Annotated in this window: 49 protein-coding genes (2 of these 49 running past the window's edge); 24 read left to right on the top strand and 25 right to left on the bottom strand. The window is 69.7% G+C overall.

From position 1 onward, the window contains the following. The 4 genes from AC07NG_RS15565 to AC07NG_RS15580 form a co-directional block, all read right to left on the bottom strand. Window positions 1-231, bottom strand: the 5' portion of a protein-coding gene (locus AC07NG_RS15565) for a hypothetical protein (protein WP_494594971.1). It extends 261 nt beyond the left edge of the window; only the first 231 of its 492 coding nucleotides appear in the window; the start codon lies at window positions 229-231; its stop codon lies off the left edge, out of view. A 66-nt stretch (window positions 232-297) separates the two neighbouring features. Beyond that, window positions 298-1,788, bottom strand: coding sequence for a DnaB-like helicase C-terminal domain-containing protein (locus tag AC07NG_RS15570; RefSeq protein WP_494594973.1), 1,491 nt, complete (start codon window positions 1,786-1,788; stop codon window positions 298-300). Window positions 1,789-1,924: 136 nt separating this feature from the next. Then, window positions 1,925-3,523 (bottom strand): FAD-binding oxidoreductase, encoded by a 1,599-nt coding sequence (locus AC07NG_RS15575; protein ID WP_494594974.1) that lies wholly within the window; start codon window positions 3,521-3,523, stop codon window positions 1,925-1,927. A gap of 40 nt (window positions 3,524-3,563) precedes the next feature. Continuing rightward, window positions 3,564-3,920: a hypothetical protein gene (locus AC07NG_RS15580; RefSeq protein WP_492856971.1), complete on the bottom strand. Its 357-nt coding sequence runs from the start codon at window positions 3,918-3,920 to the stop codon at window positions 3,564-3,566. A gap of 202 nt (window positions 3,921-4,122) precedes the next feature. Here AC07NG_RS15580 and AC07NG_RS15585 point away from each other — a divergent pair, with 202 nt between their 5' ends. Further along, the gene (locus AC07NG_RS15585; protein ID WP_494594976.1) at window positions 4,123-5,568 is read left to right on the top strand and encodes a mannitol dehydrogenase family protein; all 1,446 of its coding nucleotides are present in this window, start codon (window positions 4,123-4,125) and stop codon (window positions 5,566-5,568) included. A gap of 144 nt (window positions 5,569-5,712) precedes the next feature. Here the strand turns inward: AC07NG_RS15585 and AC07NG_RS15590 are convergent, their stop codons facing one another. The 4 genes from AC07NG_RS15590 to AC07NG_RS15605 form a co-directional block, all read right to left on the bottom strand. After that, on the bottom strand, window positions 5,713-6,270 hold the full coding sequence (locus AC07NG_RS15590; protein ID WP_494594978.1) for a hypothetical protein: 558 nt from the start codon (window positions 6,268-6,270) through the stop codon (window positions 5,713-5,715). A 66-nt stretch (window positions 6,271-6,336) separates the two neighbouring features. After that, window positions 6,337-6,897: a sugar transferase gene (locus AC07NG_RS15595; RefSeq protein WP_494595082.1), complete on the bottom strand. Its 561-nt coding sequence runs from the start codon at window positions 6,895-6,897 to the stop codon at window positions 6,337-6,339. 7 nt (window positions 6,898-6,904) lie between these two features. Next, window positions 6,905-10,024: a polar localization protein TipN gene (locus AC07NG_RS15600; protein WP_494594979.1), complete on the bottom strand. Its 3,120-nt coding sequence runs from the start codon at window positions 10,022-10,024 to the stop codon at window positions 6,905-6,907. 197 nt (window positions 10,025-10,221) lie between these two features. Then, entirely contained in the window at window positions 10,222-10,428 is a 207-nt protein-coding gene (locus tag AC07NG_RS15605) for a hypothetical protein (RefSeq protein ID WP_487290993.1), read from the bottom strand. A gap of 227 nt (window positions 10,429-10,655) precedes the next feature. On the opposite strand from AC07NG_RS15605, the gene cysD reads away from it, so the two are divergent. Together cysD and cysN are read left to right on the top strand one after the other, a co-directional pair. Further along, window positions 10,656-11,627 (top strand): sulfate adenylyltransferase subunit CysD, encoded by a 972-nt coding sequence (gene cysD, locus AC07NG_RS15610; RefSeq protein ID WP_492856967.1) that lies wholly within the window; start codon window positions 10,656-10,658, stop codon window positions 11,625-11,627. Then, window positions 11,627-13,534, top strand: a complete 1,908-nt coding sequence (gene cysN / locus AC07NG_RS15615) for a sulfate adenylyltransferase subunit CysN (protein WP_494594982.1) — start codon at window positions 11,627-11,629, stop codon at window positions 13,532-13,534. The genes cysD and cysN overlap by 1 nt, the downstream gene beginning before the upstream one ends. A gap of 44 nt (window positions 13,535-13,578) precedes the next feature. Here cysN and AC07NG_RS15620 read toward each other — a convergent pair whose 3' ends face one another. From AC07NG_RS15620 to metG, 3 genes are all read right to left on the bottom strand, one after another. Continuing rightward, window positions 13,579-14,097, bottom strand: coding sequence for a YcxB family protein (locus AC07NG_RS15620; protein ID WP_494594984.1), 519 nt, complete (start codon window positions 14,095-14,097; stop codon window positions 13,579-13,581). A 101-nt stretch (window positions 14,098-14,198) separates the two neighbouring features. Continuing rightward, window positions 14,199-15,365, bottom strand: coding sequence for an MFS transporter (locus AC07NG_RS15625; RefSeq protein ID WP_494594985.1), 1,167 nt, complete (start codon window positions 15,363-15,365; stop codon window positions 14,199-14,201). Window positions 15,366-15,523: 158 nt separating this feature from the next. Then, window positions 15,524-17,233, bottom strand: coding sequence for a methionine--tRNA ligase (gene metG / locus AC07NG_RS15630; RefSeq protein WP_494594987.1), 1,710 nt, complete (start codon window positions 17,231-17,233; stop codon window positions 15,524-15,526). 183 nt (window positions 17,234-17,416) lie between these two features. On the opposite strand from metG, the gene AC07NG_RS15635 reads away from it, so the two are divergent. Both AC07NG_RS15635 and AC07NG_RS15640 read left to right on the top strand, forming a co-directional pair. Then, window positions 17,417-19,213 carry a polysaccharide deacetylase family protein gene (locus AC07NG_RS15635; protein WP_494594989.1) on the top strand — a complete coding sequence of 599 codons (1,797 nt, stop codon included), beginning with the start codon at window positions 17,417-17,419 and terminating at the stop codon, window positions 19,211-19,213. After that, complete coding sequence (locus AC07NG_RS15640) at window positions 19,210-20,046, top strand: glycoside hydrolase family 16 protein (RefSeq protein WP_494594991.1); 837 nt, start codon at window positions 19,210-19,212, stop codon at window positions 20,044-20,046. The genes AC07NG_RS15635 and AC07NG_RS15640 overlap by 4 nt, the downstream gene beginning before the upstream one ends. Here the strand turns inward: AC07NG_RS15640 and AC07NG_RS15645 are convergent. Next, a complete protein-coding gene (locus tag AC07NG_RS15645; RefSeq protein WP_494594992.1) occupies window positions 20,001-20,525 on the bottom strand; it encodes a hypothetical protein in 525 nt (174 codons plus the stop codon). The two genes, AC07NG_RS15640 and AC07NG_RS15645, sit on opposite strands and share 46 nt — an antisense overlap. 147 nt (window positions 20,526-20,672) lie before the next feature. Here AC07NG_RS15645 and AC07NG_RS15650 point away from each other — a divergent pair, with 147 nt between their 5' ends. Genes AC07NG_RS15650 through AC07NG_RS15665 form a run of 4 tightly spaced genes read left to right on the top strand, consistent with a single transcriptional unit; the run spans window position 20,673 to window position 22,576 of the window. After that, a complete protein-coding gene (locus tag AC07NG_RS15650) occupies window positions 20,673-21,266 on the top strand; it encodes a DUF2975 domain-containing protein (RefSeq protein ID WP_494594994.1) in 594 nt (197 codons plus the stop codon). Continuing rightward, entirely contained in the window at window positions 21,266-21,502 is a 237-nt protein-coding gene (locus tag AC07NG_RS15655) for a helix-turn-helix domain-containing protein (RefSeq protein ID WP_492856957.1), read from the top strand. Before AC07NG_RS15650 ends, AC07NG_RS15655 begins: the two co-directional genes overlap by 1 nt. A 32-nt stretch (window positions 21,503-21,534) precedes the next feature. Then, window positions 21,535-22,422, top strand: a complete 888-nt coding sequence (locus AC07NG_RS15660; protein ID WP_494594996.1) for an alpha/beta fold hydrolase — start codon at window positions 21,535-21,537, stop codon at window positions 22,420-22,422. 22 nt (window positions 22,423-22,444) lie between these two features. Then, the gene (locus tag AC07NG_RS15665; protein WP_255580316.1) at window positions 22,445-22,576 is read left to right on the top strand and encodes a hypothetical protein; all 132 of its coding nucleotides are present in this window, start codon (window positions 22,445-22,447) and stop codon (window positions 22,574-22,576) included. Window positions 22,577-22,732: 156 nt separating this feature from the next. Here AC07NG_RS15665 and AC07NG_RS15670 read toward each other — a convergent pair whose 3' ends face one another. Together AC07NG_RS15670 and AC07NG_RS15675 are read right to left on the bottom strand one after the other, a co-directional pair. Then, on the bottom strand, window positions 22,733-23,194 hold the full coding sequence (locus AC07NG_RS15670; protein WP_492856955.1) for an EF-hand domain-containing protein: 462 nt from the start codon (window positions 23,192-23,194) through the stop codon (window positions 22,733-22,735). Window positions 23,195-23,202: 8 nt separating this feature from the next. After that, on the bottom strand, window positions 23,203-23,985 hold the full coding sequence (locus AC07NG_RS15675) for a DUF4198 domain-containing protein (RefSeq protein ID WP_494594999.1): 783 nt from the start codon (window positions 23,983-23,985) through the stop codon (window positions 23,203-23,205). A 162-nt stretch (window positions 23,986-24,147) separates the two neighbouring features. On the opposite strand from AC07NG_RS15675, the gene AC07NG_RS15680 reads away from it, so the two are divergent. The 6 genes from AC07NG_RS15680 (at window position 24,148) to AC07NG_RS15705 (ending at window position 30,991) form a co-directional block, all read left to right on the top strand. Then, a complete protein-coding gene (locus AC07NG_RS15680) occupies window positions 24,148-26,373 on the top strand; it encodes a TonB-dependent hemoglobin/transferrin/lactoferrin family receptor (protein ID WP_494595001.1) in 2,226 nt (741 codons plus the stop codon). Between the two features lie 242 nt (window positions 26,374-26,615). Further along, window positions 26,616-27,221 (top strand): YqaA family protein, encoded by a 606-nt coding sequence (locus AC07NG_RS15685; RefSeq protein ID WP_110119330.1) that lies wholly within the window; start codon window positions 26,616-26,618, stop codon window positions 27,219-27,221. Beyond that, window positions 27,218-27,772, top strand: coding sequence for a disulfide bond formation protein B (locus tag AC07NG_RS15690; protein WP_494595003.1), 555 nt, complete (start codon window positions 27,218-27,220; stop codon window positions 27,770-27,772). The genes AC07NG_RS15685 and AC07NG_RS15690 overlap by 4 nt, the downstream gene beginning before the upstream one ends. 2 nt (window positions 27,773-27,774) lie before the next feature. Then, the gene (locus AC07NG_RS15695) at window positions 27,775-28,347 is read left to right on the top strand and encodes a demethoxyubiquinone hydroxylase family protein (RefSeq protein WP_494595005.1); all 573 of its coding nucleotides are present in this window, start codon (window positions 27,775-27,777) and stop codon (window positions 28,345-28,347) included. Window positions 28,348-28,615: 268 nt separating this feature from the next. Beyond that, complete coding sequence (locus AC07NG_RS15700; RefSeq protein WP_494595007.1) at window positions 28,616-30,391, top strand: M1 family metallopeptidase; 1,776 nt, start codon at window positions 28,616-28,618, stop codon at window positions 30,389-30,391. A gap of 81 nt (window positions 30,392-30,472) precedes the next feature. Further along, window positions 30,473-30,991: a VanZ family protein gene (locus AC07NG_RS15705; protein WP_492856949.1), complete on the top strand. Its 519-nt coding sequence runs from the start codon at window positions 30,473-30,475 to the stop codon at window positions 30,989-30,991. A gap of 12 nt (window positions 30,992-31,003) precedes the next feature. On the opposite strand, the gene AC07NG_RS15710 is transcribed toward AC07NG_RS15705, so the two are convergent. Beyond that, window positions 31,004-31,288, bottom strand: coding sequence for a hypothetical protein (locus AC07NG_RS15710; RefSeq protein WP_110119337.1), 285 nt, complete (start codon window positions 31,286-31,288; stop codon window positions 31,004-31,006). A 139-nt stretch (window positions 31,289-31,427) separates the two neighbouring features. On the opposite strand from AC07NG_RS15710, the gene AC07NG_RS15715 reads away from it, so the two are divergent. After that, window positions 31,428-32,267, top strand: coding sequence for a carboxylesterase family protein (locus AC07NG_RS15715; protein WP_494595009.1), 840 nt, complete (start codon window positions 31,428-31,430; stop codon window positions 32,265-32,267). A gap of 197 nt (window positions 32,268-32,464) precedes the next feature. On the opposite strand, the gene AC07NG_RS15720 is transcribed toward AC07NG_RS15715, so the two are convergent. From AC07NG_RS15720 to AC07NG_RS15730, 3 genes are all read right to left on the bottom strand, one after another. Further along, on the bottom strand, window positions 32,465-32,731 hold the full coding sequence (locus AC07NG_RS15720; protein WP_487290974.1) for a helix-turn-helix domain-containing protein: 267 nt from the start codon (window positions 32,729-32,731) through the stop codon (window positions 32,465-32,467). A gap of 117 nt (window positions 32,732-32,848) precedes the next feature. After that, on the bottom strand, window positions 32,849-33,316 hold the full coding sequence (locus AC07NG_RS15725) for a hypothetical protein (protein ID WP_110119340.1): 468 nt from the start codon (window positions 33,314-33,316) through the stop codon (window positions 32,849-32,851). Between the two features lie 41 nt (window positions 33,317-33,357). Then, the gene (locus AC07NG_RS15730) at window positions 33,358-36,102 is read right to left on the bottom strand and encodes an ATP-dependent DNA helicase (protein WP_494595084.1); all 2,745 of its coding nucleotides are present in this window, start codon (window positions 36,100-36,102) and stop codon (window positions 33,358-33,360) included. A 223-nt stretch (window positions 36,103-36,325) separates the two neighbouring features. Between AC07NG_RS15730 and AC07NG_RS15735 the strand changes: the two genes are divergently transcribed. Together AC07NG_RS15735 and AC07NG_RS15740 are read left to right on the top strand one after the other, a co-directional pair. Continuing rightward, window positions 36,326-36,667, top strand: a complete 342-nt coding sequence (locus AC07NG_RS15735) for a hypothetical protein (protein ID WP_494595012.1) — start codon at window positions 36,326-36,328, stop codon at window positions 36,665-36,667. A gap of 103 nt (window positions 36,668-36,770) precedes the next feature. Continuing rightward, window positions 36,771-37,961, top strand: coding sequence for an alpha/beta hydrolase (locus AC07NG_RS15740; RefSeq protein WP_494595014.1), 1,191 nt, complete (start codon window positions 36,771-36,773; stop codon window positions 37,959-37,961). Between the two features lie 6 nt (window positions 37,962-37,967). Here the strand turns inward: AC07NG_RS15740 and AC07NG_RS15745 are convergent, their stop codons facing one another. Both AC07NG_RS15745 and AC07NG_RS15750 read right to left on the bottom strand, forming a co-directional pair. Then, a complete protein-coding gene (locus tag AC07NG_RS15745; RefSeq protein WP_487290972.1) occupies window positions 37,968-38,432 on the bottom strand; it encodes a DUF3429 domain-containing protein in 465 nt (154 codons plus the stop codon). A 287-nt stretch (window positions 38,433-38,719) separates the two neighbouring features. Further along, the gene (locus tag AC07NG_RS15750) at window positions 38,720-41,704 is read right to left on the bottom strand and encodes an SEL1-like repeat protein (protein ID WP_494595016.1); all 2,985 of its coding nucleotides are present in this window, start codon (window positions 41,702-41,704) and stop codon (window positions 38,720-38,722) included. A gap of 201 nt (window positions 41,705-41,905) precedes the next feature. Between AC07NG_RS15750 and AC07NG_RS15755 the strand changes: the two genes are divergently transcribed. Further along, window positions 41,906-42,118 carry a hypothetical protein gene (locus AC07NG_RS15755; RefSeq protein WP_110119342.1) on the top strand — a complete coding sequence of 71 codons (213 nt, stop codon included), beginning with the start codon at window positions 41,906-41,908 and terminating at the stop codon, window positions 42,116-42,118. Here AC07NG_RS15755 and AC07NG_RS15760 read toward each other — a convergent pair. Further along, a complete protein-coding gene (locus AC07NG_RS15760) occupies window positions 42,093-43,751 on the bottom strand; it encodes a phosphatidylglycerol lysyltransferase domain-containing protein (RefSeq protein ID WP_492856944.1) in 1,659 nt (552 codons plus the stop codon). The genes AC07NG_RS15755 and AC07NG_RS15760 overlap by 26 nt on opposite strands. Window positions 43,752-43,941: 190 nt before the next feature. On the opposite strand from AC07NG_RS15760, the gene AC07NG_RS15765 reads away from it, so the two are divergent. The 5 genes from AC07NG_RS15765 to AC07NG_RS15785 all read left to right on the top strand — a co-directional run bounded on the left by AC07NG_RS15765 (window position 43,942) and on the right by AC07NG_RS15785 (window position 48,535). Continuing rightward, the gene (locus tag AC07NG_RS15765; RefSeq protein WP_494595019.1) at window positions 43,942-45,150 is read left to right on the top strand and encodes an acyl-CoA dehydrogenase family protein; all 1,209 of its coding nucleotides are present in this window, start codon (window positions 43,942-43,944) and stop codon (window positions 45,148-45,150) included. Window positions 45,151-45,181: 31 nt separating this feature from the next. Next, window positions 45,182-45,793: a 2-hydroxychromene-2-carboxylate isomerase gene (locus tag AC07NG_RS15770; RefSeq protein ID WP_494595021.1), complete on the top strand. Its 612-nt coding sequence runs from the start codon at window positions 45,182-45,184 to the stop codon at window positions 45,791-45,793. Between the two features lies 1 nt (window position 45,794). After that, a complete protein-coding gene (locus tag AC07NG_RS15775) occupies window positions 45,795-46,928 on the top strand; it encodes an acyl-CoA dehydrogenase family protein (protein WP_494595023.1) in 1,134 nt (377 codons plus the stop codon). 84 nt (window positions 46,929-47,012) lie between these two features. After that, window positions 47,013-47,516: a pyridoxamine 5'-phosphate oxidase family protein gene (locus AC07NG_RS15780; RefSeq protein ID WP_494595024.1), complete on the top strand. Its 504-nt coding sequence runs from the start codon at window positions 47,013-47,015 to the stop codon at window positions 47,514-47,516. A gap of 344 nt (window positions 47,517-47,860) precedes the next feature. Then, a complete protein-coding gene (locus tag AC07NG_RS15785; RefSeq protein WP_494595026.1) occupies window positions 47,861-48,535 on the top strand; it encodes a Crp/Fnr family transcriptional regulator in 675 nt (224 codons plus the stop codon). Window positions 48,536-48,746: 211 nt separating this feature from the next. On the opposite strand, the gene pyk is transcribed toward AC07NG_RS15785, so the two are convergent. From pyk to AC07NG_RS15805, 4 genes are all read right to left on the bottom strand, one after another. Next, entirely contained in the window at window positions 48,747-50,177 is a 1,431-nt protein-coding gene (gene pyk / locus AC07NG_RS15790; protein ID WP_487290964.1) for a pyruvate kinase, read from the bottom strand. 28 nt (window positions 50,178-50,205) lie between these two features. Beyond that, complete coding sequence (locus AC07NG_RS15795; protein ID WP_494595028.1) at window positions 50,206-52,683, bottom strand: glycoside hydrolase family 3 protein; 2,478 nt, start codon at window positions 52,681-52,683, stop codon at window positions 50,206-50,208. Window positions 52,684-53,080: 397 nt separating this feature from the next. After that, the gene (locus AC07NG_RS15800) at window positions 53,081-54,589 is read right to left on the bottom strand and encodes a tryptophan halogenase family protein (protein ID WP_494595030.1); all 1,509 of its coding nucleotides are present in this window, start codon (window positions 54,587-54,589) and stop codon (window positions 53,081-53,083) included. Between the two features lie 80 nt (window positions 54,590-54,669). Beyond that, window positions 54,670-56,197, bottom strand: the 3' portion of a protein-coding gene (locus tag AC07NG_RS15805; RefSeq protein WP_487290961.1) for a TonB-dependent receptor. It continues 1,439 nt past the right edge of the window; the window shows 1,528 of its 2,967 coding nt (coding positions 1,440-2,967); its start codon lies beyond the right edge, outside the window — the gene reads right to left on this strand; its stop codon occupies window positions 54,670-54,672.

Genomic DNA, 56,197 nt, shown 5'->3' on the forward strand with positions numbered 1-56,197 from the left:
GCAGTCGATCCAGGCGACCACGACCAGCGGATAGGCCACGTCGGAGGCGTCGACGCCCGGCGCGAGCCTCCTCTCCGTCCAGTCGCTGCGCTGACTGACCTTGACCTCGCAAGCGCCGTCGCTGCGCGCGGCGATCTCCTCCAACCGGTAGGGCCAGAGAAAGTACACGGCGGCGACCACGGCCAGGGCGGGCCCGCACCAGCGCAGAAACGTCCTGATGCGCTCGAACATCCCCGAATTGCTCACCCGGCCTCGCGACAGCAACCTGACGGGCTAAACACGCAGATGCGCCAACATTCAATCGCCCTGCCACATTTGTTGGTGGCCGTGAGCCCGATTACCGAACCCAGTAGTTTCATGGCTGAAGGAAAGGCGCACGGCGCTGATTGGCCCCTGCCGTTGCTTGGCGATGATGACCTCGCCGATACCCTCCAGTCTGTCCATGTCTTTCAGCCAATTTAGATGCTCGGGCGTACCCTCCCGCGGCTCATTCCTGCCCAAGTAGTAGGCTTCACGGTAAACGAACCAGACGCCATCGGCGACATCCTCGATCACGCCCGATTCCCTCAAGTCGCGAAGGATTGGTCGGCGGTTCTCCCGATCCTCAAGATAGCGCGAGAGCTGCGATACGACGACGACCGCGACCTTCAGGCTCTTGGCGAGGTTCTTCAGACCGATGGCGATTTCGCTGATCTGCTGGGCGCGATTGGGCTCGTCAGCCCAGACGTCGCTTTTCACGAGCTGGAGACAATCGACCACAATCAGGTCGAGTCCGACGTGGCGCTTTATGCGGCGAGCGCGCGCGGCGATCTGGCGGATGGACAGCGTGTTTCGGTCGTCGAAGTAGAGCGGACACTCCTGCAACTCCATGGCGGCGTCGCGCAAACGGCCAAAGTCGCCCGCATCGATCTCGCCCTTGCGCAGTTTATCAACGGAGATGCCAGTTGCGCCTGAAAGTATCCTGAAATTCAAATCCTCGCTGGTCATCTCCGGTGAGAAGAAAGCGACAATTCCGCCCCGGATAATATTTTTCGCACCGTCCGGCTGGTGCTCCAATTCGTAATTTCTGGCGACATTGAAGGCGATATTCAACGCCAGAGCGCTCTTTCCCATCGACGGCCGGCCGCCGATGACTATCAGGTCGCCGGGGTAGATCCCACCTGTCTTGGCATCGAGATCGATCAGGCCGGTCAGAAGGGCTACCCCATCGCCACCGGAGACACAGGCTTCAGCGGTTCGCTCTATTGTGTTGCGTAGGACGTCGCCGAAGGATGTGAATCCAGCAGGGTCCTGGCGACCGTCAAGCAGGTCGTAAAGCATCTGCTCGGCTCGCTCGACCTGATCAAGACCAGATAACGAGCCATCGCGCTTGCCGCCGGCCTGGGCAGCGAATGCGATCTCGCCACTGATACGGATCAGTTCACGGCGCACCGCCAGGTCGAAGACGGCTTGGGCGAGATCGCCGACACCGGGGGCCGGTGGGGCGCGGTCGATGAGGTCGGCCAGGTATCTTAAGCCTCCCAACTCTTGGAAAGCCGCGTCGCGCTTGAATTCGTCAGCCAGAAGAATCGGCTCGGCCAGTTGGCCCAAGCGGATATGCGTCTCGATCAAGTCGAACAGCTTTTGGTGAAAGGGCTCGTAGAAATGTCGCCCCTGCAAGCTGTCAGGCAGGCGTTCATAAGCCGAGTTGTCGTACATGAGTACACCTAGCAGCGCTTGTTCTGCCTCCAGGCTGCAGGGCGGTCCGGCGCCGAGTTCGTCAGATGATGCCACATTTTCCTCGGTCATATGGGGACTGTAGAGACTGACAGCATTCGCGAATGCAGGCGCTCTTCGGCGGCAAGTTCGTCTACTGTTGTATTGGTCGATAGCGGCGGACGCTCTCGGCGCCGGGGCGGGAATGACGAGTAGAGGCGGAAGGCCCCTACGCCCCCGGGATCGCCTGGGCGAACCTGAACACCCGGTCGGGATCTACCGCCGCCTTGATCGCCTTCAGCCTCGGCAGGTTGTCGCCGTAATAGGAGGTGGCGAAATAGTCGGGCTTGGACGGGTCCCTCGACAGGCTGGGGTCGGCGAAGTTCTGGTAGGCGCCGCCGCCGGCGCGCGGGCGCATGGTCCTGTAGAAGGCGTCCAGCCAGGCGTGGTTGGCCTTCATCCGGGCCTCGTTGTGCGAGTCGGCCTCGCCCCAGTAGAGACCGTTGACCATCAGCCAGCGGCTGTCGCGGTGGACGAAGGCGGTGTCGGCCTTGCCCACGGCGTTGATCTGGCCGCCGGTCTGGAAGAAGCGCAGGTCGCAATAGCCGTAGGTCCCGGGCCATTTGCGCAGGTGCTCCAGGCCCGCGGCCAGGTCGTCGGCGCCGAACCTGCGGTTGGTCACGAAGGCCGAACGCTCCTGGTAGAAGGTGGCGAAGCCGTCCTCGTGCAGGAAGTCCTGGGCCGGCCAGTAGAGCAGCTCCTCCACCCCCGCCCCGCCGGTCGGCTTGGCCAGGTCGAACACCGGCTGCAGCAGCTTCATCAGCGCATCACGCGGCCCGACGAACTGGCCCAGCAGGCTGATCGGCACGTCGTAGCCGGCCTTGACCTGCACCGGCGTCACCGCCCCGAACGACACCCGCGAGCCCAGGGCGTTGGGCGCTTCGTCCAGCACCGCCATCAGTTTGGCGCCCAGCTCGGCCACCGAGACCTTGGGATGCGGCGCGTCGGGCGTGCGGCTCCAGCTGAGGTCGAACACGGTGACGACCTTGCCCTTCACGTCGAAGGTCTGCAGCGAGAACGAGGTGCTGACGCCGAAATTGCCGCCGCCGCCGCCCTGGCTGGCCCAGAAGAGGTCGCGGTCCTTCGGGTCGGCCGCCTTGGGTGAAAGGCGGCGCAGCGAGCCGTCGGCCAGCACGATCTCGCTCTCGACCAGCTGGTCGCAGCCCAGGCCGTGGGCGCGCATGTTGAAGCCGATGCCGCCGCCCAGCAGGAAGCCCGCCGCCCCCACCGACGGGCAGCGGCCGTGGGTCACGGCGCGGTCCTGGCTGCGCAACAGGCGATAGAGGTCGCGGTTGCGCGCGCCGGCTCCGGCCCGGGCCACGCCCGTGGCGGCGTCGTAGCTGGCCTGGCTGAGGCCGCCGGTGTCGAGCATCAGGCCCGTCGTCGTCGAATAGCCGGCGTAGGAGTGGCCGCCGCCGCGCACGACCAGCGGCACGTCGTTCTGGCGCGCCCAGCCGATGGCGAAGGCGACGTCGGCGGCCGAGCCGCAGCGGGCCACGCCCTGCGGCAGGGTCGCGGCGAACTCCAGATTGTTGGGCAGGGCGATGGCCTGGTAGTCGGCGTCCCAGGCCCGCAGCACCCCGCCGCTCAGGTTCCGCGCCAGGCGGTCCCACTCGCCCTCGGCCGGACCGGCGGGCGGCGTCGGATTGGGCGCGTGCAGCGGCGAGCGGGCCAGGGCGCTCCTCGGCGCCAGCGCCGCCCCCATGGCCAGCAGGCCGCCCGCGGCCAGGAAATCGCGCCGGCTGGCGAAATAGCGTTTCGTCTGCATCGTCTCCCCCAGATTTTTCTTCGAAACTCGTCGGCCGCGATCAGCGGCAGTCGGCGGCCACCTTGGCCAGGGCCGTACCGCCGTCGCCCTTGGCGAACAGCGCCTGCTCCTCGGCCGGCAGGGTCGGCAGGGCCTGGGCGAAGCCGTTCTCGCGGCCGCGCGCATAGTCCTCCAGCACCGTCATCGCCGCCGGCGACAGCTGGGCCTGCAAGACATTGGCCGCGCAGGCGCAGCCGATCCGGTCGTACTTGAGGCCCAGGCCCGTCAGCTTGCCGTCGACGCAGGCCCGCGTCACCACGGCCCGCTGGGCGGCCGGGGCGTCGGCCTCGACCCGGTCGCAACTCGACGCCGCAACGCCCGACGCCAACACCGCCGCGATGATCAGAAACTTGCGCATGCTCTTCCCTTGCGGCGGCAAGCTTGGCGCTACAGCCTTCGGTTTTATGTGAAAAATATAACGCCGAGGCGCTTTCCGCCGGATCGCCGTTCCCAGCGTGCGATGCTGGCGAAGACAGGATTGCCACCGGTGTCTCGGCGCCGCATCTAGGCGTCCGGGCGGACGCCAGATCCGCCGAACCACCATTATCGAGGCGCCCCCTGTGACCACCGACACCGCCAGCTCGTCCCTGCGCCTGAGCGCCGTCAGCTATCCGGCCGCCCTGCCCGGCACGGCCCTGCCCGGCTACGACCGCGACAAGGTGGAGATCGGCGTCGTCCACTTCGGTCCCGGCGCCTTCCATCGCGCCCACCAGGCCTTCTATTTCGACCGTCTGCTGGAGAGCGACCCGCGCTGGGGGATCTGCGCCGTCTCGCTGAAGAGCCCCGGCGTGCGAGACGCGCTCTCGCCCCAGGACGGCCTCTACACCCTGGCCCAGCTGGACCGCGAAACCAGCTTCCGCGTCATCGGCTCGATCCTGGAAGTGCTGGTCGCGCCGGAAGACCCCGAGGCGGTGTTCGCCCGCCTGGCCGCGCCCCAGACGCGCCTCGTCACCCTGACCGTCACCGAGAAGGGCTACTGCCTGACCGGCGAGGGCAAGCTCGACACGGCCCATCCCGACATCGTCCATGACCTGGCTTCGCCGCGCGGCCCGGTCAGCGCCGTGGGCTACATCGTCGAGGGCCTGCGCCGTCGCTTCGCCGCCGGCCTGCCGCCGTATGCGGTCGTCGCCTGCGACAACCTCGCCGACAACGGCTGGCGGCTGAAGGCGGCCACGATCGCCTTCGCCGAGGCGGTGGATCCGGCCCTGGCCTCGTGGATCGAGCAGAACGCCGCTTTCCCGCGCACCATGGTCGACAGCATCACCCCGGCCACCGACGACGCCCTGCGCGCCCGCGTCCAGGCCGCCACCGGCCTCTTCGACGCCTGGCCGATCCAGCGCGAGGCCTTCACCCAGTGGGTGGTCGAGGACGTGCTCGGAGACGGCGCCCCCGACCTCGCCAGCGTCGGCGTCACCCTGACCGACGACGTGCGCGGCTTCGAGCGGGCCAAGCTGCGGCTGCTGAACGGCGTGCACTCCACCCTGGCCTATGCCGGCCTGCTGAAGGGCCATGAGACGGTGTTCGAGGCGGTGGGCGATCCGGCCCTGGAGACCCTGGCCCGCGACCTGATGGTCCAGGACATCATCCCCACCCTGACCGCGCCGCGCGGCCTGGACCTGGTCGCCTACGCCGAGGCCATCCTCGACCGCTTCCGCAATCCCGAGATCCGCCACTTCCTGAACCAGATCGCCTGGGACGGCTCGCAGAAGCTGCCGTTCCGCATCCTCGGCACGGTGAAGGACGCGCTGGAGGCCGGCCGGCCGGTCGATCGCCTGGCCGTGCCGATCGCCGCCTGGTTCCAGTTCCTGAAGAAGCGCGCCGCCGAAGGCGTCGCCGTCACCGACCCGCTGGCCGACCGCCTGCTGGCCGTGGTCCAGGCCCTGCCGGGCGACGTGAAGGGCGACGTCGCGGCGTTCCTGGCGGTCGAGGCGGTGTTCCCAGCCGAACTGGCGGCGAACGCTACGTTCGTGGCGGCGGTGGAGACGGCGTACGGGGAGCTCGCCTAGTTAAATCCGTAAAACCCCCGCGAAAGCGGGGGCCCAGGCGTTTTATCGTCGAGCGCCGTGGGTTTCAGAAAAAGCCTGGGTCCCCGCTTTCGCGGGGATTTTGCGGATCCATGAACCCTCCGCATACGGAGCCCGCGCGGGAACTCAGCCGATGCTGCAGCTCAGCACGGCGCCCTCGGCCTGATCGCGCTCGACGGCGATCGTCACCTTCACGCCCGGAGGACCGCTGGTGTCGACGCGCCGTCCCTGGCCGCCGAGCCTGAAGCCGGCGGCATTGGCCTCGCGCAACACGTCCTCGAACGGGGCGTCGAAGCCGATCCACAGGCGATTTCCGTGGCCCATCCAGCCGCCGACGGCGATCTCCCGGACCTTCAGGCCCCGCCAGGTTCCCGACAGCGGGACGCTGGCGCGGTAGGTGTCGCCGGTCACCTCGACGTCCGTCTCGCCGATCCGCGACCGGTAGGCTTCAGGAACCTGCAGCGCGCCCGGCAGCACGGCCAGGTCCCAGGGGGAGCCCTCGAACTTCACGATGCTGGCGGTCAGGCGCTCCAGGTCGGGCGCCTGTTGGCAACGCGCGGTGTCCTTGAAGGCCAGCAGGCCGTCGAGCGGCGGCAGGGGCGGCGCCTTCTTCTGTTCGGCGCAACCGGCCAGCGTCATCAAGGCGGCCGTCGCCAGGCCCGCGCCAAGTCCGATCTTCCGCATCACGCCCCCACTCGCCTCAAGGTTCAGCTTGGCCGATCCGGACACGCAGGCGCAAGGCCCGAAGCGTCAGGCCCGCACGCCCTTGCCCAGCAGCACCGGCGCCACGGTGCCCACCAGGATCTTCATGTCGAACAGGAACGAGGCCCGGGCCAGGTACGCGGCGTCCAGCGCCACCTTGTCGGGAATGGCCAGCTCGTCGCGGCCGTTGATCTGGGCCCAGCCAGTGACGCCGGGACGCAGGGCGTCGACGCCGGCGGCGGTGCGGGCGGCGACGAGGTCGTCCTGGTTGAACAGGGCCGGGCGCGGGCCGACCAGGCTCATGTGGCCCACCAGCACGCTCCACAGCTGCGGCAGCTCGTCGAGGCTGGTCTTGCGCAGCAGCGGGCCGACCGGCGTCAGCCAGCGGACCGGGTCTTCCAGCAGGTGGGTGGCGACCTCGGGAGCGTCGATCCGCATGGTGCGGAACTTGGGCATGGGAAACAGGCGGTTGCCCCGCCCCACCCGCTGCGACCAGTAGAGCGCCGGCCCCGGCGAGGTGGCGCGCACCAGCGCCGCCACCACCAGCAGCGGCAGGGCCAGCACCAGCAGGCCCGCGGCCGAGGCGGCGAGGTCGAAGGCGCGCTTCAGCACCGGATCAGGCCAGGTCGCTGGCCGCCGCGTCCAGCAGCAGGTAGGCGCGGCCGGCTTCCGAGGCCAGCAGGGCGGCCACGAGGAAGCCCTCGCGATCCTGCTGGGCGGCCTCGTTGATCATGCCGGCGTAGCGGCGCACGAAGCGCTCGGCGTTGGACTTCAGCGGCGCGTCCGAGAACAGGCGGCGGACCAGGCGGCGGATGGCGGCCGGGGCCAGCTTCTTGACCACCTCGCGGGCGCCGTTCTCGTCGTGGGTCTGGATGGCGGCGGCGATCTCGTCGATGCGGCCGCGCGGCAGCAGGGCCGACGGGTCGATGCCCATGGCCAGGATCTCGCCGGCCAGCTTTTCACCGAGGGCCGCGTCGCCCGGCGAGCTGTTTTGCGCGTCGCCCAGCACGGTCTTCCAGCTCCAGCCCTCGTCCTGCGCGGGCTCGGCCGGCGCGGGCGCCGGACCACGGCCGCCGGCGGCGTCGAACATGGTGCGGAACTCGTCGTCGGTGGCCGTGGGCGTCAGCTTCAGGCGCTGGCGCGGCGGCGGCTCCAGCGGCGCGAAATCCTCGTTGGGATAGGGATAGGGCGCCGGCGGCGGGGTCTGGGCGCGCGGCGGCTGCGGCGCGGGCTGGACCGGCGGCGGAGGCGCCTGGCGCTGCTGCGGCGGCGGGGCCGGTTGCGGCGCGGGCTGGGGAGCCGGCTGCTGCGGCTGAGATTGCGGCTGAGGCGGACGCACCAGGCCGGCCGCTCCGCGGTTCGACGGGGCGGCGAAGGTCGGCGTCGCGGCGGCGGCCGCGTTCATCGTGCTGACCGCCTCGCTGAGCATCTCGTAGTTGCGGCGCACGCGGTCCTGGAAGGCCTGGTCGATGGCCGCCGTCTCCTCGGCGGTCTTGCGGGCGGCGGCGCGCAGATCATCGATGCCCTTCTCGATCTGGGCGCGAACCTCGGCGGCGCGGGCCAGGGCCTCGCCCGGCAGGGCGGCGCTGCGCTGGCCGGCCTCGGCCAGGATGCGCTCCATCTCGGCGATCGAGCCGCGAGCGGTCTCGACGGTCTCGGCCAGCTTCTGGGCGGTGCGGGCGCCGGCCTGCTCGACCACCTGGGCCGAGCTCTCGATCAGGTCGCGGGCTTCCTGCATGCGGGATTCGAACACCGCGTCGGCCTTCTGGCCGGCCGAGAAGGCGATCTCGTTCAGCTGGTCGACGCGGCCGCGGGCGGTCTCGACGCGCAGTTCGACGCCCTCCCCGGCCCGCTGGGCGGCGTCGGTGATGGCGTTCATGGCGCGGGTCAGCTCGCCCTCGAGGTCGCCGCGGCGGTCGGCGGCGGCGGCTTCGAGGCGGGCCAGGGCGGCCTGGGTCTCGGCGGCCAGGGCCTCGCGCTCGGCGCGGGCGGCCTCGGCCATCTCGCGCAGCTGGTCGCCGGACGAGACGATCAGGCCGCGCAGCACCTCGGCGCCCATGGCCGCGATGTCGCCCAGTTCGGAGGCGCCGACACGGGTGTAGGCCACGAACTCGGTGAGCTGGGCGGTACGGGTCTCGGTCTCGGAGGAGAAGTCCTCCTGGTCGGCGCGCAGGGCCTGGGCGGCGGCCACCAGGGCGGCGCGCTGCGAGGCCAGGCTGCGTTCGACATTGCCGATCTGGTCGCCGACGCCCTGGCCGGCGGTTTCCAGGCGGGCGATCTGGCGCGACAGGTCCTCGGCCCCGATGCGGGCGGCGTCCGAGGCCTCGGCGGCGGCGGCGGCAAGGTCGGCGGCGCGGGCGGCGAGCGCGGCCTCGGCTTCGCGGAGCTGGGTTTCGGCGAGGTCGGAGGCCTCGGCGACCATGCGGGCCTGGCTGCCGATGGCGTCGACCACCGAGGTCGACTGGGCGTCCAGCGTGGTCGACAGCGCCTGCATGGCGCTGCGTTCGTGGCCCAGGCCCTCGGCCAGTTGCTTGGCCATGCGGCTGGAGGTGTCGGCGGCCTCGACCAGGCGGGCGGTCTCTTCGGCGAGCGCCTGGCGCAGGGTGACGATGCGCTCGCGGGCGGCGTCGGCGGCGCTGGTGGCCGCGTCGATCTGGCCGCTGAGGGCGTCGACCACGCCGGTGGCGCCGGCGGCGGCCAGGGTTGCCGGGGTCAGCAGCTGGTCGGTCAGCTCACGGGTGCGGCGCAGCTCGGCCGACACGCCCAGCGCCTGGCGCAGCATGTAGGCGGCCAGCAGGATGAAGGCGGCCGGGCCGGCGGCCAGGGCCGAGAACACCGCCATGGTGATCGGCATCGGCAGGCTGGGGCCGTAGCCGAGGGCGAACATCACCGGCGCCACGGCCCACAGGGCGGCGACGCAGACGGCCAGGCTCCAATAGACGCCGCCGGGCATCGGCTTGCGCTCGGTCGTCTCCGACAGGGCGTGCACCCGGCGTTCGGGCGTCTGGGCCGAAGACTGGGCGACCGACTGCTTGGCCGCCTCCGGCTTGGCGGGTGGTTCGGGCTCGACGCGCGGGGCCGGCGGCTGGGCGGCGGCTGGCGCGGTCAGGAAGGTGGGCAGTGGCGACAGGTCGTCGGCCGTCGGCGCGCTGGCCTGTTCGCGTTCGCGCTCGGCCTTCAGGCGGGCGCGCATCGAACCGTACTGCGGAGCGGGCTCTGGCTCAGGCGCCGGCGCGGGTTCCGGCTCCGGCTCCGGCGGCGCGGCCTCGGCGACCGGTTCCGGCGCGATCGGCTCGAACTTGGGAGCCGGCGGCGGCTCCGGGTCCGGCGTCTTGTTCGTGCGGAAGAACGAGCGGCGGGCCGTGGTGCGGTCCTCGCGCAGCGCCGCCTCGAACGGGTCGGGCGTGGGGGCCTCGGGCTCCGGCGCGGGTTCGGGCGCGACCGACGAGGTCAGCGGCTCGGGGACCGGTTCGGCGGAGGGCTCGGCCTGAGGCTCGGGCGCCTGGTACGACGGCGGACGCGCGCCGCGCGGCGGCGCGGCCAGGAACCCGGTCTCGGGATCGGCGATGTCGAGGTCGTTGTCGGGCTCGGTGACCGGCGCGTCGGGGTCCGGCTCCTGGGACGAGGCGCCAAGTGAGTCGGCTTCAGACAGACCAGAAGGGGGCGCCGCATCCTCGCGGGGCGTCTCCACCGGCAGGGTGGAAAAGTCGAGCGGTCGGCGCTTCTTAGGCTTCATACGCAGCCACTGTCCCAAGGCGAACGGTGAGGGGGCCTCTCACAGCGACACAGCGCGCAAGCCCCTTCTTCGCGCAGGCGAGTAAACCTAGCCGCGAATGACGCCTGCGCCTAGCCGCTTGCAACGGTTTTCCCCAAAGCCGGCCATGCCTTACGCGCGCCGAAGGGGCTTTTCGAGGCGCTCTCGGGGCGGACGGATCAGGCGCGGACGACGCCCGCGGCGCGCTCGGGACAGACGATCCGCGGCGGCGTGTCGATGCGCGCGGCGTCGCGCGGCGTGCGCGCCACGGTGCGTTCGGCCTTGGGCTTGGGCATCTTGCTTTCGATGACCACGCCGAACTGGCACAGGGCCATGGCCGAGAGCCACAGCACGATCGCCGCGAAGATTTCAGTCAGGAATGACATCGGTTCACCCGTCGGTCCGATACCGTCGTTATGCAGCAACCTACGGCCAGGCTCGAATGAACTTTTGGTCATGTTGCCGCAACGGGGCGCCCACACAAGCTTACAGCGACCCTAGATTTCTGCGCCTTGCCCGCGAGGCCCCGGAGACCTAGGTCGCAGGCTCCCCCGGTTCTTCGTCGGAAAGCCGCCTGGCGCCGATGAAGTTTTTCTGTTTGCGGACGACTGTCTTGCCCCTTACCCAGCTTGCACCTCAGGCGTCCGCCGTCGCTTTCGAGCCGCCTATGCCCGCGATCACGCCCGCTCGCCTGACCCACCTGCAGCGCCTGGAAGCCGAGAGCATCCACATCATGCGCGAGGTCGCGGCCGAGTGCGAAAACCCGGTCATGCTGTACTCGATCGGCAAGGACAGCGCGGTGATGCTGCACCTGGCCGCCAAGGCGTTCTATCCCAGCAAGCCGCCCTTCCCGCTGCTGCACGTCGACACGACCTGGAAGTTCAAGGCGATGTACGAGCTGCGCGACAAGGTCGCCGAGCAGCTCGGCTTCGACCTGCTGGTCCACAAGAACCCCGAGGCCGAGGCGCGCGGCATCAACCCGTTCGACCACGGCAGCGCTCTGCACACCGACCTCTGGAAGACCGAAGGCCTCAAGCAGGCCCTGGCCAAGTACGGCTTCGACGCGGCCTTCGGCGGCGCCCGCCGCGACGAGGAGAAGAGCCGCGCCAAGGAGCGCGTGTTCAGCTTCCGCTCGGCCGAGCAGCGCTGGGACCCGAAGAACCAGCGCCCCGAGCTCTGGAAGCTCTACAACACCCGCAAGCACCCGGGCGAAAGCCTGCGCGTCTTCCCGATCTCCAACTGGACCGAGCTGGACGTCTGGCAATACATCCACCTGGAAAACATCCCGATCGTGCCGCTCTACTTCTCGGCCCCGCGGCCGGTGGTCGAGCGCGACGGCGCGCTGATCATGGTCGACGACGAGCGCTTCCGCCTGCGGGAAGGCGAAGAGCCGCAGATCAAGAGCGTCCGCTTCCGCACCCTCGGCTGCTATCCGCTGACCGGCGCCGTCGAGAGCACCGCCTCGACCCTGCCCGAGATCATCCAGGAGATGCTCCTGACCACCACCAGCGAGCGCCAGGGGCGGGTCATCGACCACGACCAGTCCGCCTCGATGGAGAAGAAGAAGCAGGAGGGCTACTTCTGATGGCTCACCAATCCGCCCTCATCGCCGAAGACATCGAAGCCTATCTCGAGGCCCACCAGAACAAGTCGCTGCTGCGCTTCATCACCTGCGGCAGCGTCGACGACGGCAAGTCCACCCTGATCGGCCGGCTGCTCTACGACAGCAAGATGATCTTCGAGGACCAGATGGCCGCCCTCGAGGCCGACTCCAAGCGCGTCGGCACGCAAGGCGGAGCGATCGACTTCGCCCTGCTGGTCGACGGCCTGGCCGCCGAGCGCGAGCAGGGCATCACCATCGACGTCGCCTACCGGTTCTTCTCGACCGACAAGCGCAAGTTCATCGTCGCCGACACCCCCGGCCACGAGCAGTACACCCGCAACATGGTCACCGGCGCCTCGACCGCCGACGCGGCCGTGATCCTGATCGATGCGCGCAAGGGCGTGCTGACCCAGACCCGCCGCCACTCCTACCTCGTGTCCTTGCTGGGCATCCGCAACGTGGTGCTGGCGGTCAACAAGATGGACCTGGTCGACTGGGACCAGGCGGTGTTCGACGCCATCGTCGCCGACTACCGCGCCTTCGCCGAGAAGATCGGCCTCAACGTCTTCACCCCGATCCCGATCTCGGGCCTGGGCGGCGACAACATGGCCGTGAAGAGCGAGCACACGCCGTGGTTCGACGGCCCGATCCTGATGGACTGGCTGGAGAGCGTCGAGGTCGAGGACAGCCTGCAGGCCCAGCCGTTCCGCATGCCGGTGCAGTGGGTCAACCGCCCGAACCTGGACTTCCGCGGCTTCTCGGGCCAACTGGCCTCGGGCGTCGTGAAGCCGGGCGACCGGGTCAAGGTGCTGCCCTCGGGCCGCGAGAGCCGGGTGTCGCGCATCGTCACCCTGCCGGGCGACCTGGATCAGGCCGTCGCCGGCCAGTCGGTGACCATCACCCTGGCCGACGAAGTCGACGTCTCGCGCGGCGACGTGCTGGTCGCCGCCGACAGCCCCTCGGCCGTCGCCGGCCAGTTCGAGGCCACCCTGGTGTGGATGGACGACGAGCCCCTGCCCCCGGGCCGCTCCTACCTGCTGAAGATCGGCGCGCGTCTGGTCGGCGCCAGCGTCACCGAGATCAAGCATCGGGTGAACGTCAACACGCTGGAGCACACGGCCGCCAAGCGGCTGGAGCTCAACGAGATCGCCCACGTCAACATCTCGCTCGACCAGGCCATCCCGTTCGAGGCCTATGCCGACAACCGGGATCTCGGCGGCTTCATCCTGATCGACCGGATCAGCAACCGCACCGTCGGCGCGGGCCTGCTGAACTTCGCCCTGCGCCGGGCCGACAACATCCACTGGCAGCACACCGACGTCTCCAAGGCCTCGCGCGCGGCGCTCAAGAGCCAGCGCGGCCGGGTGGTGTGGCTGACGGGCCTGTCGGGCGCGGGCAAGTCGACCATCGCCAACCTGGTGGAAAAGCGCCTGCACGCCCTGGGCCGCCACACCTACCTGCTGGACGGCGACAACGTCCGCCACGGCCTCAACAAGGACCTCGGCTTCACCGAGGAAGACCGCGTCGAGAACATCCGCCGGGTGGCCGAGGTCGCCAAGCTGATGGTCGACGCCGGACTGATCGTGCTGACCGCCTTCATCTCGCCCTACCGGGCCGAGCGCCGCCTGGCGCGCGAGATCCTCAACGACGGCGAGTTCGTCGAGGTGTTCGTCGACACCCCGCTGGCCGTGGCCGAGAGCCGCGACGTCAAGGGTCTCTACAAGAAGGCGCGTTCGGGCCAGCTGAAGAACTTCACCGGCATCGACAGCCCCTACGAGGCGCCCGAGGCGGCCGAACTGGTCATCGACACCACCAAGGTCGATCCGGTGGCCGCGGCCGAGCGGATTGTCGAGTGGCTGGAAGGCCAGGAGATCGCCTACGAGATCTAGGCGAGAGGCCGCCTTTCGCCTAGACGCGAAGGGCGGCCTCTCGCCTAGTTCAGCTTGCGCTTCTTTCCCGCCTTGCCGAGCGCGGCGGTCAGGCTGCCGCGGATCTCCGCGACCTGCGCGTCCGACAGCACCCGCTTGGGCAGCGTATTGATGACGTTGTCGCTGTGGAACAGCACGAAGACGGCGTCGTCCTCCAGCCAGCGGATGTAGTCACCCCAGGCCAGGCGGCTGTGCCCCGTGGCGGCGGCCATGGTCATGCCCTCGGCGTCCCACGTCGCGGTGATCTCGCCCGACAGCCCCTTCTGCTGCTTCAGAATCCGCTTGGCGTTTCGGGGCAGGATCACCCAGTTGACCGCGCTGTTGGCGATGATCAGGACGACTGCGACGCCAAGTAGGGTGTTGTTCTCGTACGGCAGGATTTCCCAGCCGAACTCGACGAAGTCAGGCCAGACCAACGCCCCGTACATGGCGAGGAGCAGGAACGGGCAGGCAAGGCTTATCCAGATGAAGACGTTACGTCGGCGCTGCAGACGCCAGGCCGCGAGCAGATCTCGCTGCGTCATTTGGAACACCGTGGACGACATGACGACGCTCGCACGACAAAACCCAAGGCTGTCCGCCTAGCCCACCTCTCCCATAAAGCCAAGCTTGCTGGAGCCGCGCCTCAGGCGGCCGCCTTCACCCGCGCGCTGCGGCCCAGCACCAGGGCGCCGACCAGGCCCGCCGCCCCCAGCGCCGCCATCGCCCAGTAGCCCTTCACGCCCAGGGCGTCGAACAGCGGCCCCGAGGCCAGGGTCGCCGCGCCCAGGGTGAAGCCCTGCGACACCGCCGAGTTCAGGGCCTGGGCGGCCGAGGCGCTGCGGGGCGGCGTCAGGCGCTCGATCAGCTGCAGCGAGGCCAGGAAACTGGCGGCGAAGGTGAAGGCGTGCAGCATCTGCAGCGGGAACAGCGCCCACAACGGCGGGGCGAAGGCGTAGGCGGTCCAGCGGATCACCGCCGCGCCGGCGCCCATGGCCAGCAGCTTGCCGGGGCCAACCCGCCGCCGCCACGGCTCTAGGAACCACATGAACCCGACCTCGGCCGCAACGCCGACGCCCCACAGCACGCCGATCACCGGCTCGGGGATCTCCTGCTTGCGCCAGAGGATGGTCGAGAAGCTGTAGTAGAAGCCGTGCGCGCCCTGGATCAGGCCGGCCGTGACCACCGCCAGCACGAACACCCGGTCGGTCAGCAGCTGGCCCAGGCCCTTCCAGCGCTCGCGCTTGGGCGGGGCCTCGCCCTCCTCGTGCACCTGCTCGGCCGGCACCAGCACGAAGGCGGCCGCCGCCGCCAGCAGCGCGGCCACGGTGATCCAGACGACGATGACGTCGGCCCCGGCCAGGGTCAGCACCACGCCCATGACCAGGTTGGCGGCGATGAAGGCGCTGGAGCCGCTCCCGCGCGGCAGGCCGTAGTTGAAACCCTCCAGCCGCGCCCGACGCAGGGTGACGACGTCGATCAGCGGCGAGATGGTCGACAGCAGCGTCGCGCCCAGCAGCCAGCAGATCAGCAGGCCCCAGAAGCCGGGCGCGATCAGCATGGCGAGATAGGCGACGGCGGCGGCCACCGCCAACAGGATCATCGGCGAGCGGCGCAGCTTGAAGCCGTCGGCCCAGACGGCCAGCACCGGTCCGGTGAACGGCTTGAGCAGCAGGGGCGCGGCCAGCACGGCGCCGATCTCGGCCCCCGACAGGCCCTTGGCCCGCAGGAAGGTGGCGATGTAGGGCAGGCTCACGCCCGTGCCCAGATAGATGGCCACGTAGAACAGACAGAGGCGGACGACGAGCGGCATGGCCGTCCCGTAGATCGGTGTGCGGCGAAGGGGAAGGCGTTTCGCGTGGAAAGCCCCCTCAGTCGCTCCGCGACAGCTCCCCCAGAGGGGGAGCATCTACGCCGCGCCGACCAGATCCTCCCCCTCTGGGGGAGGTGGCCCGGAGGGCCGGAGGGGGCCTACTCCGCCCCGCCGAAGCGGGCGGCCCATTCGGCGATCATGTCTTCGTCGATCTTCTTGAACAGCACCTCCGGCGCGCGCACGGCCTGGCCGGCGGGCACGGTCGAGAACTCGGCGGCGACGTCGGCGGTCGGCCACGCCGGCGGCCAGGCCTGGGCGAAGGCCTCGCCGATCTTCTCGGCGGCGAACGGGATGAACGGCGCGGAGATCCGGGCGTAGAGGGCGGCCAGGTTCAGGGCCGTGCGCACGATCACGGCCGCGCGGTCGCGGTCGGTCTTGATCGCCGTCCACGGCGCGGCTTCCTGCAGGTACTCGTTGCCGACCACCCACAGGGCCCGCAGCGCCTGGGCGCTCTTGCGGATCTCGATGGCGTCCATCTGCTCGGAGAGGTCGGCCAGGCGCGCGGCGACGTCGGCGTAGAGCTTCTCCTCCAGCGGACCCGCTTCACCGCCCTCCGGCACGAGACCGTCGAACTTGCTCTCGTTGAACTTCAGGATGCGGTTGACGAAATTGCCCAGCACGTCGGCCAGGTCGCGGTTCACGGCGCTGGCGAACTGCTCCCAGGTGAAGGCCGTGTCGCTGCCTTCCGGCGAGTTCGAGGTCAGGTACCAGCGCCACAGATCCGGCGGCAGGATGTCGAGCGCCGCGTCCATGAACACGCCGCGCTTGTTGCTGGTCGAGAACTTGCCGCCGTACCAGTTCAACCAGTTGAAGGCCTTGAGCATGTCGACGCTCTTCCACGGCTCTTCGGAGCCGAGGATGGTGGCCGGGAAGCTGACGGTGTGGAACGCCACGTTGTCCTTGCCCATGAACTGGACGTAGCGGACGTCGTCGGCGCCGGCGTCGGTGCGCCACCATGAGCGCCAGTCGCGATCGGCGCCCGCCTCGGCCCATTCCTGGGTGGCGGCGATGTACTCGATCGGCGCGTCGAACCAGACGTAGAAGACCTTCTCCTCCATGCCCGGACGCGGCAGGCCGTCCTTGGTCACCGGCACGCCCCAGGCCAGGTCGCGGGTGATGCCGCGATCGATCAGGCCTTCGTCCAGATGCTTGTAGGCGATCGACTTGGCCAGGGTCGGCCAGTCGGGGTGGGCGTCGACCCAGGCGCGGATGCGCTCGGCCATCTTGGTCTGCAGCAGGTAGAGGTGCTTGGTGTCGCGCACCTCAAGGTTCCGCGAGCCCGAGATCACCGAGTACGGGTCCTTCAGGTCGGTCGGGTCCAGCAGGTTGCCGCAGTTGTCGCACTGGTCGCCGCGGGCCTTTTCGAAACCGCAGTGCGGGCAGGTGCCCTCGATATAGCGGTCGGGCAGGAAGCGGCGGTCGTCGATCGAGTAGACCATCTGGTCGACCCGCTCCTCGATCAGCCCCTGGGCTTCGAGGACCTCGGCGAAGTGCTGGGTCAGGCGATGGTTCTGCGGCGAGGACGAGCGGCCGAAATGGTCCCACGACAGGCCGAAGGCGCGGCCGACGTCATGCTGCAGCACGTGCTGCTCTTCGCAATAGGTCGCCACGTCCTGGCCGGCGGCCGAGGCGGCCAGCTCGGCCGGGGTGCCGTGCTCGTCGGTGGCGCAGATGTAGAGGGTGTCGTGGCCGCGGGCCCGCTGGAAGCGCGCATAGACGTCGGCCGGCAGCATCGACCCCGCGAGGTTCCCCAGGTGCTTGATGCCGTTGATGTACGGCAGGGCCGAGGTGATCAGGATGCGGGCCATGGGACGGGGCGTCTTTCCGGGGGCGAACAACGAACAGGAAGCGTCCGCATATAGAAGCCCCCGCGCCGAAGGGAAAGCTTCGCCGGACGACCGCAACCTCGCCGCGCGGCGAAATCACAGGCTCGCGCGTTTGGCGTTTTCGGGTTTGGATGGGCGCGCCCCTCTCCCCCGACCGGAGGACGCATGTTCCGACGCCGCCTGCCGCTGCTGCTGCTCGTCCTGGCCGTACTGCTCGCCGGCGGCTGGTGGTGGTGGCGTGAGCGTCCCGATCCCTCGGTCATGCACGTCTTCCCCGGCGTGCGCGGTCCGGCCAAGGCCTCGAAGATCGTCGAGCCGCCCCGCACCCGCATCGCCCAGTTCGACAGGGGCGGCCCGCACCGCCTGGCCATACTGGTCACCGACCCGCAGTCGGGGTGGCTGGGCCTGGTGCGCGGCTTCCGCGCCCACGGCGTGCCGATCACGGTCACGGAGGATCCCGCCAAGGCCCTGACCCACAAGGTGGTGCTGGTCTATCCGATCGTCTCGGGCCGGGTGCTGACCGCCGACCAACTGCGCGCCCTGGCCCAGCACGTGCGGGGCGGCGGCACCGTGCTGGCCTTCAACCTGGCGGGCGGCGGCCTGGGCGAACTGTTCGGCGTCGGTCCGGGAACCGAGGCCTCGTCCCGCCTGCGGCTGCGCTGGAGCCAAGCCACGGGGGAGCCCGAGACCGACGAGATCGTCGTCTCCTCGGCCGGCGAGGCCAAGGTCGCCAGCGTCGGCTACGCGCCGGGGACGGCGCAGGTCGCCGCCCGCTTCGACGACGGCTCGACAGCCGCCGCCTGCCGCCAGGTGGGCGGCCAGGCCTGCGTGCTGGGCGTGGATCTCGGCTCGCTGGCCCAGCGCTCGATGAATGGCCGGGCCGAGGCCCTGGCCCGGCGCTACGTCAACGGCTACGAGCCCTCGCTCGACAGCCTGTTCCGCTGGGTGCGCGACCTCTACGTGGCCGGCGAGCCCATGCCCTGGTTGGTCTCCACCGCCCCGGCCGGCAAGCAGGTGTCGATCCTGTTCACCCACGACGTCGACTACGGCCCGTCGGTGCGCAACGCCCTGGCCTATGCCGACGCCCTGAAGGCGCGGGACATCCGCGGGACCTTCTACGTCCAGACCAAGTACATGAAGGACTACAACGACAAGGTGTTCTTCGACGAGGCGGCGGTGACCGACGTGAAGGGGCTGCTGGCGCGCGGCCAGGAGGTGGGCAGCCACACCGTCGCCCACTCCGGGGCCTTCGAGCACGCCATGCCGCTGGGTGACGGCCGCGAGCGCTATCCCCGCTACCGGCCGTTCGTCGAGACGGTCGACACGGTCCGGGGCGCGTCGATCCTCGGCGAGCTGCGAGTGTCGAAGTTCCTGCTGGAGCGGTTGGCGGGCGCGCGGGTCGTCTCGTTCCGACCGGGACGCCTGGCCTATCCCTTCACCCTGCCCCAGGCCCTGGACGCCAGCGGCTACCGCTATTCCTCGTCGATCACCGCCAACACCGTGCTGACCCACCTGCCCTTCCAGCTGACCGACGGACGGGCGGACGGCGCGCTGCAGCCGGTGTTCGAGTTCCCGGTCGCCATAGAGGACGAGGCGCCCCCGGCCCTGCTGCAGCGGCTCGACGCCGCCGACGCCCTGGTGGCCAGGGTGGCCCGCGACCGGGGCGTGGTCACCGTGCTGATCCATCCCAACACGGTCGGCGACAAGCTGGCCTTCGAAGCGGCCCTGGCCGACCGCTGGAAGGGCCGGGCCTGGATAGGGGCGACGGACCGCTTCGGCGACTGGTGGTCGGCCCGCGACGCCCTGGAGCTGGACGTCGAGCCGCGCGGCGCCGGCTGGACCCTGACCGCCGCCGCGCCCCGGGCCGTGTCGGGCGTGGAGATCCTGCTGCCCAAGGCCGGCAAGAAGGCCGTGACCCTGGCCCTGCCGGAGGGCGGCCGCTCGACGACGGCGATCCCGTGATCCGCCTCGCCCTGCTGCTGGCCATGCTCGCCGCTCCGGCCGTGGCCGCGCCACGCCTGATCTGGTCCGACGAGTTCGACGGCGAGCGGCTCGATCCCGCCAGGTGGGCGGCGTCGAACGACTGCTGGGGCGGCGGCAACGAGGAGCGCCAGTGCTACACGCCCGCCGCCGTCTCGGTGTCGGGCGGGGTGCTGCGCCTGACCGCGCGACGGGCCAGGACCACCGGCCCGGCCGTTCGCGACGCCGCCCCCGGCGCGCCCCGCGTCGTCCGCGACTACGCCTCGGGCCGGATCCACACCAAGGGCCTGGCCTCGTTCCGCTACGGCCGCATCGAGGTGCGCGCCAAGCTGCCGCTGGGCCAGGGCCTGTGGCCGGCGATCTGGATGCTGCCCGAGCACGACAACTACGGCCCCTATCCGCTGTCGGGCGAGCTCGACATCGCCGAGGCGGTGAACCTGGGCGTCCGCTGCCTGTCCTGCCGCGACGTGGTGCGGGCGGCGGCGCACCACGGCCCGACCCTGGCCGCCAACCGCAGCGACAGCGCCGAGACCCGGCTCGACGACCTGACGACCTTCCACGTCTTCGCCCTGGACTGGACGCCGCGCCGGCTGACCTGGTCGATCGACGGCAAGCCCTATTTCAGTCGACCGGGCGGGCGGCCCTTCGACGAGCGCTTCCACCTGATCCTGAACCTGGCGGTCGGCGGGCGCTGGGCCGAGACGACGGGCCGCAAGGGCGTCGACGACGCCGCCCTGCCCGAAAGCCTGCTGGTCGACTGGGTGCGGGTCTACGGCGGCGATGACGACGAGGCCGGCGCGACGTCGATCCGATAGCCCGCGCCCGCCGGCGTATAGCGGAACAGCAGGCCGCCCAGGGCCGCGTCGGCGGGCTCCGAGGCGTCCGAGAAGATCTGCAGCCGCTTGGCGACAGCCTCGGCATCGGAGACTAGGTGTGGCGGAGCGACGGCGACCACGAAGTCGCGGATCGGCGAGCCCTTCTCCACCGAGGCCGGCCGCTCGGCGACGACCAGCGTGTAGCTGACCGCCTCGCCATTGGCCGCGTCACGGGCGGTCAGGACGATCCCCTGCCCCACTGTCACGGTCCAGACTCCCGGCCCGGCGCCCGACCACTCGGCCTTAGGTCCGAAAAAGCCCTTCGGCGCCATGCGGTTCAGCAGGGTGGCCTTGGCCGGCAGGCCGTTGGCCTGCCAGATCGCCAGCTTCGAGGCGTCCTTGACGCCGTTGGGCAGGCAGGCGGCCAGGGGCGAAAGCCCCAGGGCCAGCACCATCAAGGCCGCCGTTCGTCGCCGCATGCCGCGCTCTCCCCGCTTGCTCCGACTTCAATGGTCCAGCCCCGTCCGCGTTCCTCGTCCCGTCTCGGCAGACGATCGACTCATATCGTTTGACAGAAATTATTTTCTGTAAGAACGATGATCCATCGAAGCCCAGGGGAGGTTTCCGTGTCCACCGTCGTCTCGCTGCGACCGCCGCCGGTCGCGCCGCCGCCCTCGGCCAGCCATCGCCAGCTGCGGCTGGGCAGCCGCGCCCTGGCCTGGCTGCTCACCGCCCTGCTGGCGCTCACGGGCCTGATCGCCGGCGTGCTGATCCTGGCGGTGCTGGCCTGGCCGGGCGAGAATTTCCGCATCGGCCCGACGGCGGCCTGGATCGGCAAGGGACCGCCGGACTCGGTGGCCTTCGCCTCGCTGTCGCTCCCGCACCGCACCGCCTACGCCCTGGTCGGCACGTTACGCATCGCGCCGGTGCTGGCGATCCTGGCCCACCTGCGGGCGCTCTTTCTGCTCTATGCCGGCGGCGAGGTGTTCGGCGCGGCCAACGCCCGCCACATCGGCCGGGTCGGCGCCTGGCTGTGCGCCTACGCCGTCTCGCCGTTCCTCTGCCACCTCTTCCTGTCGGCGACCGGCTGGGAGATCGACAGGAACTGGTTCCACCTCTCGAGCATCCAGGGCCTGATCCTGGGCCTGCTGGTCTTCGTCATCGCCCAGGTGATGCAGGTCGGCCGCGAGATCGAGGAAGACCGGGACGCGTTCGTCTGATGCCGATCCTCGTCCGCCTCGACGTCATGCTGGCCCGCCGCAAGGTGCGCTCCAACGTACTCGCCCGCGCCGTCGGCATCACCGACGCCAACCTGTCGTTGCTGAAGTCGGGGAAGGTGAAGGGCCTGCGCCTCTCCACCCTCGACGCCATCTGCCGCTACCTCGACTGCCAGCCGGGCGACATCCTGGAATACCTGCCTGACGACGGCGTCGAAGAGATCCGCGACGCGGGCTGAGCCACGCCCTTCCCTCACACCGGAGACGAAAGATGCGCCTTCTGTCCACGCCCGTTCGGGCGATCGCGGCCACATGCCTGCTGCTCGCCGCTCCCGCCATGGCCCAGCCCGCCGAGACCTTCGTCGAGGTCGAGAACGGACGCCTGGCCTACGAGACCTGCGGTCGGGGCGAGACCACCCTGGTGCTGCTGCACGACGGCATACTGCACAAGGCCGCCTTCGACGCCGCCTGGCCGGCCCTGTGCGAGCGCTACAGGGTCGTGCGCTACGACCGGCGCGGCTTCGGCGCCTCGACGCCCGCCGCCGCGCCCTACCAGACGGTCAGGGACCTGGAGGCGGTGATCGCCGCCCTGAAGATCGAGCGGCCGGTGCTGGTGGGATCCTCCGCCGGAAGCGGCCTGGCCGTCGACTACGCCCTGGCCCATCCGGACGGCGTCTCGCGCCTGGTGCTGGTCGGACCCTTCGTGGCCGGCTTCAAGCCCTCGGCCGGCTTCATCGCGCGGGGACTGAAGCTGATGACCCAGTTCAAGCTGGGCGACATCGAGGGCGCGGCGCGCGATCCCTACATCCTGACCAAGGACGCGGACGCCCAGCGCCAGTGGGTGGTGGATCAGCTGAAGGCCCATCCGGGCAATGTCGGCGCCAACCAGAAGGAGCGCTTCGCCGTCGACGCCAAGCCGCGTCTGGCCGAGATCAAGGTCCCGACCCTGATCCTGGTCGGCGAGGTCGACATCGAAGACGTGCAGCACCAGGCCAAGGCCCTGGAGGCCGCCCTGCCCGACGCGAAACGCGTCGTGGTCCCGGGCAGCGGCCACTTCCTCTATCTCGAGCGCCCCGAGGCCTTCGTGCGGGCGATCGAGGACTTCGTCGTCTCCAACGCAAGCGCGGCTGGACAATCCGCCAGGATGGAGATCAATTGATATTGCAATCTGGAGACGATCAATGACTCGGCGCGACCGCTCGCTGGCCCTGCTCTACGCCATCGCCGCCTTCCTGGCGCTGAACGTGCTGATCGGCGACGAAGTGCGCGGTTTCAAGGACGGCCTGGTCGCTGGCTTCAGCGACGAGCGCTAGGTCGGTCTGGGGTATCGCCCCCGGCTCCTCAAGGGGATGAACGGAGCCAGGGGCGGCGGCGGCCCGCAGCCCCCCAGGCTTTGGCGGAGCGGTCGCGAGGACCGCTCACGCATCAGGCCGCCGATCTCAGTTGGTGTTGGCTCGGTTGGCGTCGGCTCAGTTGGTGTCGGCGGGGATCGGGTCGGCCGCCGAGACGGTCCCGTCCTTGTTGGTGTCGTGGGTCACGAACATCCGCCAGCCCGAATAGGCGAACTCGGCCGGGGTGATCGCGCCGCTCTTGTCGCTGTCGAGCACGCCGAAGCGCACGTCGGCCTGGCGCATCTGGCGCACGCGCTCCTCTTCCTTCTTCTCGGCCGTGTCGGGCGAGGCGGCGAGGCGCTTTTCGAGGCGCGCCTTGAACTCGCCGACGTACTCTTCCTTGGACAGCGAGCCGTTCTTGTCGGCGTCGATCGCCTTGAACAGCTGGTCGCGGGTGATGACGAACTCTTCCTTGGTGACCACGCCGTCGCCGTTGACGTCCTGTTCCTTGATGAAGGTGTCGCGGGCGTGCGAGGCGGCCAGGGCCGGGGCGGAGACGGCGGCCAGGGCGGCGGCCAGGATCAGGCTCTTGCGGATCATGTCGGTTCTCAACGCAGGGATTCGAAGGTCAGGGAGTAGGTGTGGCTCTGGCCGGGCTGGCCTTCGGCGGCCGGGGCCACGCGGTAGCGGGCCTGGATCTGGTAGACGCCCGAGTGGTCCGGCTTGATCTCGAAGCGGCCCTGGGCGTCGCTCTTGACGGTGACCGGCGCGGCCTTGACGTCGGAATAGCGGTCGTTGCCGCCGGTCAGCGTGACCTCCTGGCCGGCCACCGGCTTGCCGTCGTACAGCACCACGAACTTGGCCGCCTGGCCGGTGGTGATGTCGCTGGGATGGGTGACCGCGTGGAACTCCAGGCCCTTGCCGACCGGAGCCAGGGCGGCCGTGCTCGGCGCGCCGCGGGTCACGTAGACGTCGGCGGTGGTGATGCTCTGCATGTCCACGACCTGGACGCCGGCCGGCGCCTTGCCCGGCTCCATGAACTCCCACTCGCCCTTGATCAGGGCGGCCTTGCCGACGCGGCCAACGCGCTGGCCGGTGGTGATGCGGTAGGTGCCGGCGGCCTCGACCGGGGCTTCGACCAGCGCCATCTCGCGCAGGTAGGTCGGGGTCAGCGGCTTGCGCTGGCCGTCCGGCCCGATCACGGCGTAGGTGTCGGACTTCATCGCCACTTCAGGCGTGAAGAAGGTCTCGGTGAACGAGCCCTGCACCGTGACGATCTTCCGGTCGGAGACGTCGAAGGTGCTGGGCAGCATGTAGGGCGAGTGGGCGTGCGCCAGGCCGGCCAGGCCCAGGCCCGCCAGCAGCGCCGCCGAAGCGAGCATGGTCTTCATCGGAATCCCCCTTCCAGGACGATCGGTCGTTGCAGAGGCTCCTATTGCGGATGAATCTAAGAATCAATTGCAAATAACTTGACCAGGCCGCCAGACGGTTTTAGCACGCTCCCAACGAATGCGAACAATTCGCATCAAGGCCGACTACCTGGGGGTTCTTCCTTGTCTCGCAACACGCTCTTCTTCGCCGCCGCATCCGCCGCCGCCCTGCTCTGCTCGGCCGCCGCCCACGCCGCCGACGCGCCTGACGCCCCTGCGGGCGACGTGGCCGAACTCGACAAGATCACCGTCACCGCCACCCGCGGCGAGAAGTCGGTGCTCGACGTCCCGGCCACCGTCACCGTGACGACCAGCCAGGAGATCGAGGATGCTCTGGTCGAGGACGTGAAGGACCTGGTGCGCTTCGAACCGGGCGTCTCGGTGCGCAGCGCGCCCTCGCGCTTCACCGCCGCCGGCGCCTCGACGGGCCGCGACGGCAACGCCGGCTTCGCCATCCGGGGCCTTGAAGGCAACCGCGTGCTGATCATGGTCGACGGCGTCCGCATCCCGGACAGCTACGCCTTCGGCGCCCAATCCGCCGGTCGCGGCGACTATGTCGACGTCGACGTGCTGAAGTCGGTCGAGATCGTCCGCGGGCCGGCCTCGGCCCTCTACGGCAGCGACGGCCTGGCTGGCTCGGTCAGCTTCTTCACCAAGGATCCGACCGACATCCTGCAGGGCAAGGACTTCGCCGCCCGCGGCCGCGTCGGCTATTCGTCGGCCGACGAAAGCTGGAGCGAAAGCGCCCTGGTCGCCGGTTCGACCGGCCGCTGGGAAGGCCTGCTGGCCTACACCCGCCGCGACGGCCACGAGACCGAGACCCAAGGAACCAACGCCTCGCGCACCGTCGCCCGCACGGTCGCCAACCCCGAGGACAACCAGTCCAACGCCGTGCTCGGCAAGCTGGTCTTCAACCTCGACGACCGCAACAAGTTCACCCTGACGCTCGACCACCTGGACCGCGACATCGACTGGAACGTGCTGTCGGCGATCGCGATCAGCCCGACGGCCTCGACCTCGGTGATCGGCCTGACGGCCTTCGACAAGATGCGTCGCGACCGCGTCAGCCTGTCCCACGCCTTCACCGGCGGCGACGGCTTCATCGAGAGCGCTCGCACCACCGCCTACTACCAGAACAGCACGACCCGGCAGTACTCGGCGGAAGACCGCAACACCGCCGCCGACCGCACCCGCGACGCCAAGTTCGACAACGAAGTGTTCGGCGGCGCGCTCGAGCTGGTCAGCAAGGCGGAGCTGGCCGGCGCCGAGCACCGCATCGTCTGGGGCGCCGACGCCTCGCTGACCCAGCAGCAGAGCCTGCGCACGGGCACCGTGCCGCCGGCCGGCGAAACCTTCCCCAACCGCGCCTTCCCGACCACCGACTACACTCTGGTCGGCGCCTATGTGCAGGACGAGTTCGCGGCCGGTCCGGTCACCTTCTACCCGGCCCTGCGCTACGACTACTACAAGCTGGACCCGAAGAACGACCCGCTGTTCACGGCCAACACCCCGGTCGGCCAGAGCGACTCGCACGTCTCGCCCAAGCTGTCGGCGGTCTGGAAGGTCGACGACCTGATCAGCGTCTTCGCCAACGCCGCCAGCGGCTTCAAGGCTCCCGCCCCGTCGCAGGTCAACAACGGCTTCTCGAACCCGACCAGCTTCTACACGGCCATCTCGAACCCCAACCTGAAGCCCGAGACCAGCCGCAGCTTCGAACTGGGCGTCCGTCTGCGCCGTCCGACCTGGAACCTCGGCGTCACCGGCTTCACCGGCAAATACGACGACTTCATCGAGCAGGTGCAGGTCAGCGGCGCGTTCACCGCCGCCAACCCGGCCGTCTATCAGTACGTCAACCTGGCCGAGGCCGAGATCAGCGGCGCCGAGGCCCGCGGCGAGGTCCTGCTCGGCGACAATTGGCGCCTGATCGGCACGGCCGCCTACGCCCGCGGCTTCTCGACCAACACCGCCGGCGTCAGCACGGCGCTGCAGTCGGTCGATCCGGCCAAGTTCACGGCCGGCCTGTCCTACCGTGACCCGGCCGGTCGCTTCGGCGGCCAGTTCAACGTCATGCATGTGCAGAAGAAGTCGTTCGACAGCCTGGGCGTCACCTGCTCGGGGACCTGCTTCGCCCCGCCGGCGTTCAGCACCGCCGACCTCACCGGCTACTGGAACGTCACCCAGGCCGTCACCGTGCGCGGCGGCGTCTTCAACCTGACCGACGAAAAGTACTGGTGGTGGAGCGACGTGCGCGGCGCGACCACCACGCCGACCGCCACCCAGCCGGTGGTCGTCGACGGCTACACCGCTCCTGGCCGCAACTACAGCGTCTCGCTGGCGGTCAAGTTCTAGAGGTCGCTCGCCCGACCTCTTCCGAGACGCGCGGTCGTAATGTTGCGGCGACCGCGTGGCCCCGTCCTCCTCCGCGCCATGTCGGCCCGGCGCCTGGAGGACGGGGCGTTTTATTGCCTGGAAGGCGCCCGTCAGCCCGCCTTCGCATCGCCTTGAAAAGAACCGCAACACACCGGCGCATCGGCCGGGACAAGCGCCCCGCCCCCTGCTAGCAACGGCGCGTTCCGCAAATGGGAGTCCGTATGCTGCGCCGCCTCTACGACTGGGTCATGGGCCTCGCCGCCTCGCGCCACGCCCCTACCAGCCTGTTCGCCGTCTCCTTCGCCGAAAGCTCGTTCTTCCCCGTTCCGCCGGACATCATGCTGGCTCCGATGGTGCTGGCCCGACCCGATCGCGCCTGGCGCTACGCGGCCCTCTGCACCCTGGCCTCGGTGCTGGGCGGCATCGTCGGCTACGGCATCGGCTTCTTCTTCACGGCCGGCGCGCAGCAACTGCTGGCGATGCTGGGCAAGCCGACCGCCCTGGCCGACGCCGAGTGCTGGTACAATCAGTGGGGCTCCTGGGTGATCATCGCCAAGGGCTTCACCCCGATCCCGTTCAAGCTGGTGACGATCACCTCGGGCCTGCTGCACTTCAGCTTCCCGATCTTCGTCGCCGCCTGCACCGCGACCCGCGCCGGACGGTTCTTCCTGGTCGCCTTCGTCGTCAAGAAGTTCGGCCCCACCCTGCTGCCGGTGATCGAGCGTCGCCTGGCCCTGGTGGCCGGCGGTTTGATCCTGCTCCTTGTCATCGGTCTCGGCGCGAGCCATTTCCTGGGGGGAAGCAGCGGAGGCGCGTGCGCCGGATGACCACCGACACCCCGACGATCTCTACCGGCCCTCTCGTTCCCAAGCGTCCGCCGCTGGACTGGATCGCCCGGCACTGGCCGGTCCTAGCCCTGGCCGCCAGCGCCATCATGCTGGGCGCGGCCCACGCCTTCGAGACCTTCGGAGGCCTGGCGCCCTGCCACCTGTGTCTCAAGCAGCGCGAGGTCTACTGGGTCGCCGGAACCGTCGGCCTGATCGCCGCGATCCTGCAGCGCACCGCCCTGTGGCCGCGCCTGCGCCTCCCGGCCCTGTGGCTGCTGGGCGCGATCTTCCTCTACGGCGCGGGCCTGGCGGCCTTCCACGCCGGGGTCGAATGGAAGTGGTGGCCCGGCCCCACCACCTGCACCGGCGGCGGCCTGGCCACCTCCGACGACCTGGTGGCCATGCTGAAGGGCGCCAAGATCGCCGCCCCGATGTGCGACAAGGCCGCCTGGGTGTTCCTGGGCCTGTCGATGGCCGGCTGGAACGCCCTCGTCTCGCTGGGCCTGGCCGTCGTCTCGGCCTTCGCCGCCCTTCGCAAGCAGGAGGCCTGAACATGAGCGCCGCCGAGCAGAAAGCCGTCCCGCCCCGTCCCGGCCGCGGCGCCCAGGCCGCCCGCCTGGCCGAGATCCTGCGCGTCGACCAGGCCGGCGAACTGGCCGCCGTGCACATCTATCGCGGCCAGCAGGCCGTGATGAAGCACGCCCGCGGCCGCGAGCGCATCGCCGAGCAGCTGAAGGAAATGGAGGGCCACGAGCAGGTCCACCTGTCGCGCTTCGACGAACTGCTGGCCGAGCGCAAGGTGCGCCCCACCCTGATGTCGCCCCTGTGGCGGCTGGCGGCCTTCACGCTTGGCGCCGGCACCGCCCTGATCGGCGACAAGGCCGCCCACGCCTGCACCGAGGCCGTCGAGTCGGTGATCGAGAAGCACTACGCCGGCCAGATCGAGGAGCTGAAGGACCGCGACCCGGCCCTGGCCGCCGAGCTTTCCAAGTTCCGTGACGACGAGTTGATGCACCGCGACCTCGCCATCGAGGAAGGCGCCCACGAGGCCACGGCCTATCCCCTGCTCAGCGCCGTCATCCAGACCGGCTGCAAGGTGGCCATCAAGCTCAGCGAGAAGATCTGAAAGACCCCTCTCTCTGAGAGAGAGGGAGGGGCCCACGCCGAAAGGCGTGGGAGGGTGAGAGGTTTCACCGCTGGCCGGAAAACCTCTCGCCCCATAGCTGACAGCCCGCGCCGACGGACCAGCGCTTCGTTCGGAAAGTTTGTTACCTCTCACCCTCCCACCGCTTCGCGGCGGGCCCCTCCCTCTCTCAAAGAGAGAGGGATTCAATGGCTTGGCCTGAGCCTCCGCCTCCCCTACCGATGGACCCTGTCCATCGCGGGGAGTCGCCTTGCCCATCACGACCGTCCGGGCCGCCGCCCTCGTCGCCGCCCTGCCGCTGCTGATCGCCGCCGCGCCCGCCGCCAAGCCGTCCAAGGCCGTGAAGCCGCTGCGCGCGCCGCCCACCGCCCAGACCCTGGCCACCGGCGGAGCGCTGAAGCCCGACCAGGCCGGCGTTCGCATCGAACATGTCGACCTCTCCATCGAGGTCTTCCCCGAGCGCAAGGCCATCGCCGGCGAGGCCGTGCTGGCCCTGCGCGCCGACCGCGACCTGCCCGCCATCGTGCTCGACCTTGATCGAGAACTGCCGGTCTCGGCGGTGTCGCTGGACGGCCGCGCCCTGCCGGCCTCGGCCTGGCGCAATCCCGACGGCCGCCTGACCATCAACCCGCCCGCGCCGATCGCCGCCGGCCATCCGGTCGCCGTGCGCATCCGCTATGGCGGCGTTCCGGTGGAGGCCAAGCGCGCGCCGTGGGACGGCGGCTTCGTCTGGGCCAAGACGCCCGACGGCCGCCCGTGGATCGCCACCGCCGTGCAGGGCGAGGGCTGCGACCTCTTCTGGCCCTGCATCGACCACCCGACCGGCGAGCCCGACCTCGTCGACCTGCGCGTCACCGTGCCCGCCCCGCTGTCGGCGCCGTCGGGCGGGGTGCTGGTCGACATCAAGGAAGAGGCCGGCAAACGCACCTTCCACTGGCGCATCAAGACCCCCAACACCTACGCCGTCGCCCTCAACATCGGCCCCTACGTCCAGCTGAAGGCTGCCTACAAGAGCCGCTTCGGCGACAGCTTCCCGATCGAGTTCTGGACGGTCGAGGGCAACGAGGCCAAGGCGCGCGGCCTGTTTTCGCAGTTCGCCCCGATGCTCGACTTCTACGAAGGGATGATCGGCCCCTACCCGTTCCGTAGCGAAAAGATGGGCGCGGTCGAGACCCCGCACCTGGGCATGGAGCACCAGACCCTGAACGCCTACGGCGCCGGCTACGCCCAGGAAATCTACGGCTTCGACTGGCTGCTGCACCACGAGCTGTCGCACGAGTGGTTCGGCAACCAGATGACCAATGTCGACTGGGACGACATGTGGCTGCACGAGGCCTTCGGCACCTACATGCAACCGCTCTATTCGCAGTGGCTGCACGGCGACATGGAATACATGGTCCGCCTTAACGAGATGCGGGTGAAGACCTTCAACAAGTTCCCAATCGTCTCGGGCAAGCCGATGGAGGAAGAGGCCGTCTACGACGCCAAGGTCGGGCCGGGGACGGACATCTACTACAAGGGCGCCAACATGCTGCACACGCTGCGCGGCCTGATCGGCGACAAGGCCTTCTTCCAGGCCACCCGGGTGCTGGTCTATGGCCGCCCGGACCCCAGGCCCGGCAACTTCGCGCCGCGCTACGCGGTGACCGGCGATTTCATCAAGGCGGTGAACGACGCGACCGGCGCCGACTACGGCTGGTTCTTCGACGCCTATCTGCGTCATGCGCAGCTGCCGGATCTGGTCGAAACCCGCGAGGGCGACGATCTGGTGCTGGCCTGGAAAACGCCGGCCGGGCGCTTCCCGATGCCGGTCGAGGTCAAGGTCGGCGACAAGACGGTCACTCTCCCAATGGCCGACGGAACGGGCCGTGTGCGGGTGGCGGGCGCGGTTCCGGTGATCGTCGATCCAGGCTCGAAGATCTTGCGCCGCCAGCCGTATCTCGAGGCCTATCACGCCTGGAAGACGGCCAAGGACGCCAGCGACAAGACAAAGGCCGATGGGGCAAAGGCCGCCAAGCCGAAATAGTCATCTTCCGTTGACCGTGTTCCTTCACGGTTTGCGAGGCATGCGGCCTTAGGACTCAGGTCTCCACCGCGAGCCGAGTCCATGCTGACGCCCAACCATGTCGTGACCGCCGCCAAGGCCGTTCTGTTCGTCGGCGCGGGGACCGCCGTGACCCTGATGCTGGGCCCGTACCAGGGCCTGGAGCAGGTGTTCGGCCTCAGCGACAAGGCCGCCCACGCCCTGGCCTTCGGCGGGCTGACGGCGGTGTCGTTCCTGGCCTTCCCGCGCATGCGCCGCAACGACCTGGCGGTCGCCGCGATCCTGCTGGGCGCCAGCATCGAGGTCGCCCAGTTCTTCGCCCACCGCAGCGCCAGCGTCACCGACCTGGCGGCCGACGCGGTCGGCGTGGCGGTAGTCTATCTCGCCAGCCACATCGAGGCCGTGCGCCGCGACGCCCGCGAGCGCGGAGCCATGGATTTCGCCGACATCTCGGCCCAGAAGAACCGGCGCCGCCGTCGCCGCGGCAGCGTGGTCATGCCCGCCGCGGAATCGGCCGAAGCCGAGAGCGCCCGCGGCGGCTTCGCCGCCCGCGCCACCGCGCGGTTCCCGCGCGGGGCCTGAGGCTCTAGCGGATCAGGTGATCCGCTTGACGCTGACCGGGTCGCTGCCCGGGAAGCTCTCTTCCAGGCCCTCGTCGAGCAGGGCCTCCTGGCGGCTTTCCGAGCACTCGACCTTCTCGGCCAGCTGGTCGTGCTTCTCACCCTCGGCCAGCGGCTTTTCGGCCAGCTTGGCGTGCGGCGCCTCGATATGACGGTCCTCGGGCTTCAGCTTGGCCTCCGAAGCCGCGTCGGCGGTGCTGGACGCCGTACCGTGCGTGAAGTGGCGGCCGTCTTCCTGATGATGCTTGTGACCGATCATGATCGGCTTCTCCCGTTCTTCGCCTCAAGGGGCGTCGGGAAGTAAACCCGCCGACCAAGGTGAGGGTTGCTCCGCCCCTCCAGAAACAGGCCAGCGTCGACCACCAGACAATCGCCGCGAAGCGCGCTATGCAAACCACATGCAAAAGTCGCTTCCGCTGCTCGCCTGTCTCCTGCTCGGCGCCTGCGCCGCCACGCCGACACGCGCGCCGGGTCCCACGCCGAGCCTGGCCGTCGAGACCCGCAGCTACGCGACCACGCCCCTGCCCGCACCGGTCGACCTGCCGCCGGTCGAGGCCTTCGCCGCCGCCGACTTCACCGCCCCCGACGGCGTGCGCCTGCCCTATCGCCTGCTGTCGCCCAACACCAAGGAGCGCCTGCCGCTGGTCGTGGTGCTGCACGGCTCGGGCGCTGTGGGCGACGACAACAAGGCCCAGATGGGCGCCTTCGCCCGCAGCTGGGCCCGCTCCGAGACGGCCAAGGCCTTCCCGGCCTTCGTGCTCGTCCCCCAGGCCCCGACCCGCACGGCCGACTATGCCAAGGGCGCCGACCATCTGCTGGCCTCGCGCCCGGGCGCCAGCCTGCCGGCCATACTGGCCCTGATCGACGATCTGGCGACCCGTCTGCCGATCGACACCGACCGCATCTACCTCGTCGGCTTCTCGATGGGCGGCTCGGCGGCGATGAACGCCGCGGCCGCGCAGCCGGGCAAGTTCGCCGCCGTGGTCGCCTTCTCCGGCGTGCCGCCCGAACGCGCCCGCGCGGCCAAGGTCGCCCCGACCCCGGTGCTGATCGTCCACGGCGACAAGGACCGCGAGAACCCCTACGCCCCGGACCTGGCCTGGGCCGCCGCCCTGGCCGACGCCGGCGGCGCGGTGCGCTTCGTCTCCTACCGGGGCATGGCCCACGTCGTGCCGCCGGACATGATGCACGACAGCGCCTGGCGCGAATGGCTGTTCGCGCAGAAGCGGGGGAAGTAGGGCTTCCCCTCTCCCCTCACCAATCCATCCCGTCATTCCCGCCCTTGTGGCGGGAAACCATCTATCGGCCGCAGGTGCGGACGGGGCGACGTGCCGAGCACGTCGCTTGCACCTCACGTGTGAGCGGAACCAGGGGTTCCCGTCACAAGGGCGGGAATGACGGGATGATTTGGTAGCGCTGTGGAGGCGGCCCGCCCCTAAAGCCCCGCCCGCGTCAGGGCCTCGCGCACGACCTCGGGCGCGTGGTCGATGACCCGCAGATAGGCAAGCATGGCCGCGTCGGGGCGGGCCTCGCCGTGCTCCAGCTCGCTCAGGGTCGGCAGGGGGATGGCGAAGGCGCGGGAGAATTCGGCCTGCGAGAGACCGCTGCGCCAGCGCACCGCCTGCACCAGGGCGCGGGAAGACCGGACCTCGCTGGGCGCGGCCTTGTCGTCGATGGCGAGATCGGTGGTGGTCACGGCCATAGGATCGCTCCCTTCGCTGCTCTTCTCCCCACGACCTCTCTATACCCGCTCGATTGCACAAATTCGACGGTCGGGAGTCGCCAATACGACGGTTCGGAGGCTAGCGCGGCCGCAGGGTCAGCCTTGGGGCTTGGCCAGCAGCGCCCGCGCCTTGACCTCGACCGCCTCGACGCCCTTCAGCGGGTCGCCGGCGTCGTCGAGGATGTTGGAGAAGCGCTTGAGGTCCTGGGTGCTGATCCGCTTGATCTTGCGGTCGCGCGCCCATTCCATGCCGATCATCTGTCCCAGCTTGCAGGCCTTGGGCAGCAGGGCCGGCTTCTCGGACGCGCCGCCCTTGTTGATCAGCTTGGTGACGATGTCGTTCCAGTTGGGCGAGCCGGGGAAGCACAGCGACAGGTCCTGGCAGTTGCCCGTCCAGAAGCGCTTGTACCAGCGGGCGTGCTCGTCGTTCTCGAACCGCAGGCTGCGGGTGGGCTGGACCACGTTCAGGCAATCGCCGCGCACGAACTCCTGCGCCGACGCGGAGCCGGCCATCACGCCGGCGAGCAGCAGGGCCGTCGCCCCGATCGGAAACCGCAACTTCATCCTCCTGATATCCTCCCCCCAGGAGGATCATCACGCCGCCTTTAATCCCGCGCTTCGGACAGAAATGCGGCCGTCGCTTCAATGACTTCGACGAGCGTGAGTCTCTCTATCGTCACCCCTTCGGGCAGGCTTGAAAAGAGCCTGGTGGGGGCGGCCGCATCCAGCATGACGAAGACGCCGCGATCGTCGGCCCGGCGGATCAGGCGGCCGAAGGCCTGGCTGATGCGGGCGCGGGCGATGGAGTCGTCATAGCCCTTGCCCCCGAACTTGGTGCGCCGCGCCTTGTGCAGGATGTCCGGACGCGGCCACGGCACGCGGTCGAAGACCAGCAGGCGCAGGGACCGCCCCGGCACGTCCACGCCATCCCTGATCGCGTCCGTGCCCAGCAGGCACGCGTCCTCCTCGGCCCGGAAGATGTCGACCAGGGCCCCGGCCTCCAGCGGATCGACGTGCTGGGCGTAGAGCGGCAGGCCCTTGTCGGCCAGCGGCGCGGCGATGCGCTCGTGCACGGCCTTCAGCCGGCGGATGGCGGTGAACAGGCCCAGCGCCCCGCCGTTGGCCGCCAGGAACAGCTCGCGCATGGCCGCCGAGACCTGCCGCGCGTCCTCCTTGTTGACGTCGGTGACGACGAAGGCGCGGGCGTTCTTCTCGTAGTCGAAGGGCGAGACCAGGCGCAGCACCTTGGGCGGCTGCGGCAGGCGGGCCGCGCCGGTGCGCATCTCGGCCAGGGCGAACGGATCTTCGAGCGCCGGATCGACCAGGGTGGCGCTGGTCACCAGCACCCCGTGGGCGGGGCTCAGCACCGCCGCGCGCAGCGGCTCGGTCGGATCCACCCAGTGGCGGCGGCAGGCGGCATCGACGACACGGCCGTAGAGGAAGGTCGCCTCGAACCAGTCGACGAAGTCGGGATCGTCCTCGGCGTCCTCGTCGATGGCCTTGAGGATCGAGCGCCAGGCCGGCAGGGTCATGCGCGCCCGGCGGTCCAGGCCCCGCAGCGCGCCTTCGATGCGCGCCCGTTCGGACGGCCCCAGATGCTCGGCGTCCTCGTCGAGCACGTCCTCCAGCTGGCGAGCCAGGGCCAGCAGCGGGGCCTCGATCCCGGCCAGGGCGCGGGCGGCCTCGCCGGCCCGCTCGCGCACCAGTTCGACGGCCGGACGGGCGGCGCACTGCATGCCCTGCTCAGGCGTGCCCCGCTCGCTGGAGCGGGCGCGCAGCTGCTCGATGACGGCCACGAGGTAGTTCTCGATCGGCCCGATCGGATTGACCTGACCGTCCGGCGGCGCGATCCGCCCCGACCAGCCCTCGCCCGGCAGGGCGGTGGCGGCCTGGATCACGGCGCTCAGAGCCTGGCGGGCGCTTTCCTTGTCGCCCAGGATGTCGAGCAGCCGGGCCTCCAGCCCCCTGCCCCGCCGTCCGCGCCCTTCCGGCCCCCGGATCCAGCGGCGCAGCTCGGCGGCCTCGGCGCCGGAGAGCGCGGCGGAGAAGGCGCTGTCGGCGGCGTCGAACAGGTGGTGGCCCTCGTCGAACACCACCCGCTTGACCGCCGTGGTCTCGTTGTCGCCCTTCAGCCCGCGCGCCGCCCGGGCGCCGTCGAAGGCCGCCTGGGTCATGACCAGGGCGTGGTTGGCGATCACCAGGTCGGCGCGCTTGGAGGCCCGCACGGCCTTCTCGATGAAGCAGACGCGATAGTGCTGGCAGCCGGCGTGGATGCACTCGCCCCGGCGATCGACCAGGTTGGCGGCGCTGGCTTGAGCAGACGGCGGCACGGAAAACAGGGTCGGCAGCCAGGCCGGATAGTCGCCGCCGGTCATGTCGCCGTCGCGGCTGACCCGCGACCAGCGGGCAGCCAAAGCCAGGCCCACGAGGTCGCCGTTGCCCAGCTGGGCGCCGTTGACCTGCTCCTGCAGGTTCAGCAGGCACAGATAGTTCTCACGCCCCTTGCGGACCACGGCCTTGCGGGCGCGCACCAGGGCGTCGGGATAGATGGCGGCGCTCTCGCGCTCGATCTGGCGCTGCAGGGCGCGGGTATAGGTGCTGATCCACACCGACGGTCCGTTGGCCTCGGCCCAGACGCTGGCGGGGGCGAGGTAACCGAGCGTCTTGCCGACGCCGGTGCCGGCCTCGGCCAACATCATTCGCGGCTCGCCTTCCCGCTCGCGCGGCTGGAAGGCGTAGGACGTCTCGCGGGCGTAGGTGTCCTGGGCTTCGCGCACCTCGTCCAGGCCGGCGCGGGCCAGCAGCGACTTCAGGCGCTCGGACGCGGCCTCGGGATCGATCGGACGCGACAGCGGCTCGCCGACCGGCGCCTGATCCTCCCACTCCACCAGCCGCGACCAGACGTCGAGGCCCGAGCTGCGGAACTGGTTGCCGACCGGAACCGAGCGCAGCGCGCCGACCACCGCGGGGCCCCAGGCCCAGCCGGCCCGGGCCAGGGTCTCGGCCACGGCGAGAGCCTCTTCCCGCGAGGGGCGGGGCGTCAGGGCCAGTTCGCGCAGCAGGGCGTCAGCCGCCTCGCGCAGGGTCTGGGCCTGGGCGGCCGCGCCGCGCGGCTCGGGCAGGCCCAGGGCCATGGCCAGGCCCACGGCGGACGGCGCGCAGAAGGTCGCCGGCCGGGTGAAGGCGTAGAGCTCCAGCACGTCGAAGATCGCCGGGCTGCGGAACGGCGCGTGCAGGTTCAGGCGCTTGGCGGTCATGGCCGCGTGAGCCACCAGCACAGGCCCGTGCTCGAAGAGATCGCGGGCGTCCGGCGGTCGGACGGCGCGGCCCTCGCCCATACCGTCGGCCATGCCGGCGCGCGGGCCCGGCAGCACCACCAGGGCCGGGGCAAGGTCGAGACTCGAAGGAAGGGCGCTCACGGCCCGCTGATTAACACTTCACGGCGGGGAAACGAACGGGCAACTGCGCTCCTCTTCGTCGGCCGGCGCTAGCTAGGCCTTTGGATCGTCCGCGCCTCATGCGGCGTTAGCGCGGAGAATTCACCCGTACGTCCACTTGGGGAGACCCCGCCCGATGCGCCCGCTGATCCCGAGTCTGGCCCTGCTTCTGGCGCTGTCGGCCTGCGCCAGCAATCCGGCCCCGCGCGACACCGTCGCCAGGCTGGACCCGAACCAGCCGCGCTACGACACCGCCAAGTGCCGCAAGGCCCGGGCCGAGGCCGAACAGTACAACGACCACCGTATCGTCCGCGCCGTCGTCGGCGTCGGCGGCAATGTCGTGGTCCCCTTCGCCGGCGCGGCGGCGGGCACGGCGCTGAGCCACCGCCTGGAGAAGAAGAAGGCCAAGCTGAACCACGCCGTGGCCAAGGCCTGCCTCGACGATCCCCTGGCCCAGAAGGCGGTCGCGGCGCGGTGACCTGGGTCGCGACAGAACTAAACCATAGATTGTTTGATGGGTGAAACTCAGCTATGGTGAACAACCATCGGCGAAACCGCCATGGTCGCTCTGGGGGGAGCACATGGCCATCGCTCGTTCAATTGTCGGCGTCGTCCTGGCGATGGCGCTTTGCGCCTGCGAGAACCCCACTACGGGCGGTGGAACGCAAACGCCGAAGGGCGGCCAGGCCGTCGCTCAGGAGCACACTTCAGATCCGCAACCATCAAACGGAGAGCCCGCCGGGCGGCGCACGCCCAATCCAGAGGCCGAGCTGCAGCAGATCGCCGACACTATCGCCGACCGCCCCACGCGAGGAATCTTCGTCGCCACCAATCGTGAGGTCCTAGACCGGAACAAGAAGAGCTTTTCCGATCAAGTCGGGCCCGGCCTGACCTATGGCATCGCATACCAGCCAGTCCTGGCGGTCGCGGGCGGCGTGCAGCCCAAGCGGTACGCGCTGGACTACAAGTTCGCCCAACCGAACGCCTTCTTCGATTATATCGCCAAGCGCCAAGCCGACGCGAAGGACTATCCCAAACACATCGCCGTCTTCGTTCACGGCTTCCGCCAGAAGCCCGATCAGGCGATGTCGGCGGCCATCGCCATCAAGTCGCTGCTCCGGTTCGACGGCCCCTTCGTGCTGTTCATGTGGCCGTCGATCGGCGCGGTGGAAAACTACGGAACCGATCGTCTCAAAGCCGAGGTGTCCGACCAGGCCTTGTCCCAGCTGCTCTGCGAACTGGCCGCCCGAAATCCAGGAGCCAAGATCACGGTCCTGGCCCACAGCATGGGCAGCTACCTGACGATCAACACTTTGCAGGACTTCGCGCAGGACTGTCCCGCCAAGCCCAAGCTCAACGCCCTGGTGATGTTCTCCCCAGACCTGCCGATCTCGCTGGCCCAGGCCCGAGCGCCGCGAACGGTCGCCAGCGTCGGCAGCGCCACGGCCTATGTCTCGGAGTACGATTTGGCCGTCAGGACCTCAAAACAGGTCTGGAAAGACCCCAATCTCGGCATCGTGCTCAACAGGACGCCTTCCGTCGTTCCGGGGATCGCATCCATAAACGTATCGGCGCTACAGCTTGGGCCATTCGACTTGCAGTCGCTGAACCACGACTCCTACGCCTATAGCCAGGTCGTGGACGACGTCTATCACCTGCTACGTGACGACCAGACGGATCCGGTCAAGCGCAGCACCAGGACCAGCAAAATGACGCGTCCAGATGATCACCGTGTCTACTACGTGATAGACGGGGCCCGGAAAGGCTCCTGAAGCCCTCTACAGCGCCAGGGCCTGCTCCAGGGCGAAGGCCAGCGACAGGGCCGCGCCGGTGGTCAGCAGGGTGCGCAGGCGGGGACGCCAGGCGGGACCCTCGTGGCTGGTGACGTCCCACAGCCACTGCAGCAGGAACACGAACAGGAAGCCGGAAAGCTGCCAGGCGGCGCCGAAACGCTCGGCCCCCAGCATCAGCGCCACCCCGGCCAGCGGCGGCAGCAGCGACAGCGCCAGCGTCAGCCAGCGCGGACGGAGGTGGTCGATCTCGAGCCCGCAGCGCACGCCGCCGAGATAGGACAGCATGGCCGTCGAATAGGCCAGCAGGGCCACCAGGGCCGGACCGCGCTGCGAGACGGGGCCGTAACAGAACAGGCCCGAGGCGGCGACGAAGGGAACCAGGGTCGCCAGGCCGAACACCCATACGGTGCGCGGAACCGGCACGCGCTCGCTCACGTGATCCGTCGTCAAGATCAGCACTCCTTCGGAAGGCTCGAGAGCCATCCCCCCACCCCGTCTGCGGCCGTCGGCGTCACGCCGGTCGCGTAACTCACAGCAACGATAGACCAGACCGCGCGTCGAATTGTTTCACCCGTCGCGGGTTTGCGTCGAAACGATGACTATCACCTAGGTCGGCGCGCAGGTCCACTTGGGATGCACTGGGGGATGCACTCGAGGATGCGGCAGGTCCGTAAATACGAAGACGCCCCCGGCACTTGCGTCCCGGGGGCGTCGTCTGGATCGGATGCCGGTCGGGCCTAGTAGGCCGAGAGCCGCTTCAGGGTCTCGCCGTCCAGGCCGCCGGAGGTCGGCAGGCTCTGGTCGCGCTGGAAGGCCTGGATGGCCATGCGCAGGGCCGGCGACGGCGCGCCGTCCTGCGGACCTTGATAGTAGCCGAGGCGCGACAGGGCGCGCTGGGCGGTGGCCATGCCGGCCGACGGCGCGGCGGCGGCCGTCGCCACCAGGGTCGTGCGCGGCGCGGCGGCCAGGCGCGAGCGGAACGACTCGGCCGAGCGTTCGGCGATGCGCTGGCTTTCCGGGGTCAGCTGGCCGCGCAGGCGGGTCGCCTGGGTGCGGGCCTCGCCGTCGCCGGCGCGGGCCGCGATCAGATACCAGCGATAGGCCTCGGCCGGGTTCTGGGCGACGCCCGTGCCCTTCTCGTACAGCCGGCCCATGTTGAACTGGCTGTCGACCAGGCCGGCCTCGGCCGCCTTGCGGAACCAGTTGGCGGCCGTCGTCCAGTTCTGCGGGCCGCCCTGGCCGCGCGAGGCGAACAGGCCGACATTGTGCATGGCGCTGGCGTCGCCGCCCTGGGCCGCGCGCTCATACCAGCGGCGGGCCTCGACCGGATCCTTCTTCAGGCCGCCCTCGCCCATCTCGTACATCTTGGCCAGCACGAACTGGGCCTTGGGCAGGCCGAGGTTGGCGGCCTTGCGCAGCGGGGCGATGCCGGCGCGGTCCTTGGCTTCCAGCAGGCTGACGGCGTCGGCGAACAGGGCCTCGCCGGTGTCGACCGCAGGCTCGGCGGCGGGAGCCGGCGTCGGCGCCGTGACGGTCGCGGCCGTGGTCTGGGCGACCGGGGCCACCACAGCCATGGCCACGCGCGGCTGGGCCGGGGTGGTGTCGGCTTCGGCCGACTTGATCTCGACGTCGGAGGCGCGGCCGGCGATGGCCTTGGCCACGCGGTCGTTGACGCCGACGCCATCGCGATCGGTCTTCAGGGTGGCGGCGGCCATGCCCACGCCCAGCACGGCGGCGCCGCCCGAGACCAGCAGGGCCGCGACCAGGGTCGACGAGGCGCCGCGCTTGGACTTCTTGGGCAGAGCCTTGCCGAAACCGGCGAACAGCGACTTGGCCGGGGCCTTCTCGGCCTTGGCGGGCTTGGCGGGCTTGATCTTGGCCTTGCTCTCGGCGCCGGCGGCCGCGGCGCGGGCGGCGGCGCGGGCCTGCTCGATGACCTCGCGGGTCGACATCGGGCGGGTCGAGACCGGGGCGGCCTGCGGCTCGGGATCGAAGGCGTCGGCCTCGAAGGCCGGCTCGCGGACCGGCGGGGTCACGGCGAAGCCGTCGGCGGCCTCGAAGTCCTCGTCGGCGAAGCCGGGCGCTTCGGGCTCCTCGATCGGGAAGTCGGGCTCGAATGCGGCGGGGGCGCTGAAGGCCGGAGCCGGGACGGGGGCGGCGGCCGGCGGGAAGCTCGGCTGCGGGAAGGTCGGCTGCTCGAATACGTCCTCGCTGACGGCCTCGCCGCCGAACGAGAAACGGTCTTCGCCGAAGGGCGAGTGCCCCGCAGGAGCCTGGCGGGTCGGGGTCGGCGCGGGGGCCGGGGTCTCGGCCAGGCGACGCTGGGCGTCGGCCAGGCGGGTGTCGATCTTTTCGCGGGCCTCGTCGAGCAGGCGCGCGGTGCGCTCCTCCGACTGGCGGATGCGGTCGATCAGTTCCTGCGAGCTGCGCTCGGCGCGCTGGTTCAGGCGGTCGGTAACCCTAACCACCTGGTCGCCGACGTCGTCGATGGCGAGCGCGTTGCGGCGCTCCGAGGCGCTGATGCGCTCGGCCAGCTTCTCGGTGATGCGGGCGATCTCGACGCCCAGCTTCTCAAGGGCCTGGGCCTGGACGCTGTCGTTGCGATTGAGCTTGTGCTCGACGCTGGCGGCGATGCGCGCCACCTCGCCGCCGACCTGCTCGATGGCGTTGGCCTGGCGGGCTTCCGAGGTCTGGATGCGGCGGTTGAAGGCGTCGGCCAGGCCGACGACCTCGCGGCCCATGCGCTCGATGGCCTGGGCCGAGCGCTGCTCGGCGGCCTGGATATGGGCGGTCATCTCGCCCAGCTTGCGCTCCATGCGGTCGAAGCGGCCGTCGGCCGTCTCGCGCAGCTTGGCGGCCATCTCGACGCGAGCGGCTTCCATCTTGGCCGACAGGCTGCCGGCCAGTTCCTCGAGACGCTTCTGGGCGCTGCCGCCGTCGCCCTCGACGGCCGACAGGCGGTTGTCCAGGGCCGAGAACGAACCGCCCAGCGCCTGCAGCGCCTCGGCGGTGCGGGCCTCGGCGGCTTCCAGGCGTTCCTGAAGACGGGCGACGACTTCTTCCACCACGGCCGAAGCCGGGGCGGCCTCTTTAGCCGCCACCTTGGCTTCCAGCGAGGCCAGGGTCTCGCGGGTGCGGCTTTCGCCTTCATACAGGTGGTTGGCCACGCGGCCGACGGCGCTTTCCAGCGCGCGCAGGGCCTCGGCCGAGCGCGGGCCGGCGGCCTCGTTCTCGACGCGGCGCAGACGCTCGGCGTTGCGGGTCTGCTCGCTCTTGATCTCGTCGGCCAGGCCCTCGAAGCGGGCGGCGACGGCGATCTGCTCTCGTTCGGAGCTCGACAGGCGCTGCAGAGCCCCGCGCACCGACTGGTCGATGCCGGTGATGGCCTGGGCCGAACGGGCCTCGGCGGCCTCGATGCGCTGGGTCAGGCGGTCGAGCGCCGTGGCCATCCGGCCCACCTCGTCGGCGGGATGCTCGGGAGCCTCGATGCGCGGCGGCGCCTCGACGCGGTCGGCCTCAAGGTAAATAGCGCGGCCGTTCGAACGGCCAGTATCGTTAACGGGATCGGCGGGCGGAGCATCGAAACCGGCGGAATCGCCTTCGATGATCATCCGGTTCAGCCACTCACCGAGGGTCATGCCCGAGCGACGGGCGAGGTCCTTGGCGACCTCCCGTGCTTTCGGGTCAATACCCTTTACGCTCCATGGAGCCGCGGCAGTCATGCGAATCGTTCTCCCCGCACCTGGGGACCCACGCTAGTCACCGATTCCTAGCGTGTAAACGCGACCGAAACGCTAGATGTAGCGTTCCTGTGGACAGGTTAACAGACACAGTTACCAAGGTATGTACAGAGGATTCGGTTCCCGTGTGTTAACGCGCATTAACCTATTGCCAGGCCGATTGTCGCAGGCCATTTGCGCCCGATGGACATGATCCCCACCCTGATCGCGGGCGCGACGACGATCGCCCTGACCGTGCTTTTCGGCTGGCTGGGCGCGCGTCCTTCCAACCCCGCAAGGGGTCCGCGCATGGCGCCGTGGCGTCCGCTGATGATGGTGACGGCGGTGGCGACCCTGCTTCTGGCCGCTCACGCGCTCAATCTGCTGGGCTTTAAGACGGGCGACCCGCGCTATTAGGTCGCGGCCGCTTGGTCAGTCCGGAGACGCCGCCGGACGACATCAGGCCGATGTCGGCGAGCAGAAACGGGATAGCCCAGCGACGAGGTGCCGCAATGTAGCGCGGCTGCCAAACCGGATCGTACTTGTCCTTGTAGCGTCGCACGCCCTGGAAATTGTAGATTCCCTCGCCGCGCTCGTAGAGCAGACGGCCCACGCGCGACATGATCGGGGCCAGCGGGCGGTCGTCCAGGCCCGCCAGCGGGGCCATGCCGAACTCGAACGCCGTATAGCCCTCCGCCTTGCCCCACTGCAGGAGCTCGACGAACAGGTAGTCCATGATGTTCTTGGGCGCCTCGTCGGAGTAGCGCATCAGGTCCATCGAGAACGAGGCCTTGTGGGCCGTGGTCCACAGGGTGGCGAAGGCGACGATGCGGCCTTCCGAGCGCACCAGGGCGACCGGGAACTCGGCGACATAGCGCGGATCGAAGCCGCCCATCGAGAACTGCTTCTCGCCGCCGGCGTGGTGGGCCAGCCAGGAGTCGGAGATCACCCGCAGTTCGGCCATCACCGTCATGGCGGCGCCGGCCGGGATCATTTCGAACGCCGCCCCGCCCTCGCCCGCCTTGCGCCAGTTGCGGCGCAGGACCTCGCGACGGCGGCCCGCCAGGGAGAAGCTCTCCAGCGGCACCACGGCGCTCTCGCCGGTCTTCTGGATGGCGAGACCCAGATCCACGGTGTCGGGCAGGTCCTCGGGGCCGAGGGCGTAGAAGCCGGCCCGCGCCGCGTGGGCGTCGGCCAGTTCGCGGAAGCGCCAGAACAGCTCCATGCGCTCGTCGTCGCGGCCCACGGGCGGACCCATGGCGATCCACGAGCGGCGGCGCACGCCGAACATCAGGAAGCTCTCGCCCGAGGCCGAGAACAGGAAGCGCTTGTCGCCCAGCAGGGCCAGGTTCGAGGCCGGCTCTGCGGCTTCCGCCTTGGCCAGGATCGCCCGCACGCGGTCGAAGTCGGGATCGGTGTCGTCCACGACCGGCGGCGTCGCCGGGGTGGCGATCAGCCGCCACAGGCCGATGCCCATCAGAACCACCGCCGCGGCGATCGACGAGCGGATGGCCCGCGCGGCCTCCTTGTCGCCCATGATCCGCATCCACGAGCGGTCGGCGTATTCGGTGTGGTGGAACATCCACCAGCCCAGGAAGGCCGCCCCGCCAATGGCCGCGGCCGCCGACAGCAGCCAGCCGGGCGTGATCTCCATCCGCGACAGGGCCGCCTTGCGGGGGAAGGCCTCGTGGAACGGCACGATGGCCAGGAAGAAGGCGCTCAGCGTCGCCGTCTCTTCCCAGTTCAGGCCCTTGAAGATCGCCAGCACCGCGCCGGCCGCCAGCATCACCAGGGTCGCCCACCAGGCCGCATCCAGCCTAGCGCGCAGGCCGAAGGCCAGCAGCACCAGAACCAGGCCCAGGATCGACGAGACGAAGTGGCTGATCTCGATCAGCGCCGATGGGGCGAAGGCCAGCAGGATGGCGAAGCGCGTGGGTTCCGACGGCGTCGCGCCCGAGGCCAGCAGCAGCACGCCGGCCGAAGCGGCCAGGATCGCCGCCAGCGTCGGCGCGATCGCCAAGGCGGCGGGTCTCAGTTCTGGCGCGGACATCAAGACCCCTGATCGGCGAATCCCGGACCGGGAAACGTCATCGGCGCTTCTATAACGCCTTCGGGACGTTCCCGTCGCGCGTCGCGATGCGAACGATTGTTTGAATCGACTTGCTCCCAGCGTTCCGTGGCGTAGTCTGCCCTCCGAAGCGGGCCGACAAGCGCCCGAGACGTACCAGGGAGCCCCCGCCATGGCCGACTTCGGCGCCACCGAACTCGACACCTTCCGCGCCGAAACGCGCGCCTGGCTGGAGGCCAACTGCCCGCCCTCCATGCGCACCCCGATCGCCGACGAGAAGGAAGCCCCCTGGGGCGGCGCCAGGGCGCAGTGGAAGAACCCCGACGCCAAGCTCTGGCTCGATCGTATGGCCGACAAGGGCTGGACCGCGCCGATGTGGCCCAAGCAATATGGCGGCGGCGGTCTCTCGAAGGCCGAGAACAAGGTGCTCGAGCAGGAGCTGCGCCGCATCAAGGCCCGCCCCGCCCTGATGAGCTTCGGCGTCTGGATGCTCGGCCCCGTCCTGCTGGAATACGCCACCGAGGAGCAGAAGCAGCGTTTCCTGCCCGGCATCGTCCGTGGCGAGACCCGCTGGTGCCAGGGCTACAGCGAGCCCGGCGCCGGCTCCGACCTCGCCGCCCTCCAGACCAAATGCGAGGATAAGGGCGACCACTGGCTGATCAACGGCCAGAAGGTGTGGACCAGCTACGCCGACCAGGCCGACTGGATCTTCTGCCTGGTGCGCACCGACACCTCCAAGAAGCACGAGGGCATCTCGTTCGTGCTGTTCGACATGACCTCGCCCGGCGTCGAAGCCCGCCCGATCAAGCTGATCAGCGGCTCCTCGCCGTTCTGCGAGACCTTCTTCGACAATGTGAAGGTCCCCAAGGAGCAGCTGGTCGGCAAGGTCAACGGCGGCTGGGAGATCGCCAAGCGCCTGCTCCAGTACGAGCGCCAGAACATCAGCGCCTCGGGCTTCGGCGGCAACGCCGGGCTCGACGTGGCCGAAGCCGCCAAGACCCATGTCGGCGTCGACGCTGAAGGCCGGATCGCCGACGGCGACCTGCGCACCCGCATCGCCGCCCACAAGATGGACGCCCACGCCTTCCTGCTCACCGTCCGCCGGGCGGAAGCGGAGTCCAAGACCGGCTCTGGCCCCAGCGCCGCCGTCTCGATCATCAAGTACGCCGCCGCCAAGATGAACCAGGAGCGCACCGAGCTGCTGGTCGAGGCGCTGGGCCTGCAGGGCCTGGGCTGGGAAGGCGAAGGCTTCACCCCCGACGAGATCGCCGCCCTGCGCGCCATGCTGCGCGCCAAGGGCAACTCCATCGAGGGCGGCACCAGCGAGGTGAACCTCAACGTCGTCGCCAAGCGCGTGCTTGGCCTGCTCGATCACCAGTGACAGCCTTCCGCCAGATAGCGGGAGACCTCCGATGATCGAGTTCTGGTACGAGTTCGCCTCCACCTACTCCTACCCCGCCGCCATGCGGGTGGAGGCCCTGGCCGAGCAGGCCGGGGTGGCGGTGGCGTGGCGGCCGTTCCTGGTCGGGCCGCTGTTCCACGAGCAGCAGGGCCTGACCGACAGCCCGTTCAACGCCTTCCCGGTCAAGGGCGACTACATGTGGCGCGACCTGGCGCGGGTCTGCGACCGCGAGGGCCTGCCGCTGCATCATCCCAGCCAGTTCCCGCGCAACGGGCTCCTGGCGGCTCGCGTAGCGATCTGCGGGCTGGAGGATGGCTGGACGCCGGCCTTCAGCCGCGCCGTCTACCAGGCCAACTTCGTCGACGACCTCGATATTTCCAATCCAGAGGTGCTGGCGCCGCTGATCGCCAGTGTCGGGGCCGGACCCGAGCACGTCCTGGCCGCCGCCGGCTCGGTGCCGGTCAAGGACCGGCTGAAAGACCACGTCCGTCAGGCCCGCGAGCGCGGCCTGTTCGGCGCCCCTTCCTTCGTCACCGCCGACGGCGAGCTCTTCTGGGGCAACGACCGTCTCGAACAGGCCCTGGAATGGGCCGTCCGTCATCAAGACCCGGAGCAAGCCTGACATGGCCGTCCTGACCGAAGAACAGACGATGCTGCGCGACGCGGCCCGCAGCTGGGCCCAGGAGAGCGCCCCGGTCTCGGCTCTGCGCAAGCTGCGCAACGAGGGCTCCAAGGCTAGCTTCGATCCCGCCGCCTGGGGCGAGATGGGCCAGATGGGCTGGACCGGCGTCGTCGTGCCCGAGGCTCATGAGGGCTCGGGCTTCGGCTATCTGGGCCTCGGTTTGATCCTTGAGGAGACCGGCAAGACCCTGGCCGCCTCCCCGCTCCTCTCCACCGCCCTGATCGCCGCCTCCGCCCTCGAACTTGGCGGCACCGACGCCCAGAAGGCCGCCTGGCTGCCGAAGATCGCCACCGGCGAGATCGTCGCGACCCTGGCCGTCGACGAGCACGCCCACCACAATCCGACGCGGATCGACCTGGAGGCCGAGTACAAGGAGTTCGGCGGCTACGCGATCAACGGAACCAAGACCTTCGTCCTCGACGGCGAGGCCGCTGACCTGCTGATCGTCGCCGCCCGCGCGCCCAACACCAGCGGCACGGACGGGATCACCCTGTTCCTCGTGCCTGGCGACGCCAAGGGCGTGACCCGCAGCCACCTGTCGCTGGCCGACAGCCGCGGCGCGGCCAGGATCACCTTCGAGAATGTCGAGGTCGGCGCCGAGGCCGTCCTCGGCCAGGAAAGCCACGGCTGGGCGATCCTCGAACCCGTGCTCGACCGCGCCTATGCGGGCCTGGCCGCCGAGATGCTGGGCACGGCCACGGCCGCCTTCGAGGTCACCCTCGACTACCTGAAGACCCGCACCCAGTTCGGCCAGGTGATCGGCACCTTCCAGGCCCTGCAGCACCGCGCCGCCAAGTGGTTCACCGACCTGGAGACCACCCGCTCCTGCGTCGAGGCCGCCCTGGAGGCCTTCGACGCCGGCGCCGACAGCCGGGCGCTGGCCTCCCTCGCCAAGGCCAAGGCCAGCGAGGTGCTGCACCTGGCCTCCAACGAGATGGTCCAGATGCACGGCGGCATCGGCATGACCGACGAGCACGACGCCGGCCTCTACATGAAGCGCGCCCGCGTCGCCGAGGCCCTGTTCGGCGGCGCGGCGTTCCACCGCGACCGCTACGCCCGGCTGATGGGGTTCTAGAACGAGGCGGGCGGGACCTTCACCCTAGGAACCGCCCTCTCCGCGACCTGTTCTCCTGCCCTACCCACAACGGCAGGAGCCCCCATGAGCACCGACCCCAACGACAAGGCCGCTGTCGAAAAGCGCCTCTGGAAGGAGATCGACGACGCCCGCTTCGGCATGCTGGGCCTCGTCCACAGCCACCAGCACTTCCAGCCGATGACCGCCTTCGCCGAGCCGGAGGACGGCGCGATCTGGTTCTTCACCCGCGACGACACCGACCTGGCGCAGGCCGTCCTGGCCGACGGCGGCGACGCCATGTTCGTGGTCCAGGCCAGGGACGGCGACTTCCAGGCCTGCGTCGGCGGCCGACTGAGCCGCGACCACGACACCGCCCGCATCCAGCGCTGGTGGTCGCCCGTGGTCGCCGCCTGGTATCCCGACGGCAAGGACGACCCGCACCTGACCCTGCTGCGCCTCAACGCCCGCGACGCCGAGCTGTGGATCTCCAAGGGCGGCGCCGTGCGCTTCGCCTGGGAGATCGCCAAGGCCAACCTCACCGACCGCACGCCTGACCTCGGCGATCGGGCCCATATCGGCATCGCCTGACGTCCGACGACGGACGATCCGCGATCACGGGCCGCGCCGGCTTACGGCGCGGCCTTTTCGTTGCGTCACCCTTGGAGCGCCCCTTGATTTCTTTGTAGTTTCAGCCTGGATCAACACACTCCGTCGGGAACCCGACATAGGCCATATAGTCGGAGCTATTGAAGGCCATACGGCCACAATATAGCCCCAACTCGATTTAGTTCCGACAGCGCCTGCATTGCGTCGGCTACCTGACAGCGCCGCACCCCAGTCCTGCCTATAGCTTGCAACCCTTGCCGCAAGCCGGCGTTCGATTCGCCATGACAGGGCCTCTACACCCCTTGAAGAACCGTCTGCTCGCTTCCTTGTCCCCCGAGGACTTCGGCTACATCGCCGCCCAGCTGTCCCATCAGGACCTGGAGAAGGGGAAGCTGCTGTACGATCCCGGCGATCAGATCGACACGGTCTACTTCCCGCACGACTGCGTCATCTCGCTGATGACGCTGATGGAGAATGGCGCGGCCATCGAATCCGCCACGGTCGGCCGCGAGGGCGGCCTCGGGCTGATGGCCGCCATCTCGCCGCGCCAGTCGCTGTCGCGCGCCATCGTCCAGGCGCCAGGCGGGGTCTCGCGCATCAGCGCCGCGGCCCTGCGCGACGGCGTCGAGCGCAGCCCGCTGCTGCGCGACCTGATCGAGCGCCACAACGAGGCGCTGTTCGGCCACGCCATCCAGTCGGTGGCCTGCAACGCCCTGCACGCGGTGGAGGCTCGCTTCTGCCGCTGGCTGCTGGGCTTCCGCGACCGCATAGACGTCGACACCATAAGCCTGACCCAGGAGTTCCTGGCCGACATGCTGGGCGTCCAGCGCACCACGGTCACCGCCGTGGCCGGCGCCCTGCAGGCCAAGGGCCTGATCCGCTACCGCCGCGGCGTCGTCGACATCCTCGACCGCCCGGGCCTCGAGGCTATCGCCTGCGAATGCTACGGCGCGGTGCGGAAGGGCTATGAGCGGCTGCTGCCGGAACCGTTCGGCAGCTAGCCGCAGGCGCGACCATAGAACACCTCTCCCATAGGGAGAGGGAGGGGCCCATGCGCAGCATGGGAGGGTGAGGGGTTACACCGTCGGCGGTCCCATTCCCTAAGATTCCAGTCAAAAGAAAAGGGGCAAGCCGGCCTGCGGCTTACCCCCTCACCCTCCCACGCCTTCGGCGCGGGCCCCTCCCTCTCCCCATGGGAGAGGTTGGAAATTGCTACCGCTTGCGCACCGGGAACGGCGCGTGGGTCAGGCGCAGCAGGTTGGCCGCCCCCGGAGCCCCGAAGGGCGTGCCGGCGACGATCAGGATGCGCTCGCCGGGCTTGGCCAGCTCCAGCTCCAGGGCCCGGGCGGCGGCGTCGGTGGTGACGACCTCCAGGCTGTCGGGCTGGGCGCTGACGCGCGGCTCGACGCCCCAGACCAGGGCCATGCGACGCACGGCCTCGATCTTCGGCGACAGGGCCAGCACCGGCTGCAACGGCCGCTCGCGCGCCAAACGACGGGCCGTCGCGCCCGTGGTGGTGAAGGCCACCAGGCACTTGGTCGAGCCCGACTTGGCCGCGCCGGCGGCGGCGACCACCAGCACGTCGGCGTCCTCGTCGACATGCGGCTGCTCGGCCTGCATCAGCTCGGGCCAGCGCGGGTCGCGTTCGACGCGCTCGATGATGCGGTTCATCATCGCCACCGACTCTTCGGGATAGTCGCCGGCGGCGCTCTCGGCCGACAGCATCACCGCGTCCGCGCCCTCGTAGACGGCGTTGGCCACGTCGGAGGCCTCCGCGCGGGTCGGGGTCGGCGAGCTGGTCATCGACTCCAGCATCTGGGTGGCGACGATCACCGGGATGCCGCGCTCACGCGCCGCCCGCAGGATCTCCTTCTGCGCCACCGGCACCTCTTCCGGCGCCATTTCGACGCCGAGGTCGCCACGGGCCACCATCACGCCGTCGCAGAGGTCGAGGATCGGACCCAGGGTCTGGAGCGCCTGGGGCTTTTCGATCTTGGCCAGCACCGCGGCGCGGCCTTCGACGATGCGGCGCAGCTCGGCCATGTCTTCCGGCGCCTGCACGAACGACAGGGCGATCCAGTCGACGCCGAGGCGCAGAGCGAAGGCCAGGTCCTCGCGGTCCTTCGGCGTCAGGGGCGACATCGGGATGATGACGTCCGGCACCGCCACGCCCTTGCGCTCCGACAGCTTGCCGCCGTTGACGACCGTGGTGTTGGCGTAGCCGGGGCCGGCCTCGTTCACGGTCATCCGCAGCTTGCCGTCGTCGAGCAGCAGGGTCGCGCCCGGCTTCATCGCCGTCAGGATCTCGGGGTGGGGAAGATGAACCCGCGTCTCGTCGCCCGGGGTCGGGTCGGAATCGAACCGGAAGGCCTGGCCGGGCTTCAGCTGAACCGGACCGTCGGCGAACTTGCCGACGCGCAGCTTGGGCCCTTGCAGGTCGGCCAGGATGCCCAGCGGACGACCGACCTCCGCCTCCGCCGCGCGGATGGCGGCGTAGACGGCGGCGTGGGTCTCGTGGGCGCCGTGGCTGAAGTTCAGCCGGAACACGTCGGCGCCGGCCTTGGCCAGCTTGACGATCATTTCCGGTGAGGCCGAGGCCGGACCGATGGTGGCGACGATGCGGGAACGACGCGCGCGGATCATGCGGCCGCTCCTTTGTTATTTTTGGGGGTTATTTGGGACAGAAAGCGTCGCCCTCGTTGGACGCCAACTGGATTTCGGTGAGCGAAATCGTCAGCGGCCCCGAGGTGCTCAGGCCGAACGGAGAGGAAACGTGCGCCATTTGGGCGCCCGCCGCCTGGAAACAGGAAAGTTTGATCTTGGCTGTGCGCCATTCGCTGTTTTTCAAACCTGACAACGTTGACGTTACGTCTAGCCGTCCACCGCAGGATTCGCCACAACCGACAGTCAGATAAACCGGCGCCGTCGGCGCCTTGTCGACCCGCCAGCGCACCATCACCGCCATGTCGCCGGTCGTCTGGCGCGACAGGTCCACGGGCGGCCCCTGCACGGCCAGCAGGCCTTCGCCCTCCCCGGTCCAGGTCGCCTGGCGGCCGTTCTCCTGGGCGTCGGCGTCGATCGTCTTGACCGCCCCCGCGCCCGAGAAGCTCAGCATCCACGGCGCCGGAACACGGCCGGCCACGAAATAGCGGTCGACGCTGGCGGCGGTTCCCAGGTCGCCGGCGCTCTCCGACAGCTCACCCACCTTGGCCGGCTTGGCGTAGCTCAGGCCATAGCCGTAGGCGAACTGCGGGTCGTAGCCGCTCTGGCCGCGGTTCAGCGGACCCTGGTCGGCGCGCTTGGGCCAGCTGAACGACAGCTTGCCGGTGAAGTCGCGCCTGGACTTGCCGCTCTTGCCGGCGACCAGCACGTCGGCGACGCCGCCGCCTTCCGAGCCGGGCAGCCAGGCCGCCACGAAGGCGTCCGAAGCGTTGATCTCCGGGTTGGTCCACAGCGGACGGCCCGACAGGAACACCGCCACCACCGGGATCCCTTGCGCCTTCAGCTTCTTCAGCAGCTCCAGATCGGTCTTGCCGTTGGGCTGATAGGCGAGGTTGGCCACGTCGCCCTGGAACTCGGCATAGGGGTCCTCGCCGAACACCACGATGGCCACGTCGGGCTTCTGGCCCGAGAACTTGCCGTCCTTGGCCAGGGTCGCCTTGCCGCCGGCCGCCTCGACCGCTTCCTTCAGCCCGCCCCAGATCGACTGGCCATGCGGGAAGTCGGCGTTGGTGTTGCCCGTGCCCTGCCAGGTCAGGGTCCAGCCGCCCGAGGCCTTGCCGATGTCGTCGGCCGCGCCGGCCACCAGCACGTTCGCTCCTGATTTGATCGGCAGCACGCCGTCGTTCTTCAGCAGCACCAGCGACTTGGCCACCGCCTCGCGCGCCACGGCGCGGTGATCGGCCGAGCCCAGGCGGTCGAACTTGCCTTGCACCTGCGGCGCGACGCGGTCGAACAGGCCGGCCTTGACCTTCACCCGAAGGATGCGGCGCACGGCGTCGTCCAGCCGCGCCATCGGAATTTCGCCCGACTTCACCTGCTTCAGCGTGTTCTCGTAGAGGCCCTTCCAGCTGTCAGGGGCCATGTACATGTCCAGACCCGCGTTCATCGCCTGCGGGCACGAGACGTTCGAGCAGCCCTGAAGCTGGCCGTGGGCGTTCCAGTCGCTGACCACGAAGCCTTCGAAGCCCAGCCGGCCCTTCAGCACGTCGGTGATCAGGGTCTTGTTGCCGGTGATCTTCTGGCCGTTCCAGCTGGAGAACGAGGCCATCACGGTCAGGATGCCGGCGTCGATGCTGGGCGGATAGCCCTGGGCGTGGACGGCCACCAACTCCTGCTCGGAGATCAGGGCGTCGCCCTGGTCGCGGCCGTCATGGGTGCCGCCGTCGGCCAGGAAGTGCTTGGCGCTGCCGGCGATGCGGCCCGGCGCGATCGGCTTGCCGGCGACGAGCTTGCCTTGCAGGCCAAGCGTCATCGGACCCGAACAGCTGGCGACGATCTCCGGATCCTCGCCATAGCCCTCGTAGCTGCGCCCCCAGCGGTCGTCGCGCGGCACGGCCACGGTCGGGCCGAAGGTCCAGTCGCCGCCGGCCACGGCCACCTCTTCGGCGGTCGCCTGGCCGATGCGCTCGATCAGGGCCGGGTCGCGCATCGCGCCCAGGCCCACATTGTGCGGGAAGATCGTCGCGCCGACGATGTTGTTGTGGCCGTGCACGGCGTCGATGCCGAACAGCAGCGGGATCGGCGTGCGGCCCGGACGCTTGGCCAGGGACTCCTTGCGGTAGGCGTCGATCAGGTCGGTCCAGGCCTTGGGCGCGGCGCGGTCGTTGCCGTCGGGCGCGGAATTGCCGCCGGCCAGGATCGAGCCCAGCGGATAGGTCGCCAGGTCCGCCGGGGTCATCGAGGCGATGTCGCCCTGGATCGTCTGGCCGACCTTCTCCTCGACGCTCATCTTCTTCATCAGGTCGGTGATGAAGGCCTCGGTCTTGGCGTCGGTGATGCTGGCCGGGCTCTTGGCCGTCGGCCAGGCTTCGGGGTGGGCGGTCGTCTGCGGAGTGGTCGCGATCAGGGGCTGGGCCAGCACGGGCAAGGCCAGACCGGCGGCCAGGGCCGGCAGCGAGGCGCGAAGAAGCAGGCGACGAAGGTTCATGGCGGGGCCCCTGGATCGAGAGACTGGAAAGCGGAAAAGAACGGCGCGGCGGATCCGCCGCGCCGCAGTGGGAGCAACCCCTTGCAGGAGGGGTCTCCAGAGGTCCGCCCGACGACCGGGGGGGGGGACCGGCGGCCGTCGGGCGTCATCCCCACCGACGCAGGGCGTCGGCGCTGGAGCGGGATGAAGAAGATGCACTCAAGAGGGCCGGGCGCGGTTTCGCGCCGCACGGCCCCAACGGTTTCCTTCCCTTGTTTCTTTTCGATCCGCCGCGCCGAGGGCCTGTCGAGGCGTTCGGCGATAGCGGTCACATTTGTCAGACACCATGAATTGACAGCGCTGTCCATCCTCTTTTGACATCCGCGAAAACCTCCCCGCCGGATCGCCTTTCCGCGGTTCAAGCCGCCGGCCGGGCCCGCGCGGCGATGGCGTCGAGCACCGCGTCATGGGTCGCCGCCTCGGCCACGCCCTGCGCCACCCTGCCCCGCCAGCCGGCCAGCCCGGCCCGCGTCTCGGCGAGGTTGGAGAAGTTCACCAGCGGGTCATAAGCCGCCGGCCGCACGCCCATCCCCTCCAGCACATAGAACCACGACAGGTCGGTAAAGAGCTCGCCTGGCCGGAACGGAATGCGGCCCGTGCCGCGATAGAGCTCCAGCTGCTCGGCGAGGGTGTCGGGGATCGCCACCGCCCGCTCGCGCCAGAACGGCTCGTCCCGCCGGGTCGGCTGGTAGTGCAGCACGATGAAGTCGCGCGCGGCCTCGTACTCGGCGATCAGCCCATTGTTGTAGGCGGCGATGTTGGCCGGGTCGAAATCCTTGTCGGGGAAGTGGTCGAGCAGCTTCATCAGGCCGCTGGTCACGAAGTGGATGCTGGTCGACTCCAGCGGCTCCAGGAAGCCCGAGGCCAGACCCAGGGCCACGACGTTGCGGCTCCAGAACGCCTTGCGCCGCCCGCCCGTGAACCGCAGGAAGCGCGGCTCCGACAGCAGGGGCCCCGCCTCGCGGGCGAGATCGGCCAGGGCCTCGTCGTCGCCGACATGGGCGCTGGAATAGACATAGCCGTTGCCGGTGCGATGGCGCAGCGGGATCCGCCAGCGCCAGCCGGCCGGCCGCGCCGCGGCCTGGGTGAAGGGCGGCGGGTTCGGGTCCCGCGCCGTCAGGCCGGCCACCGCCCGGTCGCAGGGCAGCCAGCGGCTCCAGTCCTCGTAGCCGGTCTTCAGCGCCTCCTCGATCAGCACGCCGCGAAAGCCGCTGCAATCGATGAAGAGGTCGGCCGCCAGATGGCCGCCGCCCTTCAGGGCCAGGGCCTCGACGAAGCCGTCGTCGCGCAGCACCGCGCCCTCGACCTTGCGCTCCAGCCGCGTGACGCCGCGCCGCTCCGACCATGTGCGCAGGAAGCGCGCCACCAGGCCGGCGTCGAAATGCAGGGCGTGACGCAGGCCGCCGCTTGGCCCCACGCCCCCGGCCCGGGGGTCGGCGAAGGCCATCCTGCCGGCGTCGCCCAGGGCGGCCGACAGGTTGTAGGCCTCGACGCGGGGATCATCGCCCGCCGCCCTCAGCCTGTGCCACATGTTGTGGAAGGGCCGCCGGTCGATCGTGGGCCCGAAGGTCCCGAACGGATGCCAGTAGCGCTCGCCGGGCGTGGTCCAGTCGTCGAAACGGATGCCCAGCTTGAAGGTGCCCTCGGTGGCGACCATGAACTCGGCCTGGTCGATCTCCAGCAGCCGCAGGAAATCAACGATCGGCGGGATGGTGGCTTCGCCCACGCCGACGGTCGGGATGTCGGCGCTCTCGACCAGGGTGATCGAGGTTCCCGTACCGCGCAGCACCTGGGCCAGCACCGCCGCGGCCATCCAGCCCGCCGTGCCGCCGCCCAGAATGGCGATGGAGCCGATCGCGCGATCCATGCCGCCCTCCTCCGCTCTTTTTCAGGAAGACAGAAAAGAACGCCGGCGGCGGCTTGCAGCCCGCCGCCGGCGCAGGGTGGTCAGAGACCCAGCTTGAACCGCGCGCCCAGCACGATCCGGCGGTCGCCGGTGGCGTAGCGGAACGGCAGGTTCTCCCACTGCAGGTAGCGGCCGGTGGGCTCCTCGGTCAGGTTGATGCCCTCCAGCACGATCTTGATCGCCGGGGTCACCGCATAGCCGACCTGGGCGTCGAGCTGGCCATAGGCCCGCTCCCAGGTGCCCAGGCTGTGGCGGTCGGTTCCCGAACCGAACGAGAAGTCGCCCTGGTAGCTCTTGTCGCGCCAGGCGTAGGACACCCGGGCCTCGAAGCCGTGGCCTTCGTAGTAGCCCTGCAGGTTGAAGGCGTGCTTGGCGACGCCCGGGATCGGCAGGTTGCTGTCGTAGTCGTTCGACTTCGAGGTCTCGGAGTCGGAGTAGGTGTAGTTGGCGTTGAAGCCGAACCCGTTGTCGAAGGCGTACTGGGCGGCCAGTTCGACGCCCTTGATGCTGCCGCCGTCCCCGTTCACCGGGGCGGTGTAGACGCCCAGGGTCGCCCCTTCGACCGAACCGTCGGCCACGGTGCGCGGCACGGTGTCGGTCTGGATGAACGAGTCCACGCTCTTGTAGAAGAACGCCCCCGAGATGATGCCGCTGGCGCCGATGTAGCGCTCATAGGCGATGTCGAACTGCGAGGCGCGGTACGGGTCGAGGTCCGGGTTGCCGCCGCTGCCGTTGGTGTAGAGGAAGCGGTTGAGGTTCGGACCCGGGGTCGAGCTGCGGGTGAAGTTGAAGGCCGAGCCCTGGCCCAGCTGGAACAGGTCCTGGCGGGACACGACGCGGGCCGCCGAGACGCGCACCTTGTCGCTGTCGTTGATGTCGAACACCGCGCTCGCGCTGGGCAGGACGTCGGTATATTCGCGCGTCGTCTTGATGGCGTCCGGATTGGCGATGACGCCGTTCCAGCTGTCGGTGCCCCAGTACCAGGGCGAGGTCGGCGTGCCGCTGGAGTCGATGGTCAGCTCGGTGCGGACCACGCGGACGCCGGCGTTGACGTGATAGCTGTCTTCACGTCCGCCCAGGTCGACCATGCCGTAGCCCGTCGTCGTGCGCTCCTTGATCCGGAACGACTGGATCGGGTCGGCGAACTTCTTGAACGGCGTCGAGGGATAGAGGGCCGACAGCCAGGCCGTCGGGTTGCTCATCTGGCTGCGGTTCTGGAACAGCGCGGTGATGCCGCCCACGGTCAGGGTCTCGAACCGGCCAGGCGTGGTGGCCGCGGTCTGGTAGGGCGTGATCAGGGCCGGCGAAGCGCCGAAGCGGCCGTCGTCTGTGGCCGTCTGGCCGCAGTTCGGACGTCCCGCCGTGCCGGCCGGCAGGCCGCACGACTTGAAGCCGATGGCCCCGTCCTGGAAGTAGCCGTACGGCGTCCAGTCACCCAGGCCCAGGGCATGGGCGTTCAGCTCGCCCTTGCCCGAATAGTCGGCCAGCAGCTGCCAGAACTCGGAGTCGATCTTGCGTTCGGCGTAGCGCACGCCGGCGCTCAGCACGAGGCTGCCGGTCTCGCCGAAT

Source organism: Caulobacter sp. GW821-FHT10C03, assembly GCF_059415485.1.

Excerpts from the sequence above, each read along its gene's own strand:
- AC07NG_RS15570 (WP_494594973.1), bottom strand. The coding sequence starts at position 1,788 with ATGACCGAGGAAAATGTGGCATCATCTGACGAACTCGGCGCCGGACCG.
- AC07NG_RS15575 (WP_494594974.1), bottom strand. The coding sequence starts at position 3,523 with ATGCAGACGAAACGCTATTTCGCCAGCCGGCGCGATTTCCTGGCCGCG.
- AC07NG_RS15580 (WP_492856971.1), bottom strand. The coding sequence starts at position 3,920 with ATGCGCAAGTTTCTGATCATCGCGGCGGTGTTGGCGTCGGGCGTTGCG.
- AC07NG_RS15590 (WP_494594978.1), bottom strand. The coding sequence starts at position 6,270 with ATGCGGAAGATCGGACTTGGCGCGGGCCTGGCGACGGCCGCCTTGATG.
- AC07NG_RS15600 (WP_494594979.1), bottom strand. The coding sequence starts at position 10,024 with ATGAAGCCTAAGAAGCGCCGACCGCTCGACTTTTCCACCCTGCCGGTG.
- AC07NG_RS15605 (WP_487290993.1), bottom strand. The coding sequence starts at position 10,428 with ATGTCATTCCTGACTGAAATCTTCGCGGCGATCGTGCTGTGGCTCTCG.
- cysN (WP_494594982.1), top strand. The coding sequence starts at position 11,627 with ATGGCTCACCAATCCGCCCTCATCGCCGAAGACATCGAAGCCTATCTC.
- AC07NG_RS15620 (WP_494594984.1), bottom strand. The coding sequence starts at position 14,097 with ATGACGCAGCGAGATCTGCTCGCGGCCTGGCGTCTGCAGCGCCGACGT.
- AC07NG_RS15625 (WP_494594985.1), bottom strand. The coding sequence starts at position 15,365 with ATGCCGCTCGTCGTCCGCCTCTGTCTGTTCTACGTGGCCATCTATCTG.
- metG (WP_494594987.1), bottom strand. The coding sequence starts at position 17,233 with ATGGCCCGCATCCTGATCACCTCGGCCCTGCCGTACATCAACGGCATC.
- AC07NG_RS15635 (WP_494594989.1), top strand. The coding sequence starts at position 17,417 with ATGTTCCGACGCCGCCTGCCGCTGCTGCTGCTCGTCCTGGCCGTACTG.
- AC07NG_RS15645 (WP_494594992.1), bottom strand. The coding sequence starts at position 20,525 with ATGCGGCGACGAACGGCGGCCTTGATGGTGCTGGCCCTGGGGCTTTCG.
- AC07NG_RS15655 (WP_492856957.1), top strand. The coding sequence starts at position 21,266 with ATGCCGATCCTCGTCCGCCTCGACGTCATGCTGGCCCGCCGCAAGGTG.
- AC07NG_RS15660 (WP_494594996.1), top strand. The coding sequence starts at position 21,535 with ATGCGCCTTCTGTCCACGCCCGTTCGGGCGATCGCGGCCACATGCCTG.
- AC07NG_RS15665 (WP_255580316.1), top strand. The coding sequence starts at position 22,445 with ATGACTCGGCGCGACCGCTCGCTGGCCCTGCTCTACGCCATCGCCGCC.
- AC07NG_RS15670 (WP_492856955.1), bottom strand. The coding sequence starts at position 23,194 with ATGATCCGCAAGAGCCTGATCCTGGCCGCCGCCCTGGCCGCCGTCTCC.
- AC07NG_RS15675 (WP_494594999.1), bottom strand. The coding sequence starts at position 23,985 with ATGAAGACCATGCTCGCTTCGGCGGCGCTGCTGGCGGGCCTGGGCCTG.
- AC07NG_RS15685 (WP_110119330.1), top strand. The coding sequence starts at position 26,616 with ATGCTGCGCCGCCTCTACGACTGGGTCATGGGCCTCGCCGCCTCGCGC.
- AC07NG_RS15690 (WP_494595003.1), top strand. The coding sequence starts at position 27,218 with ATGACCACCGACACCCCGACGATCTCTACCGGCCCTCTCGTTCCCAAG.
- AC07NG_RS15695 (WP_494595005.1), top strand. The coding sequence starts at position 27,775 with ATGAGCGCCGCCGAGCAGAAAGCCGTCCCGCCCCGTCCCGGCCGCGGC.
- AC07NG_RS15705 (WP_492856949.1), top strand. The coding sequence starts at position 30,473 with ATGCTGACGCCCAACCATGTCGTGACCGCCGCCAAGGCCGTTCTGTTC.
- AC07NG_RS15710 (WP_110119337.1), bottom strand. The coding sequence starts at position 31,288 with ATGATCGGTCACAAGCATCATCAGGAAGACGGCCGCCACTTCACGCAC.
- AC07NG_RS15715 (WP_494595009.1), top strand. The coding sequence starts at position 31,428 with ATGCAAAAGTCGCTTCCGCTGCTCGCCTGTCTCCTGCTCGGCGCCTGC.
- AC07NG_RS15720 (WP_487290974.1), bottom strand. The coding sequence starts at position 32,731 with ATGGCCGTGACCACCACCGATCTCGCCATCGACGACAAGGCCGCGCCC.
- AC07NG_RS15725 (WP_110119340.1), bottom strand. The coding sequence starts at position 33,316 with ATGAAGTTGCGGTTTCCGATCGGGGCGACGGCCCTGCTGCTCGCCGGC.
- AC07NG_RS15730 (WP_494595084.1), bottom strand. The coding sequence starts at position 36,102 with ATGGCCGACGGTATGGGCGAGGGCCGCGCCGTCCGACCGCCGGACGCC.
- AC07NG_RS15735 (WP_494595012.1), top strand. The coding sequence starts at position 36,326 with ATGCGCCCGCTGATCCCGAGTCTGGCCCTGCTTCTGGCGCTGTCGGCC.
- AC07NG_RS15740 (WP_494595014.1), top strand. The coding sequence starts at position 36,771 with ATGGCCATCGCTCGTTCAATTGTCGGCGTCGTCCTGGCGATGGCGCTT.
- AC07NG_RS15750 (WP_494595016.1), bottom strand. The coding sequence starts at position 41,704 with ATGACTGCCGCGGCTCCATGGAGCGTAAAGGGTATTGACCCGAAAGCA.
- AC07NG_RS15755 (WP_110119342.1), top strand. The coding sequence starts at position 41,906 with ATGGACATGATCCCCACCCTGATCGCGGGCGCGACGACGATCGCCCTG.
- AC07NG_RS15760 (WP_492856944.1), bottom strand. The coding sequence starts at position 43,751 with ATGTCCGCGCCAGAACTGAGACCCGCCGCCTTGGCGATCGCGCCGACG.
- AC07NG_RS15765 (WP_494595019.1), top strand. The coding sequence starts at position 43,942 with ATGGCCGACTTCGGCGCCACCGAACTCGACACCTTCCGCGCCGAAACG.
- AC07NG_RS15770 (WP_494595021.1), top strand. The coding sequence starts at position 45,182 with ATGATCGAGTTCTGGTACGAGTTCGCCTCCACCTACTCCTACCCCGCC.
- AC07NG_RS15775 (WP_494595023.1), top strand. The coding sequence starts at position 45,795 with ATGGCCGTCCTGACCGAAGAACAGACGATGCTGCGCGACGCGGCCCGC.
- AC07NG_RS15780 (WP_494595024.1), top strand. The coding sequence starts at position 47,013 with ATGAGCACCGACCCCAACGACAAGGCCGCTGTCGAAAAGCGCCTCTGG.
- pyk (WP_487290964.1), bottom strand. The coding sequence starts at position 50,177 with ATGATCCGCGCGCGTCGTTCCCGCATCGTCGCCACCATCGGTCCGGCC.
- AC07NG_RS15795 (WP_494595028.1), bottom strand. The coding sequence starts at position 52,683 with ATGAACCTTCGTCGCCTGCTTCTTCGCGCCTCGCTGCCGGCCCTGGCC.
- AC07NG_RS15800 (WP_494595030.1), bottom strand. The coding sequence starts at position 54,589 with ATGGATCGCGCGATCGGCTCCATCGCCATTCTGGGCGGCGGCACGGCG.